This window comes from Variovorax sp. 10N432, assembly GCF_056394465.1.
The window spans coordinates 53795-108758 of the sequence record NZ_JBFTHX010000023.1 but is presented as its reverse complement, the minus strand read 5'-3'; the positions used below and the strand labels follow the sequence as shown (position 1 = coordinate 108758).

Here is a 54964-nt window from a genome sequence, read left to right as displayed (position 1 = left end):
AGGATGGCGCGGCATCCCTCCTCGACCGCTCTTGCGTAGGTGGACGCAAGCTCCTGGAGCATGGCGTTGTCGATCAGGTTGTGCGGCGGCTTGGCCATGGTGACGACGCCGACGGCACCGTCTTTTTCATACGAAATCGAGCTCATCGAGCTTCTCCTTAGGGTAACTTTGCCGGGATGGCTTCGCATCAATGCATCGAACGATAACGGTGTTAACTACATCTGTTATCGGTGTTAACCCGAGGGTGAGAAGTCGGATCTGCACGACTTGCGCTTGTAAGATCGGGGAAATTGCAAGGAGCCCTTCAGCGATGACCAGCAAGGCACCACAGACACCCACTCGTAGCGCCTCGCGGACCGCTTCCGGGAAGCCGCGCGCGTTGCCACCGCTGCTGCGCGAGCCGACCTACGAGCGGGGCGGATTGCGCAATGCGCTAGTGGAGGAAGGCCGCAGAATGTTCGAAGAGAACGGCGCGAGCGAACTAAGCCTGCGCGCCTTGGCACGCCGGCTCGGCGTTTCCGAAGCGGCGCCGTCGCGCCACTTCAAGGGCAAGGAAGAGTTGCTGGCCGCGATCGCGATCAGCGGCTTCAAGGAGCTTGCCGAACAGCGCATGGAGATCTCCGCGCGGCACCTGCCCGCGCTACCGAAGGCGCGCGAAATGATGCTGAGCTATGTCCGATTTGCGCAAATGCACGCCGGGCTGTTTGACCTCATGACCGGTCCTCGGCTGCTGCAGGAATTCGTGCGGGGTGATGTTGAAGCGACGAGCAACATCTCGTACTCATATTTCTCGGACTCGGTCTTCGATCTGGCGCTTGAGAACGGCTGGGACAGAAAGCAGCTCCACTACCTTTCGCATGCAGCTTGGTCGATGGAGCACGGCGTAGCAGCGCTCATACTGGGTGGACGCATCCCACGTACCGACAGCAAGCTCAAGACGCAGCGCATGATCGAATTCTCAATCGATCTGTTTCTTGCTGCTGTCGCCGCGGGTCCTGAGAACTTCAAGCGAACACAGCTTTAGCGGCGCCACACTCTTCGCCTCGCATCAACAATGCGTCCAAAGTGTCAGGGCGATGCCTGCTATCGCCGGCGAAGGCCTCCAAAGACCTCAGACTGCGCATCGGCCTACCCAGTCGGGCAACTGCATTGGTTGCTGGAGGGTATCGACATCCCAGTGGCGCAGCGCCATTCCCATTTGGGCCATTCCACGCGTGGCTTGAGGAAAGATGATGGGGCACGCTGATCCAAAACTGGCGTGTCGTCGCCTGCCGCCACCCTCGCCCAACACTCGCCGCGCTCATTGCCGAGCCCGATGCGCTGCATTTTCTATCGGGTTGGAATCCAGCGGCCAACTCCCGTTGTCCAGGAAGCGGATGAGCTTGGGCCAATGGCCGTGCAGGTAGTGCAGCGCCTCGCTCAGCAGGCTCGTGCGCGACGGCGTGCAGGTTCGCGAGCAGCAACGGTTCGATCTGCTTGACCTGCGGCGCTATAGCGCTGGCGCAGTCGGTGACGGCGTTCTGACGTCCAGTCCTTGGCCAGCGTCTCCGCTCGGTAGATATTGCCGATGAGTTTGACGAATCGTGTCGCCAGTTGGTCTGGTGACCGGGCGGCCTTCTGGATCGACTCCTCAGCCTTTATGAGCGGTCGGGCGCATGACTCTTACGCGGAGCTCCGCATAAGAGTCATGCGCATTGCCCATTCATCAATGCCGAGAAGGCATGACGCATGCAGCCCGCTCGCCCGATAAGATCGCGACCCAGTTCGTGCTGCTTACTGGCGACCGTACCAGGCAACCGGACGAACTGACAACCAGCTCGCATGTTGGCGTTCATTGTCTCCAAACGCCTGCCAAGAACGACTATGAGGCGCTGCTGCCGCGGGACATCCAGCTCTCCGCCTCGTACAGCCCCCCACACGCCGGTCACGTCGAACTCAAGGGCGTAGTCTATAAACTGCTTGCCCAAGAATTCAGGTTCGCAAAACCTCGTGCGCCAAGGGCACGGCGTATAAAGCGTCCACCGCTGCACCGCGACGCTGCATCACGGCACGCTGGTTAATGCTACCTTTATCAGTGAGTTCATACGTGTCGAGTGACGGCGGCTCGGCCTCCAACAGCAGTCTTCCCACTCGGCGCGATGAAGCTGTAGTCGCGTTGGCGGCAATGAGCATCTCGGTCAAACGCGCGCGCACCAGTGGATGTGTAACAAGCGCTGTCTCATCGAGGTCCGTCGACACGCCAAGTAGGGCACGGCAGCCCGCCACATCTAGCCAGCCCAATGCAGCGACCTCGGCGCGCCCCTCGCCGACCACCACCGCCTCCCGCAATAACGGCGCACAGGCTGCCAAGAGGTTCTGGCGAATTGCACCGGTGCGTACCCAAGTGCCATTCCCAAGTTTGAAGTCCTCAGCCAAGCGTCCGCCGAACAGCAGGCCAGCCTCGGGCCGCTCCGGGTCCATGAACCGCGCCGAATCGCCCAGGCAATAAAATCCTTCCTCATCGCGTACGTCCCCGGGCTGCACAGGCTGGGCGTAGCGCCCAGACACTTGAGGCCCTTTCACCCTCATCTCATAGCGCCCTGACAGATCAGCGTCGGGAACGAGCTTGATCTCGCAACCTGGCAAGGGCAAGCCGATGCAGCCTGTATCACTGGCTTCCCAAGTGCGCATGAGCACCGCCGATGTCGTCTCAGTTGCGGCGTAGGCAGTGCCTAGCGCAATGCGGCGGCCTAGCGCGCGCTCGGCCACGCGCTGAAAGCGCTCGTGCGTGTCTCTCGGTAGCGTGGCGCCGGCAAAGTACGCGAACTCTAGCCGCCCCAGTGCGTGGCGCGCAAATGCCGGATCGCGCTCCAACTCTTCGACTAGCATCGCATAGCCGGCCGGCACGTTGAAGTAGTAAGTCGGCGCGATCTCGCGCAGGTTGGATAACGTCCGAGCAAAGCGCCCGGGTACCGGGCGACCGTCGTCGATATACAAAGTGCCACCAAATCGCAGTAGCCGTCCCATGACCACATTCCCGCCCATGACGTGGTGCCAAGGCAGCCAATCAACCTGGATCATCGTCTGCTCAGGCCGGCTGACGACTATTTGAGCGTTAATCTGCTGCGACGATGCCAACATGCGATGTGTCATTTCCACTGCCTTAGACACACCAGTAGAGCCCGATGTGAACATGTACTTGGCGATTTCGTCGGGCTTCGATTGCGGCGTGTCGCTGAGCTTCTGGCAGTGCTCGTGCAGAAAATCGTAAAAAAGCTTGCCGTCGGCTGGCGGGCGATGCACCGTGACGGTGCGTTCGCGCGGCACGCCGCTGGCCCGAAGCGCCCGCTCAAATCGAACTCCGTCTTGAGCAAATACCATCCAGGGATCGATCAAAGCAAGTACTGCGCGCAACCGCTCTAACGATCCCGTTGCCAGAGAATAGGCCGGAGAGATCGGTGCCACCGGAACGCCGGCCCAATGTGAGGCCCATGTCAACAGCGCATGCTCGATCGAGTTCTCCGACAAGATTGCTATCGGCCGCGTAAGCCCGGCCCCGGCCGTGCGAATCGCCTCGGCAAGGCGACGCACTGTCAGAAGCGCGTCGGCATATGTGATGCTACGCCAAGCACCTGGCCTTCCATCGTCTCCTTCGCGTTGGGCGAGCAGCGCCTGCTGCGGCCTACGCTCCGCCCAATGCTGCAGCCAATGAAGGATCGAATCGGGATGCGGGGCGACTTCGCGCAATGAGCGCAATTTGATCACGCCATCGACCCCGCGATCCATGCGCACCATAGGTGGATCAAAGCTGGCGAAAGGCCCCGTCAGCAACGTCGGTGCGGAGATTGGGGGTTCGTGTATGGATTGCATGGCAGGATTGAAGATCAACTTAACAACGTTATAATCGGTATTCTTGAACTTGTAATCTCCCTTGGCTAGTCAGTACTAACCCTAGTGAGGGCTTGGCGAGGGGCAGGCCGCGACGTCGAACTCGCCGGGAGGCGGATTGAGCCAACACGGAGAGCATACGGACCAGAGCCTGTCGACGGATGACATCCGCTCTAGCGCCTGTCCTCTCCGCCCCGGCATCGCTCGGGACTGCTTCAACGCGCGGTCGACGGTCGCGACACTGACCTCCAGCATCCGGTCCTGAACGAATAGATCCAGCGTCAGATGACCATGCCGCAGCATGGCATCGATGAGGATCGAAAATTGAGGACCGGAATCAATGCCTCGTGCCCTTGGCGCAGACTCGGTCTGCCTGCCCTCCCGCCGCGCTATCAGTGCCTAACGAACTGGTTCGTCGCAGAGACCCGATTGCGTGGGGGCCCGGAGCGCTCATGCGCACGATGTTCGGCCAGACCCAAATGGAGTGCTTGCTGTGGCAGACGGTAGACGCCACGAACTCATTGGAACGTCGCCGTCTCCCGTGCCCGCGCCTGCCTGTAGCGCACGCCCACGGCCTTTATCAACTCCTCGCTGTATTGCCTGATTCGCCTATGCCTCGTCGACGTCCTTCACTTCGGGTTCCGTCGACTACGAGAGGCCCCCAGTAATCTTTACAGTGACATATTCATGTAAACTTGTCGGTCTGATGTCGGGAGAGATACTCGGTTCTGTCCTGGCTCAACGACTCAAATAGCCATCGCTAATGGACACCTATACTTGCGTCAATTTAAGCCTTCTCAGGCTGACGCGATCGATCTCGCGATATTGCGACGCGCGCCTGCGGTCCCAGGGGCTGCGCACGACGCAATACACGATGCTGGCCTGCGTTCAAGAGTTTGGGCCGATTCGTGCGGTCGACCTCGCTCAAAGATTGAACTTGGACCCATCCACACTTAGCCGCACAGCAGGCACGCTGGTTCAGGCAGGATGGTTGGTCGCGTGCGACGGCGGTGACGCGCGCGGTCGCCCGCTTGCCTTAACGGATCTCGGACACTCAAAGATGCAGGAGACCAATTCGGCGTGGCGACAGGCACAGAAGGAGTTGGTCACTCATCTTTCTGCAGGAAAGCTGGAAGATTTGATCGCCTTGAGCAAAGAGATCGTTGGATTGCTTGATGTGGCCGAAGGCTTGGACAGCCCGTCGACCACTGGCACCCGATGCACACAATCGCTTCGCAATTCCCAAGCGGGCGTGCGGATTCAACCGGTCGATGCAACACACTGAAGACTGCCGTAGGCAGAAGGAGTGTTGCAGATGGCTTACCGGACGCGGACCTACTACACAGACAGCCAGAAGGCATTGATGTGGGAGCGATGGAGGCAGGGATGGACCCTGCATCAGATTGCTCAACTGTTCAATCGGGCACACACGTCCGTACAGAAGATTCTGTCCCGTACGGGCGACATTCGACCACCGGAGCGAAGTCGTTCCTCGATGGCGCTGACACTGACCGAGCGCGAGGAGATCTCGCGTGCCATGGCGGCTGGCTTCTCGATTCGCTCGATCGCGTTGATCCTCGGGCGAGCTCCATCAACCATCAGCCGTGAGATCAGGCGCAACGGTGCTTCGAGATGCTATGGAGCGACCAGGCCGACCAGGCCGCCTGGGATCGGGCCCGTCGACCAAAGCGCTGCAGGCTGGTTGAGGAACCGGAACCTGGCGCGCGCAGCGTCACGGAGAAGCTTCGGCTGCAATGGTCTCCGGAGTAGATTGCAGGGTGGCTCTAGCAAACTTACCCGAGCGACGAGCCTTCCCACGTGTCCCACGAGACCATCTACCGCAGCTTGTTTATTCAAGCCCGCGGAGCGTGAAGAAGGAACTGTTGCAGCATCTCAGGCGCTGCCGGGACATGCGCGCCGCTCACGCCAGTACACGCAGAAGACAGACGCCCACCGAAGAATCGTGACGCCGTCCCCATCAGCGAGCGGCCAGCCACGGTTGAAGATCGAGCAGTTCCCGGCCAATGGGAAGGCGACCTGCTCTTCGGAAGCGCCAACAGCGAGATCGCCATGCTGGTTAAGCGCCAGACGCGAAACGTGATGTTGGTCAAGCTTGATAGCAAGGACTCTCAGACGGTCGTCAACGCGGCCATCAAGAACGCCCGAAAGCTGCCACAGGAACTCTACAAATCACTGACCTGGGACAGAGGCACGGAGAGGCACGTCCACGAGAAGTTCACGTTGGCCACCGAGTTTCAGGTGTACTTCTGCGATCCGCAGAACCCATGGCCGCCTAGGCGCCGACAGTGCGCCAGAAGGTCGTCAATGCGGACCTGCTCCATCCTTGCTCCAATCAGCAAGACTCAACGGCCATGATCCATCGCACATCCGGAAGACTTACTGCGCCCCTTCCATGACGGCGAACGCGCCCAAGTTCGGCGGTTTGCGAGCAAGCTTGACAATAGTCTTATATGCCCGCAATATCCGTCTGCGTGATGTAGCACGCTTTTTTCCAATGACCGCTAAGAATGATCAACCATCGCCTGGTGTGTGCAACAGCACGGCCATTCGCAAAGCCGCACGCCGGATGACACGGTTCTACGATGCATGCATGGCTGAAACGGACCTTCGTGCCACTCAGTACACGATCCTTTCGCTTCTGGCTTCGCAAGGCAGCGTCACGATGGCCACGCTTGCGGAGATGCTATCGATGGATCGAGCCACCATCGGGCACAACTTGCGTCCACTTGAGCGGGAAGGCCTCGTCACGATCGAGGTGGGGCAGCGCGACCGGAGAGAGCGTGAAGTCGCCTTGTCATCTCTTGGTGTCAGGCGCGAGAAAGAGGGAAAAGTCCACTGGAGAAAAGCGCAGGCCAGATTTGAAGAAGCTTTTGGCAAGGACGATGCACTGGCCATGCGACGCTTAATGGCACGCATTGCAGCGCTCGACCTAGAGGTGGACGAGTGCAACAGGACCGCACAGCACGCCTCGTAACCCTCCCCCTCCCCGCTGCAAGAGCGCCGTCCGTCCTTTTGCAACTTATAACAAACGGGCATATGAGACCATTTGGGATGACTTCAATTCGACCTTTGCTGGGCTGCGTCCGAGCAACTATCGTTTGCACTCTTTTCGCTGCTTCAGCAATCGCTCAAGCCGCGGAGGTGGATGCCAGCGACTTTCAGCAAATACGCCAATTGTTTTTGCGGCAGGCCGCAGCCGAGACCGCGCACGATATCGATGCGCTCGATGCAGTGATCGCGCGGCTTCCGGCAGGACAACCAGACCCCGTCTCGTTTATCGCCCGCGCCTATCAGTTCATTGGAAGAGAGGCGGTGATGACGCACTTTCGCAAGACCTTCGCAGGTGCATGGCGCCTTGATACCGACGAAAACGCAATCCGTGTCATTCCGCTGGGGGCTGACATTGTGCAAATCTACGCCCCGACCCTCGTGACTTTCGGCGCACCTGGTCAAGAGGCGAAGACAGCACCGTTTCTGATTAACGAATTCGCGATCCGCACTTCGGCGGGCTGGCGCATATCCGCGATCGTTCCCGTTCCCGCACAGTGACATCCAACGCCAGGATTCATCATGAAACAAAACGCCTTTACCCTACTGACTACGATCACCCTTCTCGTTGGAACGACGTTTGGCCATGCGGCCGCGCCAAGTTCATTCGACGAGCATGATCGTCAAGAAATAAGGAGTCTTTTCCTGCAGCAAGCTGCCGCCGCAACGGCGCACGACATCGGTGCATTTGAACGAGTCTTCACCTCTGCACCGCCGGATTCATCCGTTTCGGTGACATTCGTCGCCCGCGCCTATCAGTATTGGAGCAAGCAGGCGCTCATTGATCACTTTACGGAAACGTTCAAGGGCGTTTGGAAGTTTGAGCCTGATCCCTCAAATATCCGGGTCATCCCGTTTACCGCAGACAGCGCCGAGATCTACGCGCCCACCCAAGTCACGTTTGGTTCATCAGACGCCACAGCAAAGACCAACCCGTTTCTTGTCTGTGAGATTGCGGTGCGCACGCCTCAAGGCTGGCGGATCGGAGCAATCATCCCCGTGCCCGCGCAGTAACGACTAGCCCTCTATTAAAGTGAGTCACGCAATGAAAGCAGCTGTCTACTATGAAAACGGCGGCCCGGAGGTCTTCCGTTACGAAGATGTCCCAGCGCCGACGCCTACTGCAGATCAGGTCCTGATCGAGGTAAAGGCCATCTCGGTCGAAGGCGGGGACCTCGTGAACCGAGAAATAAGGCCACTCGCCCGGATTCCTCACATCGTGGGATATCAATGCGCAGGAGTGATCGCCGCCGCAGGTGCAGGTGTGCAGGACCGCCAGATCGGCGACCGAGTCGTCGCCGTGCTCAACTGGGGGTCGCACGCGCAGTTCACCGCAGCGCCGGCGGTCGATACATGGAGAATCCCCGACGCCATGGACTTCGACACGGCCGCAGCAGTGCCCGTCGCATGGGGTACAGCGCATGAATGCCTATTCACTGCCGGCGGCCTTCAGGCGGGGCAAAGCGTTCTGGTACATGCAGGTGCTGGGGCTTTGGGCCTCGCCGCAATTCAACTAGCAAAGCAAGCCGGAGCACAGGTATTTGCCACTGCATCCAGCGCTGCCCGCCTTGACCTGCTCCAAGCCTTCGGCCTCGATGTGGGAATCAACTACACCAACGATGATTTTGTCGCACAAGTCATGGCCCAAACTGGTGGTCGTGGCGTTGATGTGGTGCTGGACAGCATTGCCGGAAAAAATCTGGTGCGCAGCATTCAGTCGCTTGCCTACGGCGGACGAGTCGTCACCGTCGGGGTCTCCGGCCGTGACGCGGAAAAGCTTGATCCAGTCTCACTTTGGCGCGGTAATAACAGCCTCCACGGCGTGTACTTTCCAAGCTTGCTGGATCGCGACTACGACCGCGTGCATGCGCAAGTCCAGAACGCCTTAGAGCGAGTTTCTCGAGGGGAACTCAAGGTCGTGATCGATCGGATATTTCCCTTGGAACGGGCAACGGAGGCGCATCAACATGTGCTGAGCCGTAGCGCGTTCGGGCGAGTCTTGCTTCGCCCTTAAAGAATCCAGCGCATACGCCTGATCTTTTCTGTCCTTGCTCTGATTGCGCAATCGGCCGCATTCACCAAGCCCAGCCGACAGGTCGAAATCGTCGCGACTGGCATAGGCTTCGGCGAAGGAACCTTTTTCGTGGGAGAGCAGCTCTACTTTGGTGACTATGCGGCTTGGCAAATCCGGATCAAGTTGGACAAACATGGATTGCCAAGCAGCGACTCTCCGATGCAAAATGTAAAAAGCCGGACACTTTTGGAAGTGTCCGGCCTTGTATCTGGTCCCGCCGCCAGACCAGCAAGACGGATTCCGTCGACGAGCAACTCATACCCAGCTGTATACGGAATGCACCGCCTTCATGTGTCTTGCGAAGCGAAAGGCGTAAGCGCGGACTTCGCGCGATGCTTGTGACACATACTCAGCTCAGAATGAGCCTATAGTTTTTTCCGAAATCATGGTTGATCATGAATCAACGTTTGCTAGTGAGCAAATAGGCCTGAAGATGGCTATGTGCGGTCTCGATCAGCAGGGCGGGAATGCGCAAACTTTCAGCGCGCCGGGCCATGTCCCCTATGATGGAGTCGACCTCAAGATTGGTCGCGCGCACCGCAATATCCCGCATCATCGATGCGGCCCATTGCGAGTTGCGATCTAGAAGCCGACTTCGAATCTTCCCGATGGTACCTTCAGACAACGGATGGCCAGAGGCGCGCGCCACGTTCGCGCACTCGTCGATTGCCTTCGTCATTAGCTTGGTGCCGTACACGGTAGCCATGATCTGACCCACATTGGCTCGCATCAGACACGTGAGCGCTGCGCCGGCCGCCAGCATGACCCACTTGTCCCAGAGGTCCTGTTCGACCTGTGCTGAGAGCTCGCGAACACCCGGGCCGCGACTCAGCTTCTCTACGAACCCGGCAGCCAGATCGGATTGCGAGGCATGTCGGGCGCCGACGATTAGTTTGTCCATGCCTCCCTCGTGATCGATCTCACCCTTTGCATTCAGGCTTGTGGCGATGTATGCCACGCCGCCCAGAACGCGCTCGCGACCGAACCGTGTATCGAGTTGCTCGTATACGGACATACCATTCAGCAGTGGAAGAACACACGCGCCGGCATCTACAACTGGCGCAATCGCATCAATCGCGGCCGGCAGGTCATATGCCTTGCATGCAAGCAGGACTAGGTCAATGTGGCCATCCGTTGACGCGCTTGAGACGGTTGCAACCTGCTGACGGAAATTGCCGAGCTCACTATTTATCACGAGCCCCGATCGGGAAAGTAGTGCTGCCCTTCCCTCTCGGACAAGGAAGGCGATGTCAATCCCGACCTCAACCAACCGGGCACCGAAGTAGCCACCCATTGCACCAGCACCCAGAATGAGAACCTTCATGCTTGCCTCCATTTCGACAGTCGCTCGACCAAGCACGAGCGATAGATGTTGATTAACCTCTATAATACATGATCATCATACTTTATGATGATGTCAATCGTTGAGCTTGCTGGCTGGCGCCCGGTAGCGATCATCGATATGGTGACCCACAGTCCAACGCTCGCTGGACTCAGCAAGGGCTTCGAAGCACTCGCGACTGACGGCAAACCTCCAGCGCTGCATTCGCATGCGGCCACCTGTCGCTCTCCAGCCTCTTCAGGCTCCGGGAAGAGTTTTCGGTGGTTAGTGAGCTGATTCGAGCTGCATCGCCAGCGCGCTGGCGATGCAGCTCGGGTAACTTCGCGGGCGGCCTTCGCTGGCAACCGGGCCTGACGTCGTCGTAGTCCTGGCGCCAGCACGACGGCCGACCTGGCCTGCTGCAGCGTCTCGAACCATTGCTCGTTCAGGCGCTCGTCGCGCACTTGCCGTTGAAGCGCTCGGCATGCACCCGTACGTCCCCTGCTTGAACCACAAATGCGTCGACCGCCAGTACAGCGTCGCCAATCTGGCGGTGCGCAAGCGCAAGGGGAGGTCAAACGCCCCGCCAACCAATGCGTGCCACTGCAACTGGCTACGTTCGGAGCATGGACTTCGTCAGCGACAGCCTAAGCACCGGGCGGGGCGCATCAAGTGCCTGACAGTGGCCGATGACTTCACCACGAATGCATCAGCATCTCGATGTGTATCTCGGGTCAGTACGTCACCGGCTGCTGGACCAAGCGGCTGTCTAAACCGAGCAACGCCCGAACGCGCCCAAAGTCCCCTCGAGTGGAACCGCAGCTGAGTGCTGTCGTCAACTTACAACCCGTGCAGGCCCTCGATGCCGGCGAAGAGCAGATCGAGCGCCTGGCTGGTCAACTGATCGCGGGAAACCTTTGTGGCACCGAGCGGATTGATTCGGTTCTCGATGATCAGCGTCGCAACGCCGTGCATGCACATCCAAGCCACCCGAGCGATCATATGCGGATCAATCTCGTCCGCCTTGCCGCGCGCCGCAAGGTAGTCAGCTGCGGCGCGCGCCACGATTTGATAGGACTGACTTGCAGCCTCATTGAGCTCGGAGTGCGCTTCAGGCGCCTTGAACTGTGGGGCGAACATTAGATGAAAAATCGTGGGGTTCAGTGTCGCAAATGCCACATATGCCGACAACAGCGTGCGCAACCGTTGCTCAGGCGACATGTTCGGTCGCAGTCGCGAATAGCGGAACTCGGTTAGATCGCGGAACCCGCTGGCCGCGATGGCGGCGAGAAGGCCCTCCTTGTTGCCAAAGTGGTGTTTTGGCGCTACCTGCGACACACCCACCTCGCTAGCGATGCGGCGCAAGCTCAGGTCTGCTAGGCCAACTTCGCGCAATTGCTCTTTGCCGCAGCGTACTAGGTCTTCGCGGAGGTTGCCGTGGTGATAGGGCCGGGACACGGCATTGCTCGGCGCACCTCCTTTTCGATCGTTCGAGCCCCTGCTCGCGGGCGAGGCGCGTTTCCTCGGCGCGGCGCGAGGCACCAACTGCGCTTCCTCCTTGCCCGCGGCACGAGATTTGATAGCACGGGCAACAGTTGTGGTCCTTGCAGCTTTTTTTTCCATCACGCGATCTTAACAGTTGCCACTTCCCCAGCCTCACCGACATAGAAGTTGACCGGCACTTGATCGCACGAGCGATATGGCCGGAGAAGAGACACAACCGAGCGAGCGGCAGAGGCATAGCCAGCCGCTCGGATCCCCCGGACGAGGTGATCTACCAAGCAATGCCGCAATCTTTAACATCCGTAACAAACAAATGGCAAACTAAAGGTTGCCAGATTGATCTTAACAACGTTATCTTTGAGGCCTGTCATCGCTTCAACCGCCTCTCTTCAGATGTATAGCCCAAGATGCATTCCGGCGAGCCGCGCCAGGCAAGGGACCATCGCGGGGCAGTTCAAAAAAAGCAAGGCCGTGGCCACACACAAACCGCAGCGCCCTTACCTACACAGTCACGCCCCTGCAGGGGCCTTGCAAGGTTCGTTCACCCGAGGACGGCAGGACCGCCCTTCAGCCAGCGGCCACGTGGTTCAACTCTGGCGTGCTGGACAGAATCAGCCCTACTCCAACGCTTGTGAAGCGACAAGGTCGAACTGGCGAGAGCGATCTTCGGGAAAGACATATGAGTGACAATGACAACGCGCAGACCGATCGGGCGCGATTTCTGCTGCAATTCAGGCACTTAGGCGGAGAAGTCGGCTTGGCCTTTCCGTGTGACGCATTGGGCCGAGTGGAACTGGACTCCTTGAGCAATAGAGAGCTAAACAACTATCTATTCGCTAGGGCTCTTCGCTGTCGTGACTATGGTTTACCTGAAGTGATTACAGGCTAACCGCGAGGGGTTTTCCGGCGAGCGCCAGTGCTCACCTCAGGTCCTGGCTTTCATATACTCAACCAGGTCCTTGAGTAACTGGCGTTGCATGCCCGGCTTCAGCAATATGCCATCCGGCCTCTCGCTCACGTCCCAGTCATGGTGGCATCAAGTCACTGTGGCGAAGTTGCGAGTGACGGGGAGAATGGCCTTAACACACTGAATATCCTCTCCTAGTCTACTTTCAAAAACTGCTACCCGGCGCGGGATGTCTTCTCGCCTTTGCCGGCGAACCAGGCCATAGCCATTGCAGAGATGTCCCGCTCCTGCTTAAGCTGTCGGCTTTCACGGCGCACCCGCACGAGTTCTTCGCTATCGGCGCCGCTCAGGACATCCATCGGGTCCACGAACTTGTGAGTGCGAGCCAAGTCAGGGGTTCCCGTGCATACTATGTGCCGCGTGCTCAAGGTCTCTGCGAGTGGGTCGAACGGCCGCCGTCTAGGCGTTCAATCGACGACGCGGTGCTGGTGCAACGAATCCGAGCCACCGAATCCGACGCCACCTACGGCATGCTGCGAGTGCGCGCTGAACTGATCGAACAAGGGATACGCGTCGGGGCAACCGCGTTGCTCGGCTGATGCGTGTGAACGCCATCCGTTGCGTCAGTCGGCGCCGCGGCTTCGTCGTGACCACGCGTCGCGACAAGCGACTGCGCCCGGCGTCAGATCTCGTCGAGCTCGAGTTCGAGCCGGCGGCCCGAACGAGCTGTGGGTCTCTGATTTGACCTACGTATCCACCTGGACGGCTTCATCTTCCTGGCCGTCGTACAGGATGCATGGAATAGGCACATCGTGGGCCGGGCCATCGGAGGCGACCGCCGAGTTGATGCTGGCGGCGCTAAACATGGTGCTGCAACAGTGCAAGCCGGATGGCGTGATCAATCACAGCGACCAGGGCGCCCAGAATGGGCGCCGTCGGCGATGCCTAAAACAACGCGACGGCCGAGAGCTTCCTCGCGACGCTCGAATGCGAGCTGATCGACCGGCGCAGCTGGCAGACCAAGGGCAGGCTGGCGCTGTTCACCTACATCGAAGGCTGATACACCCGCGCCGGCGTCACAGCGCACTCCGGCAGATCTCGCCGGGGACGTATGAAAGGATACAACCGCAAGTCCAAGCAGCCGCCTCGCCTCGAACACGACTTGCCCCCCGTCGGCATCCGCGTGGCATTCGCCACGCCCCAGTGGACAAGTCTTCGTCGCGGCCTACTGATCCAACTTGAGAATCAAGCGCCACCCCGTCCGTGCAGCAGGGTCAAGTCCAGTCGTCACTCGACAAGCAGGTCAAACTTCGGGGCGGGAACTCGGCCCAGAATGGCGGACACACGAGTTGCGATTGCTAGAACGGATTCGTCTCCATGAGGTGGGCCGTCAATCTCCATTCCGATAGGAAGTCCGTCCGATGACAGCCCAATAGGGATAGAGATCCCCGGCAGTCCCGCGCAACTCGAAGGAAACACGTTCTTTGCCAACAGCAGGCGGTCTACCACCTGCCCGGCGATCATATACGGCACCTGCTCGTCGATCAGCGGGGCAACCGTAGGGGTCGTGGGGAAGAGTAGGACATGGATATGGTTCGCTCGATACACGTCGGCGAATCGTTGCTGCAGCTCTGGACGCTTGACATTCAAGGACAGGTGGTACATCTCCTTGGATATCGCATTGGGACCGTTGGGTACGACACGGTCGGCCCACGCAGATTTCACGTTGTGCCCGAGTGCATCATAGAGTTGCTGAAACTGCAACGAGATGTTCTGCTCACCGAGGAACGTGGAGACGTGAGGCATCGTCTCTGCAAAAAATACGGGCCAGTTCGCCTGCGTTGCCAGCGCCACAAAATCGGCGCCCAAATCGACTTCCACGATCTCTGCGCCGGCGCCCCGAAGTGTGTTGAGACTTTCCCGGAAAAGAGCTTCGACTTCCGGGTCGACGAGCTCGAGATGTTGCTTAGGAGCGAACCCGAATCGAAGCCCCTTGAGGTTCCGAATCAAAGGCTCGCGCACGAATTTCTCTCCGGTAGCAATCGCGTCAAGCAATGCGCAGTCCTCGACCGTTCGGGCCATAGGACCAGGCGTATCGAGCGTATTCGAGATTGGCGCAATACCCCGCCCCGGCCAGCGCCCTGTGGTGGGTCGAAAGCCTACGACACCACAGAGGGAGGATGGAACCCTGATCGATCCCACTGTATCGCCACCCAGTGCGCCTGGCACGATTCTCGCCGCGACGGATGCTCCCGCACCGCTCGAGGAGCCACCGGTCACTCGGGCGACATCATAAGGATTTTTGACCTGCCCATAGTGAGCGTTGAGGCCAGTAAGTCCGTACGACATCTCCACTAGGTTGTTTTTTCCAAAGAGGATTGCGCCCGCGTCGCGCATAGACTTAACCACAGTGGCGTCCTCCGGCGGCCGATGGCGTGCGAGCACCTTCGTGCCGTAGGATGTCGGCATGTCCCGGGTGTTGAAGCTGTCCTTGATCGCGACAGGGACTCCATGGAGCGGACCAAGGTCCTTTCCAGCTCGCCGTTCGAGATCGGCTTGTCTGGCCGCTTCAAGAACCGTGTTCTCATCCAGGGTGACAAAGGCGTGCAGATCTGCAAGTGCGTAGGCGCGTTTCAGGAGCGCTGCGGCGTACTCTGATGCAGAAATGGCTCCCGTGCGGATCGCAGTCGCCGCTTCGGTGATTGAAAGTTCGTGCAACGAAGAACTCAGGTTGTCGGTCGCGGTCTGCATATATAGATCATGAAGAGAAGAGTGACCTGCAGGTTAGCCGGGACATGCACCTCCCCGCTTGACCCAAATTGCCAAAGTGATCGCCTCTGATTGCCTGTGCCAAACTCAAGTGCTCCAGTGTGACCTTGGATCTGAGAACATCTCTAGCTCTCGGCATATTCGACCGACGCCGTCCTTCCATTTCCGGCGGCGATCTCGACAATCTGGAGCCCGGCTCTTGCGCCTTAAGTGTCTTCGGCGTCGTGCCTCCGGGCCGCTCGGCCCGCGTCACGCGGTAGTGGTAACCACATTGGCGTGGGCCACGCACCAAACGTTCTTGCCATCGAGCTAGCTCTAAGGGCATGGGTTGACAGCGCGCCGCGAGCCGGAACCGTGCTATTATTACAGCGTTAACATGTCGGCGCCGGGGTTTCGATCACGGCTTGTTGCGATGCAGCGCAGGCTAGGCGGCATCGGCCTCTGTCAGTCCCGAAGGATTCAAGGCTCCGAGCCAGTGCGCAGGGTGACCAAAACGGAAATTGTTCTCACAACTCGCTCCCGACGACAAGGCTAACCCAGGATATCCACGAGTTCGTCTCACTACACGGAGGCAGGATGAGACTACCAGCAATTTTGGCCAATCGCTTGCGACTACCCGTTGTCGGCTCGCCTCTCCTCACCATATCTAATCGTGAGTTGGTCATTGCACAATGCAAGGCGGGCATAGTGGGAGCTTTTCCCACGCTCAATGCTAGAGACACGGAAGAACTTGATATGTCGCTGACTCAGATCGAGGATGCGCTGACGGAACATGACAGAAGGCATCCGAGCCGCCCCTCCGCGCCTTTTGCTGTCAACCAAATAGTTCATCGGTCAAACGCTCGTCTTTATCATGATATGGAGACTGTTGTGCGTCATCGGGTTCCGATCGTTCTCACTTCCGTGGACGCGAGTCTAGAGATCAACGAGATGGTCCACGCCTATGGTGGCATAGTTTTTCACTACGTCGTTAACAATCACTTTGCGCTTAAGGCTATTGAGAATGGCGCTGATGGTGTTATCGCAGTCGCTGCAGGCGCTGGCGGACATGCTGGAACGCAATCCCCTTTCGCCCTCGTCCAAGAGATCCGGCGGTGGTTCGACGGACCGTTGTTGCTATCGGGGTCCATTGCCTCAGGGCGATCAATCTTTGGAGCAACTGCAATGGGGGCCGATCTCGCGTGTGTAGGCTCAGCATTCATCGCCACGAAGGAGGCCAAAGCTGAGGCTCCATACAGAAGGATGGCCGAACGATCTTCGGCTACTGACATTGAGTACACAGGCCTTGACACAGGCACGAGTGGCTACTATTCCCGGCCTTCAGGGGGGGAGACCCGTATGGATCTGCACAATTCGATATCGACGATGAACTTCGGCATCGATACACCAGGGCCAATGGATATATTGGGGAGCGGCCTAGACATCGTTGATTTGAAAGATGTTCCTACTGCGAGCGAACTCGTTGATCGGTTGGCCGCCGACTACGAGACGGCCCGCAACGAGTTTCTATGGCAGATGGAAGATACTGTCGAGCCGCGATGGGCACCGTCAGCTGTTTTCCCAGAAGGCCGTTGACCATCATGACGCTCAGCCATCGGGTCTCGCTTAAGGAAGCAGATCATGGTTCACCCCATCCGATTTGCTTCGCGTCGCGGCCCTTGCGCGGGGCCCGGTGAGCCACATTGGGCCCTCGCAGCCGCACTCATCCCTTGGCCTCCATCAACTTCCGCCGCGCCATCCAAAGATTCGACAACGCGCACAGCTTGACGATCTGCGCCGTGTTCTTCGTCAAGCCGGCGATAGCGTACCTTCATGAACCCAGACTTCATTACGCGCTCGGCCGCGAACTCCGCCTCGATGAACGGGTTGAGCAGCCTGCGCTTGCCTGGGCGCATCGCCACATGCCCGGTCGGCCCGCGGCCTCCGCTCGCTTGTGCACGCCCTGACAACCCGAGTCGCCGAAGGCCGCGTGCTTCTCGCCGTGAAGCGGTTCGCCACCTACGTTGATGTCGCGCACATTGGCCGACTCACCACCGTGTGCACCAACCTCGACGCGAATTCGACGCCAGTGAGCCTTCATCCCGAAGCAAGCGCGGGGCGACCTCCTTCAAGCCGCCCTTATCACCGACTTGGGCTCCAGATACGCCTCCAGTCCGAAGGCTCCGAACTCGCGGCCGATGCCTGATTGCTTGAAGCCGCCGAAGGGCGCCAAAGGCTCGTGGTGCAGGCCGTTGATCAGCACCCGACCTGCCTGCAGGCGGGAGCTCACGGCGAGGGCGCGTTCGTCGCTGCCCGACAGCACCAGCGCCTGCAAGCCGTAGACCGTGTCGTTGGCGATGGCGATGGCGTCTTCCTCGTCGCGGTAGGTGATCAGGCAAAGCACGGGCCCGAAGATCTCTTCACGCGCGATGACCATATCGTTGCGGACTCCGATGAACAGGGTGGGTCGCACGTAGAAGCCGACATCGAGGCCAGCTGGCCGGCCTTCGCCGCCGGCAATGAGCCGCGCGCCTTCCTCCACTCCCTTACGGATATAGCCCTGCACCCGCTCCCACTGCTTGCGGTTGACCATCGGGCCTATCTCGGTCGCGGCATCGCGTGGGTCGCCGACCTTGACCGCCTCGACCGCCGCCTGGGCCAACGCGATGGCCTCATCCAGCCGATGCTCGGGCACCAGTATGCGGGTGCCCGCCAGGCAGGCCTGGCCGCTGTTCTGAAAGCCGGCCTTCACAGCCAGAGGAATGGCGGTGGCGAAATTGGCGTCGTCCAGCACCACAGTAGGCGACTTGCCGCCCAATTCCAGCGTAACGCGCTTGAGGGTGTCGGCCCCGGCGCGCTGGATGGCCTTGCCGACGGCGGTGCTGCCTGTGAAGGAAATCTTGGCGACGTCGGGATGGCTGCTGAGTTCGGCTCCCACCACGTCGCCCCGGCCGTTGACGATATTGAACAGCCCCGGCGGCAGGCCAGCAGTGTGCAGCGCCTCGGTGACCACCTGAGTCTGGATGGCGCTCATCTCACTGGGCTTGATGACCACCGTACAGCCGGCGGCCAGCGCGGTGGCCAGTTTGTTGCAAATGAAGCCGGCATTGGAATTCCAAGGCGTGATGAGGCCCGCCACTCCGACGGGCTCCATCACGACCTGGGCGCTGCCAACCTGGCGGGTGAGTGGGTAGTGCTCCAACGTCTTCGCCGCCAGCACGAAGGACGCGGCCGCATACGATGCCACCCAACTGGCGCGGGACACCGGGCCGCCGTATTCCTCGGTGGTGGCGGCGTTGATGTCGTCGGCGCGGGCCATCACCGCGCCGTGCAGGCGATGAAGCAAGGCGATGCGCTCGGACTTGGTGGTGTGCGCATAGGCGGGCCACGCGCGCTTAGCGGCGGCGATGGCCCGGAGCGCGTCTTCGCGGTCACCCAGGGTGACGTGGCCGATGACGGTCTCGGTGGCGGGGTTGATGAGCTCGGCCTGTTCGCGCCCATGGGGGGTGACGAAGGCGCCGTCGATGTAGATCTGGTCGATGTTGCGCATGCCGGTGTTTCCTGTTGATTCGCCGGAGAAGCATCCGGCCTAAGTTAAATCTAGGGCTCTGGCATTGACTTGAGAAGCCGGCCAAATCACCATGCTTCATTCAGATAATCAGGACAATCGACATGCACAGCACGGGGTTGACAGAGCTTGAGGCGGTGCTGGCAGTGGCCCGCCACGGCGGGTTCAGGGCGGCGGCGGTCGACATGGGCATGTCGCGCTCGGCCCTCAGTGCCACGGTGGCGGGGCTGGAGGCGCGGCTGGGCGTGCGGTTGTTCAACCGAACCACGCGCAGCGTGGCCACCACCGAGGCGGGCGAGCAGTTCATCGCGCGCATCGCACCGGCGCTGGCCGACATCCGCGGCGCCATGGAGGCGACCAACGAGCTGCGCGACACGCCCTCCGGCACCCTGCGTCTCAACACCTCACTCGGCGCGGCGCAGATGATCTTCGCGCCGGTGGTGCTGGAGTACCTGCGCCGCTACCCGGACATGAAGGTGGACATCGTGACCGAGCGCCAGCTGGTCGACATCGTGGCCGACGGCTTCGACGCCGGCATCCGCCTGGCTGAGGCCGTGCCGCGCGACATGGTGGCGGTGCCCATGGGCGGCGAGCAGCGCATGGTGGTCGTCGCATCTCCGCAATACCTTCAAGCGCACCCCGCGCCCCGGGTGCCCGACGACCTGATGGCGCACCGCTGCGTGCGCTGGCGCTTTTCCAGCGGAACCATCTACCGCTGGGAGTTCGCGCGCCAAGGCGAACCAATGACACTCGACGTGCCCGGCTCCATCACGCTCGACGAGCCCCTGCTGATACTGGAGGCGGCGCGCGCCGGGGTGGGCATTGCCTACATGGGGCTATTCCACGTCGCCGAAGATCTGGCCAGCGGCCGGCTGGTGCCGCTGCTGGAAGAGTGGTCGCCCAGTTACCCCGGCCTCTGCCTGTATTACCCAAGCCGGCGCAACGTACCGGCGGGGCTGAGGGCCTTCATCGACCTGGCGCGCGAGGTGATCGAGTTGCCGGTCCGGCAGCCGAAGCAGACTGCCTAGATGGGATGGACACCCGCCGCCCTTCGGGGCGGGATAGGCAAGGATAGATGTACGTCCTGGAACCGACCGGTGCCAAAGTGGCGTCTCCATCCACCACCTCAGGAACGGAGGGGCCGAAATGAACCGTACGACGTATGGACTGGACATCGCAAAGCGCGTATTTCAGATGCACTGGGTCGATCCCGACACAGGAGAGATCGCGAATCGACGCTTCAGTCGGACAGAACTGATCGAGTTCTTGGCGAAGAGCCCTGCAGGGCGGGTTGCGCTTGAGGCGTGCGGCAGTGGGCATTGGTGGGCGCGCAAGATTCGCGCGCTTGGCCACGAGGCGGTGTTGCTGCACGCCAAGTTCATTCGACCTTTTGTGCAAACCAACAAGACGGACGCTGCTGATGCCCGAGCAATTTGGACCGCAGTTCAGCAGCCCGGCATGCGTACGGTGGCGGTCAAGAGTGAAGAACAGCAAGCGGTGCTTGGGCTGCACCGAGTGCGCACTCAACTGACCAAGTTCCGGACAATGCAGATCTATCAGATGCGCAGTCTGCTTTACGAGTTTGGCGTGACGTTGAGAACTGGCAGGCAGGCCGGTTTGGCCGAACTGCGAACCGAATGGCTGACATTGAGGGTCGCGTGCCCGGTGTGCTGATGGACGTGCTGCGAGAGCAACTCGCGCGTATTCACAGCTTGGACGAACAGATTTCGGTGCTCGAGAAAAGAATTGCGGCCTGGCCGAAACAGGAAGCCAGTTGTCGCTCGTTGTTGTCGATCCCGGGCATAGGCCCCTTGACTGCGAGTGCATTGGTCGCCACCGTGGGTGATGTCCGTACCTTCAAGTCGGGGCGCGAACTGTGCGGAATCTGCAACCAAGGCCGAATGTAAGACTGCAGCCAGTACCCGATTGCCTTCATCGCCACATCCACTTGCACAACGGCGGGTGTCCATGTAAGACATCATGGTCGCTCGATAGGCAGCGGGGGTTCGTCTCCGGTATCGTAGATTGCGTCCTCTGAGAGGGTGCCGAGCCACATGCGGCGAGCGTAGGCCAGCTGCAAACCGTATGGAGACGAGCCATGGACGAGAGTATCAAGTTCTTAGTCTGGATGCGCACAAAGACAGCATTGCTGTTGCCGTTTGTGAGGCTGGGCGAGAGCCGAGCCGGTTCGAGGGCACCCTCGGGCCTGACGTGAAGGGGGTACTCAAGACGCTGCTCAAGTACTGCCGCCAGGGCAAGTCAGCGTGGTCTACAAGGCTGGGCCGACGGGCTATGGGCTGTATCGCGCGTTAAGCGCACAGGGCTACCCACCTTGGGTCCATAGGCCGTCCGGGCCTCAGACAAAGCCGTTTGTGCGCAACCCGGTTGCGGCGCCGCAGGGAAGCTCCTTAAGCACCGCGTCGATCCAGCCCCGCAGGCTGTTGACGAAAGCGAGTCCTCGCACTCGAGGCAGGTCATCAAGCCGCACGACCGCTTCCACAACCCGGCCTTCGCGAAGAAGGCCTGCGCGTCCGATGCCTCCCAACAGACCGCAGTGAAGCGGCGGCGTGACCCATCGACCATCGAGCAGCAGGGCTACATTGCCTCGCGTGCACTCGGTGATTTCTCCGCTTTCGTTCCACAACAGGGTGTCGAACACATAAGGGCCGGTCGGCGCAAAGGCTTCGTAGTGGCCACGCCGGGTGGTCTTGAATCGCACGAACTCATTTTTTGCGGTCTCAAAGGCCCGATCGGCCAGCGCCAGGCGCACCTGCGTAGGCGAAGCATCCAGAGCGAAGACCTGAACCCGGTGGCGACCGCGAAAGTCGCACAGCAATCGAACGCGCCATGCTCCATCGGGATGCGAAATACGCAGTGCGTCCAGGCCCTGAGTCACAGACTGTGCGTTCCACCGAAAGCCGAAGTGGCTGGCCGCGGCCGCCATCCTTGCCAGATGTGCGTCGACGTTGTTCAGGCGACCATTGACCAGCGCAAGGGTCTCCAGCAATTCGAAGGGCGTGCTGGCACGCTCGAGGAACGCCCTCTTGTGACGCCACTCGTCCCACTCACCCTCCCGCCTGGCATCGGCCGTGATGCCGCTGCCGATTCCACAGCGCGCACCATCAGCCCTCATGGTGACGGTCCGGATGGGCACATTGAACGTCGCTGCGCCGCCCGGCTGCACCACGCCCACCGCCCCGCAGTAGACGCCGCGGGGCTCAGGTTCGAGCCGGCAGATCAACTGCATCGCTGCGACCTTTGGCGCTCCAGTCACGGAGCCACAAGGAAACAGCGCTCCGAACACATCGGCCAGCGCGGTCCCCTCGCGCGTAGTTGCTTCGATGTCCGAGGTCAATTGCCACACCGTTGACAAGGCCTCAGTGTGGAAGAGCCTCGGCACCCGCACCGAGAACGGTTCGGCGACGCGTGACATGTCGTTGCGCAGGAGGTCGACAATCATCACGTTCTCCGCCCGCTCCTTGGCCGAACTGCGAAGCCGCTCGGCTGCGGTGGCGTCGTCGGCCGCGTCGATCCCACGTGCGGCCGTGCCTTTCATCGGCCGGGTCAGCAATCGTCCATCGCGCCACTCGAAGAACAACTCCGGGGACACCGACAACACCTGCTCGCTCCCGGTGTCGATGTAGGCCGCGTAGCCGCCAGGTTGAGCGCGCTGGAGAGCTTCGAACAAGGCCTGAGCCTGTTGCTCCCCTGCCCCATTGTCCAAGGCGCCTTGGAGGCTTGCCGTGTAGTTCACCTGGTAAACCTCGCCTGCCGCAATGGCGCGATGCAGTTCCGTCAGTGCGGAATCGAAGGCCGAGCGCGACAGTTGCTCGCGCCAGGCCACCGAGACCGGATCCGGATCTACGTCGCCCTCGCTCGTTTCAGGCCAAGGATGTGCTGAATCGTGGATCCCGAACCAAGCGAGCGGGCCGTCAGTTGGGTGCGCGACCAGGGCTGGGTCAAACGCCGGTGCCGCCTCGTATCGCAAATACCCCACGCACCATCGCCCTTGCATCGACTGGGCGTGCACCGCTTCGAGGACAGGCCGCACCTGGTCGGGCGTGCGTGCCTCGAGAATCTCGACGGGCGGCCCAAACACGCGTCGCAGCCGAGGTGCCGTGGCGTCGCGAGGCGACGAAAAATCGATTCGAGCCGAAATGGTCACTACGATGCGCGCTGGTGGATGAGTTACTGGGTGCCGCGGCGATTGGAGACGATGGGCAGGCCGTGTGGACGCCGGTGACTCCGTCTTCGGTCAGCGCATGCAGTTCGCCGGCATGCGCAGCTAACCATGCAATCGCAAATGCATCGAGAGCACCACCCATATTCATCGCCAAATTGCCAGGCTGCGGACGGAGGCGGATGGGCGCGATCGTAGCAGCGACGCCAATGCCATCCGCCTCGGAAAATGCACGCCGGCGTAGAGAAAGCGCTGGCTATTGTTCGACCTTGCACCCCGTACGATCACCACCAGCACTTGAGCCCGCAATAGACAGCAAGTGCGCGAAGTTCATCACACCCCCGTTGGAAACGCTCCTGCCAGAATGCTCCCATGCCCTCCCCGGACACCGCCTCCTCACTGCTGAATCAACAAGACCGGCCTCCGATTCAAGACGCGATCGAATACGGTCGCGAATCGTCTGATCAGGAACGTGAACCTGCCAACCGCTTCGGCGCCGCGGCCAGCGGCGTCGATCGTCTTGACCTTCGGCCCTTGCACATGCGCGAACGCCGGCCGTGGTGGAAGCTCTGGTAGCCCCAGCGGGTGACCTTTGACAGCGCTTCCGGAAATCGCGTCATCTCAACGCTTCTCCCGCCCCCTCCAGCTACCGCGCTCCCGTCGGGAGGCAAGGGGCGCAACTTTGGGAAACACATAGACGACTCATGGCTGGGCAAGTGTTGTCGGCGAACTGAGGTCGACCCCAGCCTTGTGCACGCGTGCGCATTGCACGATGTCCTTGCAATCAACAGCGCCCAATGGGTTGGAATTTCTGATTCCACAAGGCATGTCGATCTCATGGCTCTCGATAGCTTCCCCTCCATTGGGAATCAGCTCTAGAAAAGACGTGGCTCGAGCGGCAAAGGTTATACCGCTCATGCGGTCCTCCAGTGGTTMCTCGTTCGTCATGCAAGCGTAAAAGTGACGTCCTGCTTGCTCGTGCGTAAAATCTACTCCGGCGCGCATTTGAATAGACGACGTTTATTCGTCGATTCATCAAAACGCCTTCGTCGCAAATGTTCACGACGCCAAGCGACGAACCCCTTCAACTTCAAGGTTCCAGACTCAATGACAAAGTCCTACGCGCAAATTAAATCTGCCATCGCCAAACTTGAAAAGGAAGCCGCTGCGCTCCGAGAAGCCGAAACGACAAAGGTGGTTGCGCAGATCAGAGAGTCGATTGCCACGTTTGGCCTGACCGTCGAGCACCTCTTTGGCCGTGGCGCCAAAGCTTTGAAGACAGCCGCAGGCAAGGCCCTCGGCGGTGGCAAAGCAACGCGCAAGGGCGCAGGCATTCCCAAGTACCGCCACCCCAAGACGGGCAAGACCTGGACTGGGTTCGGCAAAGCTCCCGGGTGGATTGCCTCCGCGCGCAATCGTGACAAGTTCCTCATCGACCAATCTGGCGTCGTTGCGGCGCCATCGTTCGAAAAGGCCGACGCGCCTGTCACTGCAGTGGCGAAGAAGGCTATTCGCAAGGCCCGCAGTGTTGCAGCACCAGTGAAGAAGTCGATTCGCGCCAAGAAGGTTGCTTCCGCTTCCGTCGCAGCTCCCGAAGCGAAAGCAGAAAAGCCGGTTGCAAAGAAGGCTGCCCCGAAGAAGGGCGCTCCTTCGAAGAAGGCCGCGCCGGCAAAGAAGGCGGCTGCCGCCCCCAAGGCAGCCAAAGCTGCCAGGGCTCCAAAGGCTGCAGCGAAGGCCCCCAAGCAAGCCGTCGCCAAGACCGCGAAGTCGGAAGCCGTCGCCAAGACCCGCCGCCCGCGTGCGTCCACGACCATTGCGACGCCAGTGTCGACCCCCACCCCGGCAGAGACCGCGGCATCCCAGGGCTAATTTCACGTACGGCGCGCACGAGATCGTCCGTTGTTCCCCAGGAATCCGTGCCCAGTTGTCCAGCGGCTGGCCGCGTCATACAACAATCCCGTGCTGGATCCTTCGAAGAAGGATCTGCACTCGCTCTTGACCGCCGGCAGCGACGATCTCTGCCGGCGCTTGGCTTCCCAGGAGCGCATGCGGCTTGCGTAACCATGCGTCGGCCTCGTTCCCGAAGACCTGTCTAGCGAGACTGAACAGTTCCTTTTCGTCATGAACTCGATCCATACCCGGTGAAGCGTCGACCTCGACCACAAGTCCAGGATTGAAGGCCTTGTTCTCGAATTCGCCGTGCCAGTTCAGATAGCCACGCGGATTTGAGATCACCCGGCAGTTGCCCACCTCGTAGTCGAAGCTGTCGTGCGTGTGCCCATGCACCCAGAGCACAGGGACCTCGAAAAACTCGGGCCGCATCTCGCTGACGAAGCCGCCAGAGGACCAGTCCTCGGCATACCGCGGTGCCAGCGACTTGCGATGCGGAGCATGGTGAGTCACCACCACAGTTGGCCCTTCGAATGGTTCGGCGAGCTTCCTGCGAAGCCAGGAGCGATGCTGCCGGTGAACCAGCAGGGTATCCATCGGGACCAGGCGCCGGGAACCGCGCGAGTTTGGTGTGTGCGGGTCACTGACTCGGATGGCTGAGTAGTCCGCAAGGTAGCGCGAGCTCTCTGTCATCGAGCGATACCGGTCCGACAGCAGACGCACTGGTTGTCCCGGAAAGCCCGGGTTGTCGATGCGCAACGCAAAGTCCGTCCACAACGTGCAGCCGAGGAAGCGGACACCGCCGATCAGCACCTCGTCGCAGTCGAGGAAGTGAACGCCCTGCTCTTCCGCTTGGCGGCGCATCTCCGCTTTTTCGACATCGAGCACGGACTCGTAGTACTCATGATTGCCGGCAATCTGCACGATGGGTTTGTCAGCAAAGCGCGCCGGGTCTCGAAGCCAGCGCGCGACCACGCGACCGGGCGCAACGATATCACCCGCCAGGATGGCCACGTCGTAGTCCAGGTCCTTCGGCACCTCGAAGGACTCGAATTCAGCGTGAAGATCAGAAAGGATCAGAAGCTTCACCTTTGATCAGTGCGCGTCGTCGATAGCCGCGGCGAGGACACGCTCGATCGGCGTACCTCTTTCGAGAGCTATTCGTGGCGTCAAGCCTTCCAGAGCAGGCGCCGGCGTCTCAAGGAAACCGAGGATCTGCCAGGGATCCTGCGTGCCCAGAGATCGGGCAATGGGCTGAATCGCTGACCAGGCAGACTGCTCAAACTGCCAACGGGGAATCCTCAGCGTCCCGTCGGGGCCGGCGAGCCCAATGCACCGGCCGCCATTGATCCACGTGGCGATCGTCGAAGCATCTACGTCCAGGAGCGAGACGGCTTCTGTGACGGTGATCATGTCGGCCGCTTGCAAGCGTTCGTGACGGTACTCTTTCCCCTCGCGAAGCAAGGCTGCTGTCTCTGAGACCGTGGCGTAGAGATCCTTGGTCATGCCAGCCCACCTCTGCAGTCTGGCAATTGGAGCACCAGACCGGGATCAAACGCCTGGTTCTCCGTCCTGCCGCTCCAATTTACATAACCGCGGGGGTTGCACACGACGCGGCATGAGCGAACGCGGTAGTCGAAGCTCTGGTGTGTGTGCCCGTGAACCCAGAGCACTGGTATGTCGAAGAACGTCTCGGGAAGTTCATTGACGAAAGCGCCTGAGACCCAGTCCTCGGCGTAGCGTTTCGCGAGCGAGCCACGATGCGGTGGATGGTGCGTGACGACCACGGTGGGCCCGGCGAACGGCTCCGCGAGTTTCTCACTCAACCAGGCTCGCTGGACTTGATGGATCCTGAGCGTGTCGTCCGCCCTCAGCCTTCGGCCTTGACGGCTGCGCCAAGAATCTGGCTCCGCGAGTTCGTCGAAGGTCCGGATCAGGGTGTAGTCGTTCATAAGATTGGTCGCCCGCCTCATAGCCAGCCCCGCGTCACGTCGTCGACCTCCGGGTGTTTCGATCGCCAACTCAAAGTCCGTCCAGAGCGTGCAGCCGAGGAAGCGCACACCGTCGATCACAATCTCGCCCCCGTCTAGCAGATGTACCTGCCCGCCAGTCGCTACGGTTCTGGCCTCCGATTGAGTCAGGTCCATCCGGCTGCCGTAGTACTCGTGATTCCCGGGAACGTAGATCGTCGGCTTTCCGGCGAAATGCGCCTCAGCCCACGCGACGCCGCGCCGACCGGGCGTGTGGATGTCCCCTGCGAGGATCACGACGTCGAACTCTCCTTTCGGAAGCGGCTCGAAGGGCTCGAACTCGAGGTGAAGGTCGGAAAGGATCAGCGCTTTCATGGCTTCACCTGAGCGGCTGCCCAAACTGACCCCATATGGCCTTGGGGCCCATCGTCTTCGGAACGCCGCACAAGGCAGAGCGACGCCCACGGCCCCTGATCGTTGCAGATGTCCGAAGGCCCCACGCAGATGATGCACCGAGATCTGGGTTCCACCTCGAGCTGGAGCACGCGCTCGTCAGCCGCCAACGCCACCGGATGGTAGCCCTCAGCGGGCCCACTTTCGTGCCAATACACCTCGGTCGGGCGATGGATGTTGATGGCGACGAGCGCGTTGCTCTCCAGCGTCGATAGAACGCGTAGGCACGGCGACGCTCTTCCCCTTTCAGCGGGAACATGTAGGGGAAGCGCACTTGTAGCGTACCCGGCGTGCCGTCTTCCATCAACTTCAGAGCTCGTACCCTCTAACAGTAGAAACGCAAAATCCATCGCCATCGCCATCGCCATCGCCGACCCGTCGGCGCCTCGTCCATTCCCTGCCCGCGGCGCGGTAAGCCCAGAACTTCAATGTAGAACTCGAGGACTCTCATCTTCATCGAGGTCGTCCGGGGAAAAATCCGAGATTTTGAGGTGCCTCCGCTCATTCAAGACCGCCCGAGCAACGGCTGACTGAACAGCTTTGCGGATAGCCCTCGGGTCCAGATGCGCGAGCTTGGATGCCATGCGCGCCTCCGGCATCACAAAGTTCGGAACCGAGAGTCTTTCCAAGGTACTGCGCACCACGACCTGCGCAATCTGGAGAGCATGTTCGCCTTTCGGACGGCGAATCTCGAACTCCGAGAATCGAGATCGCAACGATTCTGGAACCTTGTGAGGATTGTTCGACGCAGCGATATAGATGACCAGCCTCGCGTCGAAGGTGATGTCCAACCCAGCGTCCCGGACCGTCGAAGCTGTGAAGGGTTCCAAGAGCGAATGCAACGGCGCGAGAGGGTCGTACGAGGAATGGGCTGGTGCCTTGTCGATCTCATCGATGAGGAAGACAGGGTTCGCATATCGGCCCAGCACAATCTGCTCAAACACGGCGCCAGGTGCCGCATTGCTCCAATGCCGCTCTGTTCCGAGGAGCAACGAGGTTGTCTGCGCATTCTCCATGGACTGCTGCCGCAGCGGTGCTTCCAGCGCCAACGCGAGGTCGGTGGCGTAGTGAGACTTTCCGATGCCCGGCGGTCCCCAGATATGGATTGGGGGGACAGAGAGCGGCTCCTTGCTGGAGACCGACAGCGCCACCTGCTCGCAGACAAAGTCGGTAACGGCTCCGAAGTGGGGATGGGACGCGCGTAGTTTCGCCACGGAGCGCGCCCATCTCTCTGGCCGGAGCGCAGGATTGGCAACATCCCTCAGTGGTCCGAGATCTGTCACCCGATCCATGAGCTCAAGTTCGCGTTTTCGGTCGTCTTTGTTCCTCAGGGTCCTGATCCGATCCAACACTCGCAGGACCTCTTGACCCTTGAGGACCGGATATCGGCGAGCTCGGTTGCGTCGCGCCACGCCTTTCTCAAATATCTTGATGAACTTCTCGTCCGTTATAGACGACTTCGACGCCTGAGACGACGAGTCCGGCGAGGGTGCAGGAGTTGGCTGTTCGGTCCGAACACGCACGCTCGCAACCGCCAGCTGTTCCGCTTCCAACGCCTCGGCCACACGACGAGCCTCTTTCAACTCTGTCGGCAGCAGAAGTTCTATGATTCGGTAGGTCCCAGGCATTGGCTCGACCCTGTGCCATGAGTAACCTTCCGGCGCCTCATCGCCTACGCTTGATCGGCTGCCACTCATGTCGAAGCGCCCTCCTCCCACTCGATCGATTCCCGCCAGAAGCCTTCCAGGCCCTCTTCGCCACGCTGATTAAGGGAGGCCGGCGCATGTCGATCGCAAAAGGTGATCGCGTAGCCGAAACGGAACCCGAGTTCGGCTCGGTGGCCGCACACCATACACGCAGTACTGGTGACCCGCTCCGCGTCGAGAACCAATAGGTCCAGCTCCGCGACCACCGGCGCGGCGACGAGGTCCTCCATCTCGAACGCTAGGGCCCTCCTAGTCTCCCCCTGGAGGTCCAACACAAGCTTTTGACGTCTTGCGAGAGCGTAGACAAAGAGTCCGCAACCCTGATCCGCACGGATCTGCACCCACCGGAATCCGAGCTTGCCTGCAGGGAGAATCGAGTCAATCCGCTCGCACGCGCGAGCCAGGACAGGAGTCCATCCACGATAGAACGTCAGGCCGGCATGCTGGCCTGCAAACATGTATGGGAAGCGCGCTTTCAACGAGAGGGCGTCGCTCACGATTGCACCTCCACCGAGAGCTCCGCTCCAGCTGGCGAAGGTCGCTCAGGCCCCCTTGTCGAGCCGGAATCGGCACGGAGCATTTACCCTTCCACAGTACCATAAAAAACGCTGCCCCAGAGGGAGAAATCTGCGTTGTGTCGGGCAGTGGACCACTGAAAACTGATACGCCGGTTGGACAGGGTCCGCGCTTGATGCCTAAGGGCAACGCAAATCGTAAGAATGTTCGCGTCGATGTGATTTTGGGTTATAGAACAGGGTGCATAAAACACTCCGCGCGGCGAGAGTCGTCGCATGCGGTCCAATCAAGATCCTGCGCTCCTTAGAGCCTTCGCTGCCGAGATCAAGGCTCGGAGAGCAGCGATTGAGATCAGCCAAGATGGACTGGCGTACGAGGCTCATGTGAACCGCTCCTTCTTGGCCAAGCTCGAGGTTGCGAAGACCAGCCCATCCTTGACAAGCCTTTTCCGACTCGCGGCTGGCTTGAAGGTCGAGCCGGGTGAAATGATTCATTCGGTAGCGAAGCGCTATCGCAAGGAATTGCGAGCGGCCAAACGGTCAGACGCCGGCCTATAGATTGAAGCTGCCTCGTTTCTTGGAACGGCGGGCCGTTGCTTGGCTCGAGATGCAAGATGATCTACTGCGAAACCTGCGGGCGAATGAGACTTGCGCGACGCCTTCCTTCAGATCGCCATCATTCAATGGGCAAGTAGAACGTCCTGTGAGCGTAGACATGCTGGATGCCCTCTGAGGATGCGTTGCGAAGCCATCTGCATCAGAATCCGTTGAGGAGCCAATCTAGGAGCTGGCGCGAGCGCGCGTTCGTTGCGTCCGCAGCGCATTGCTTGGCGATAAGTTCAAGATTCCGTTTGCGCGATCAGGAGAGTCATCGACCTATGCAGCCCGAGCATCTTGCGCGCCTTAGTGACCGCGTCAGAGACTTTGTCCGCGACGTAGAGCAACGCGCGAGCATTGACATCGAGGTAGTCCTCGATCCCCGACTAAACGGAGGAGGACCCTTCGGTCAGGGCCAGCTCGAGGTTGTCATCGAAGCTCGACGCAACCAGCTTTTCGCACCGACCAATGGCTACTTTCCCGATGGTGCGGTTCGACATGAAGTGCTGCACATGAAGAGGTTCCACATCGATGGAGTTCCAAAGCTGGCGTTGGCAAATTCGGAACCCTGGAATGAAAGTTTTTCCCGTGCACTTGGCGAGCTCGACAATGCCATTGAACACGTAGCTATCGTTCCTGTAGAACTGGAGCATCATCCGGAGCGCCGTGACCACTGGGAGGCAGTCATGCAGAATGCCTGCTCAGGGCTTCCTCAAGTGCCCGATGGCGAGCGAGATCTCGCTGTCTGCATGCATTGGACGTTCCTGCGACATGTCTTGCCCGGATCACCGCAAACTGAGATCGTGAGGAGGTTCGCACTCGAACATGCATTGCTAGGAATGGCGAACCGTTTTGCCGATCAGTTCCTAGCAGTCGCTTCCAGGAAGGAGGAGATTGTGCGCCTTCTTTTCCTCAACTTTCCCGGCATTCCGAGGAAGCGCGCAGCATTGGAATACCTCAACTGCATCACTGGCACCCGACAGACGTCAATCGCATAAGAAGAGCACGACGGGCTCAGCCGATCTGGCATCCGTCTTGGAGCTTCCGACGCCCGCTTCATGTCCCTGCACGTAATTTGGCGAGTTCAATCGCAGGACTGGCTTCAGCCTTGCCGCGACGTTCTGACCAGGGGCGCTTCGCAGCGGAAGCAGCCCTTCAGGTAGACATACCCGGACGGCTGCTTGCTGGCGTTTAGAGGATTTCAAAGCGCGCCCCACTTCGCCGACTATTTCACAACCTCGATTCTGAGATCATGAGCTACTGACCTCGGGCTTCAGCTCGACGAGGAAAGGGGTCTCCGTCGGCGGATGGCCGCCGAACTGCAACATTCGTGCGCCCAGTTCAAGCGCCGCAGCACCTGCGACGAGGGATCCTCGAGTGCGCCAACTCGTCACCAACGCGCGCTCACTAGGTCCAAGGTGCTGCGAAATGGAAGTCAGCCACGTTGTGCGCGTGGGGCACTCGAGGAAGCCCACAAGCTCACCGCGATCCACTGCATTCCTCCATCCAACTTCCGAGGGCGGCTCAGCGATGTGGATCGTCGTTACGTTGGCGCATCCTGTTCCAGGTGCGGGAAGCCATCTCATGAGGTTTGACTCCTCGGGTTCATCAGGGAATCGCACCAAGTCCTCATCGGGACAAATGATGTGCATTGCCTGAACCTCTGAAACTTCAGGTAGTCGCCATCTCGCCCAATGCCGTGAACCTTGGATACTGCTTCCGTCAGGGGATTGCATGTGCTCGGCAGTGAATCCAACGTGGCAGTTCCGATCGCGATGAAAGCTCGCCTTCGTAACACCGCCGAGGTGCCTAATCGCCACGTAAACATCGCCCCTCTTGTTTCCCCATAGGCGCCAAGTCGAGCTGCGAAGGCCCTTGATGTCCCCAATAGCCCAGCGAATTCCCGCGCTTTTCGGCAGTTCTTCGAACAAATGAACTTGATCACCTAACGGGATCTGAAATTGAGGCATCGGACTTTTGTGCTATTTGCAGATGTCCTGCAAGTCACTGCGGCAAGGACGGTCGCGGAGCGCGGGAATGGTACTGCAACAGGTTGAGTTCCAGCGAGATTGAGGTCACACCCTTGAGCGGGATGGGCTCATCCATGGAAATTCGAAGCCACTCGCCACCCGCCTTTCGCAGTTCGATCGCAGACAGGCACTCAAGCTTTGCGGGACGTGGAACGGACGTGCGCGACCAAAGTTGCCCGAATCGACGTGGTGTTGATTGAATCGTCGGTGACGTCGGGAATGCATATCTTTCATCATTGTGACTCAGCACAGTCTCGTCAAAGTCAAAGGTCGCCTTTGCCTGAGCGTCGTGTACGTCCTGAGACATGCTCCCCCACCTGCAGACCGATTGACTGCCAAACTTGTATTGAAGCAAGCAAACCAGCAATAGCGTCAACGTCTCAAAAAGCGCTTGCATTTCCTCGCGTTCAATACCGTGAGGGGTGTAGAACGTGGAACCTGACTTCGCGTGAAAGATCGGATTCCGGCCTTTCAGATAGACATCTTCAAGGGTAGTGAGCAAGGGAAGCCCCGATGGGATGGCCGCAGCAAGCGGCCCGCCAACGACGCGCTTGAGCCAATCCAACTCCTTCTCACTGCTCCCTTTGGCCTCAGTGTCACTGACCAAGCATTCAAGTGAAAGGTAGGCGTTGCGATAGGCGTCAAACAGATCGCCCGTGGCCTGTGACAACCGGTAGAACCTAAACGCAGGATGGTGCACGAACGCTTGAGGCACGATGGGCGCACCTGATTTAAGTTGATGAAGGGTCGACCATGGCGCATCCAGCGTCTGGACAATTGTTAGGTCGTAGGTGTCCCCTCGCCGGATCCAGAGCAAATACTCCGCATCTCCGTTAGAGGTTTGGAGAGCGATGCGGTTGCGCGCTGCAAGTTCATCAAGGGCCTGTTGGACTGCCCGCCAAGCCGCCCCCCTCGTCGCTTCAAGGTCCCGCCCGACCTGCAATGCCACAGATGCGAAGGCGCCGCCGTCGCGAATCGTCACTCGGCCGTCGGGGTGCATGACATCGACAGAAACACTAGCTCGGCGCTCAAGCAGAAATGCCGCCCCCGCGCCGCCTTCCAGCGTCGGAAAAGGGTCTTTCGATGCGTCAAGTCGGCATTTCAGCCGCTCGATGCTCGACGAAAGTCGGGCGAGACAAGCCTGCAACGGTGCCTTCAAACTCGGCCACATAGCTCCTCCCAAACGTGCAAGTCTACTGGTGTCTGCTGCTCCGGGATTGGCTCCTCGCCGGCAAGAACGTAGTGATCGGGCGCTAGTGACTGTTGTGAGGACCACGGTCACAAGCACGAGACCGCCGGGGCCTGACCAGGCCCCTGATCTTCAGCTGCGCCGCGCGAATGCGGGCCCGAAGTTTGATCCGGCGCCGCTTCCCATAGAGTTGTGGTCGGCCGCATCTCCCAATGACAACCAGGAAGCGCTTTGCCGCGGTTGCTGCCTGTGAGCAACTAGCTCCGACAGTCTCGGTTCGGCCAGAAGCGGACCAAGCGCTCGCCTACCCAGTGTAATGTTGGATGCGGTGTCTCCCTAGACACTGGACTGGGTCCATTTACCGCGAGCAGTCATTGACAGGGCAGGTCCCGCATGTCGGGCGCTTGGTCGTCGCTCACCTTGGATCCTCCGCCCGACGTTCTCGGCAAACTCGGCTGGCTCGTTCGCAAGCCTTGCGCGCCAGTACTCTTTTCCTAACTCGGTAACCTGTTCATTGAGCCCGGTGCAGGTGGCGTCTGTCAGGGCAACAAGCAGCAATGCGGCAATGCGGCGTGCGAACGGCTCATCCAACCGCCCGAATCTCTGATCTGGAGCGAAGAACGCCAGTCGGCATGGGAGGCACTTCGGCCTCCAGTACTACGCTCGTCGCGCCGGCGGGTCCGATGTCCAGTTGATACCTCCTGCCGTTCGACTCCGATGTGCTCAGCAATCTGCGGCACAACAAGTCTGCGAGCGCTTCGTCTTCGACGGCACAGACGACCTGTCTGCCACCAAGGCGCAGCGCCGCCAGCAACTCAATGAGGTGTAGCGCTCGAAAGTCATCGATGTGCTGGACCGGGTCGTCCAAAAGCAATGTGCGCCAGGATGTCCAAGAGCGCGCAAGGTGTATCGACAAGAGAAAGGCCAAGCCTGCAGCGCGTCGCTGTCCGCTGCTGAACACGAACTGAGGATTGAGCCCGTCCCCCACCTTCAGGCTGAGGAACCGCCTGAGGTCACCCCGAATGCTGTACTCGATCGATCGCCAGTCGAAGTGAGGGCGCAGGCGCTGGTACAGCTCATTGAGAAGTGGGCTGATTTGCGCAAGCCGCTCGTCGACGATCTCACTGGAAATGCTGCGCACTCCCCGATCCATTGCCTTCGCGGCAGACAAAGCCGCTTCGGAGGCCTCCACTGCCGAGGCGGCCACATCGGCTGCCTGGCGCAACGCCATCACTTGGTCCTCCAACGACGTCGTCCTGGCGACAGCCTGGGACGCTTCGAGGGTTAGCAGCGCCCTCTCGAGGTCGATGAGGTAGTTACGCTCTGCATTCATTGACCTCTCTAGGCCGTCGGGATCTTGAGCAAAGCGCGCGTCGAGTTGGTGGCGCTTAAAGAACTCGAGGTGGGCCTGCACTCGATCGGCCTGGCGCGTAAACTGACCCTCGACCTCTTTCAACACATACTGTGCCCTATCGAGTTCACCAGAAGCCAGTCCAACCGCCTCCCTCGCCTTGGCTGCCTTCTGCCGAGCTGCGGAAACGTCCGCGCCGGACGCCGCCACGCGCTGGCGCGCCAACGATAAGCCGGCCGCGAATTCAACCTCCGTACGCTCGGCTGCGCAGAGCGGGCAGTGGGCATCGTGCAGGCCCAGCCGCTCACCATGGTCGAGCAGGGCTGCAAGCGAAGCGGCAAGGTCGTTCGTACGTTCCTCGCGTTCGAGGGCCTTATGGGCCTCCTCGGCCAGACGGCCGTGCTCGTCCATGTTTCGCATCGCCGCCTCAAGCTGCACCCGTGCTTGCTCTCGCGCCGCGACTGTCTGCGAGCTTTCGAGATCGCGGCGGACCGCCAGGATCTCGCGTCCCCGATGTACCGCCTCTTCCATAGGACCAAGTCGCGAACGCCGCGCGCTCAGGACGGCTCGTCCCGCTGCCAGGCGCCCAATCAAATCGTCCGGCGTGCGCGGTGTTGCGCTATCCAGGATCTGCACGGCCGCAGACACGTCCCCCGTGCGGGCAATCGCCTCCTTGGCCTCCGTCACGTGCGTCAGCGCGCGGGTGAGCTGCTCGCGCGCCACGTCGTAAGCGCCCCGCCTCAATGCATGTGCAGCTTCAGCCGCCTTGAGTACGGCCTTGGCCTTGGCGGCGAACGCGGCGCCTTCGGCCAAGCCAAGTGCGCCACGCACATGCTCAAAGCGTTCCGTCTCACTGAGATCGACACTTAGTGCCGCAATCCACTCGTCGCGGATGATCGAGGTCCTGCAGAGCTGCTGCAGCGCATCTTCCGGACGCGTGTTCCGGCAAAGCGCAGCTTCAATCTGCGCGGCAGTCTTGTCCGCGCCGGACTCACGCGATCGCGTGATTGTGAAGACCTCTCCGGCATCCCCTTTGAAGGACGCGATGACGTAATGGGCATCCGGCTTTCCGGCTCCTCGCCACCACAGATAGTCACTCAAGCTCTCCTGCGCCGCCTTCTCAACCGCGTATTTGTCAATCGTTCCCGTCAGCGCGTATTCGACCGCATCAAACAGCGTGCTCTTGCCGACACCGTTGCGACCTGTGATGACGGTAAAGCCAGCGCCAAACTCCACCCGCAGCCGGTCGCGAAAGCCCCGGAAGCCGCAAACTTCCACGAAATCGAGGTTCATAGCTTCTCCGCAAGCATTCTGGCCACTTCCTCGGCCGGGGTCGTACCCAGAAATGCAGTCAGGACGCCGGGCGAGACATCCTTTAACCTAGCTCGCAGGCGATCCTCGAAATCGGTGTCCGAGATTAGCGGCTGCGCCCGCAGCGCCGTCAGCGGCAGCAAGGTGTGCTCCAGGTCATCCTGCGTACGCACGCTTGACCGGGCGATCTTCCGCGTCATCGCAAAGTCCTCCTCGATCCGCTCCACTGCCCGTTGTTGGCCCGGAACTTGCTCTTCCGTGAGAAAGACCGAATAGACGTTCCATGCCTTGGCGCCTGCAGCGCGAAGTGCCGGGCCATGGCGGGAAAGCGCAGAGGTCTGCGCCTCCTGCCAGCGCGCCAGGAGCTCGGAGGCCGTGGGAAACACATGAACGAAGCCGATCAACGCCGCATTCTCAAAGCAGACCACCGCAGGCGTCGCACCTGCCCAGGTCCACGTCTCATACCCTGCTTCTCGGAGCAGGATCTCCGTTTGAATTCCGATGTCCATCAGACGCCCAATTCCAGTTGTGCTTGCTCGATGGTGAGCCACTTCCCACCAGTTGCCGGCCGGACCACGCTGCCGGTGGTTCCGGGTCGGAAGAGATGGCCGGGCAGCCCCAGGTCCATGCTCCCTGCCGCCACGAAGACATCGGCAGTGGGTGCCGCCGGAGCCTCGACGAATCGCTGCGCGACGGTACTGAGTGCCGACCCTGCACCATTGACCACGCGGACACTGCGCCCCGCCAGCGTGTAGCCCCGTGGCTGCTGCGCAGCCCCAGCGCGCCGCAGCAGGAGATGTACATACCCGAGCAGATCAACGCCTTGGGGCGTCCTGGCCATCGCTGGCTGGCCGGCCGGAACGCCTTCGGCGTCTCGGCGCCAGTCGTAGAGTGCCTCTGCGTCCAGACCCGAGACGGTGAGCCAAGTGGGGTCGCAAGCAGCGCCGGTCTGCGCTTCCAATACCGCGCGGCCGGCGGCGAGGACCTGGCGCGCATAGCTCTCGGAGAACGCGCGGCGCAGTTGGTCGAGTGCATCGGCTCCCGATTCCTGGAGGTGGGAGAACGCCACCTGGGGTTGGTGCGCTAGCGTCCACAGGCTTGGTGCCTTCGTCTGAAGATCCGCTGTAGGCGAAGGGTCGATTACCGTTACCGACAGTGGATCCAGGCCTTGCAATGCGCCACCGAGAACGTCATTAAGGTAGTCCCAGTCGGACCAGAAGCCCACCACGAGCAGATCCTTTTGCCGCAGGTGCGCGGCCATCCAGATCTTGCTCTTCGCGATGCGGCCGGCGATCGTCGTATCAAGCAACTGCGACGGAGCCCACACCGTGGCGCTGCGATCGATGTGGGAGCAGCCGTGGAACTTCAACAGCGGCGACTGTTTGTGGCTAGCGACTGTCGCCGCATCACCGTCCAATGAACCTCGAAAGTCGGCGCCATAGTCCCAAGCGCATCGCTCGATCAACTTGTCGTAGTTGCTGGACAGGCTCGCAACCACAGACTTGGTGATCAAGAAGTCCGCGATAGCGGCATGGCCCGGGTTCGGCGGGCGTTCGAACTCCTTCCAGGGCACAAGCTGCTCGATAAAAACCGACTTCAATGTGTTCAGCGCGGCGAAGTGCTCTGCTAGGGTCTCGAGGTTATCCCGAAGCCCTGGATCGACATGCGGATCAATCTTTAACTGGTACGCATCGAAGCACGCCGAAGCCACTCGCCATGCCGATGGAAGGCTACTGGGCGGCGCCATCGACAGACCGGCGCCGCACAGGATGACGAGCCGGCCCGCGGTCATGGACGCAAGGAGGCGGGCGCTGTCTGCAGGTGTCACGGTACTCCCCCTCTTGCGTGATCCGCCCCGTAGCGGAACGGCACCGCGGTGCGCAAGATTGCTCTTTTGTTGAAATTTTCGGGCGCAGTCGAGCCTTTAAGCTCTTCGACCGCGTCGGCGCGCGCCAGGTTACCCTGTTATGTTGTCTGAGTGCCTTGGACTCTCATCCAATCCCGGGCTCATCGCATGCTCACTTTAGCGCATCATCTGCCAGTCACCGCGACGGCCGGTGCCAATTTGGCATGCGCCCCCTGCGCGGGCCACCTGCTGCAACGTCCGGAAGTCACAAGCCCGCAGCGCGGGAAGGCCCGCTGCAGTCCATTGGTCGCGTCTCGAGGACGCCATGGCACGACCTTACCGACTTCACTTCGCGGCTCCCCTCCGTGCCTCGGCGCATGGGGCTTCGCCTGTAGCGAGCATCCTGGCAGCAGCGACCGGCTGCAAAGGACCTGCAAACGGAGGTTCGCTTTCCACTGCCAAGCGGCGGCAACCAATCTGGAGTCGTCAATTCCCGCGGGCATCTCGTCTACGAACGTCGCACGCGCTTGTCTTTCGGGGCAAGCAAAATACCTAGTCCAACACTCCCCGAATTGCACTGCCCTCCGGGTGCTGCTCTCGAAAGGACTGAAGACGGCGAGCGTTGCGCTTGACGTGGGAATCCCCCATCCATTGAATGCCAATCTTGTTGAGATACCAATTCATGGCCAGCTCTGTGGCACACAGTCCTGTCGCATCGCCCGTCAGCGTCTGGCGGAAAGTCCTGTCCGCACGCTCAAGGTGCCACTTCCCTTCAAAGATCGGCGCCAGATAGATCGATCCGTTGGAAAGTTTCCAGAGTCGCCAATCGCCATCGTACGGATCGTCCGCTCGTAGCCAAGCGACACAAGAGAAGACCTCCGCTATGAATGTCCTCGCATAGGACCTACCCAGATGCGACTCGATCTGCGCCGACCAATCGAGGGGCGCGACTTCAATCCAACCGATTGGTTTGCGAGAGCGAACCCACGGCGGGATCTGGCTCTTGGCGAAGTAGCGCCAAGGAACGATTCCTTCTGGCTCCATGAACGCGACTTTTAGCCACAAGTGTCCAGCAGTGCAAGGAGGTAACCGGGCCGTCATCGGTAGTATTTGGAGCCCTGCATCCCCGATCAAGCTTGAGAACATCGACGCCTGGCTGAAGCCCGACCGGAAAGTCCTCGCCGCGCAGTACGCAATCCTCGATGACGCCCGCGCCCTACTACGAACGTCGGCTGGCGGCGTGAGAACGGTGCGCCTGAGCCGCGACTCCGACGTGGGGTGTGCAGGGTGCTATGGAGAGGCCGGGCATCCGGTCGCGGAGAAACCTAGCTGCTGGTTAGCCCGTCATGGTCGGCTCATTGGAGGGCTTGGGCGCATCGATCACTTACCCCTTCAGGGCGGAGCGTCGGCCGCACGGCGGATGTCCCACGACAGACCGCGGCGGACTTTACTTCGCAATCGCGGCGGACTCTATTCTTTTCGGCGGACTTTATTGTTGCTGAACAGAGGTCCATGGCGTTCGATCGTAGGGATGAGAGCGCGATGGCTCCAGCTAAATTTATGTAACCCCTGATTAAGAAAAGTTAAATTAGCGGCATGCGTGAACTGAGCCTCGACCATCTGCGCACCCTGGTTGCCATTGCCGACCTCGGGTCGCTGGCCAATGCCGCGCGCGCCCTTCATCTGGCGGCACCGACCGTCACCGTCCAGATCGCGGAACTGGAGTCGCGCCTGGGCGGCCAGTTGCTCGTTCGCGGGCGCGGGCCCGCGCAAGCGACCGCGCTGGGAGAGCGGTTCATCGCGCGTGCCCGCAGGCTGCTGGCCGACGCCGACGACGCCGTGGAGGACGTGCGGCGCCAGCTCGCCGGCCAGACGGGCCGCGTGCGCGTGGGCGCCTCGACGGGCGCCATTGCGCACCTGCTGCCGCCTGCGCTCGATCGTCTCGCCCGCAACCATCCCGGCATCGACGTCAACGTGCAGGTACTGACCTCCAACGAAAGCATGGCCCGGCTCGCCGCAGGCAGCCTGGACCTGGCGGTCGTGGCGCTGCCGCAGGCGCCGGTGCGGGGTGTCCATGTCACGCCCCTTCGGCGCGAGGCCGTGGTCGCCTGCCTGCCGGCAGCCTGGAAAGCACCCAGGCGGCTGACCCCGCAGTGGCTGGGCCAGAGGCCATTGATCATGAACGACGCCTCCACGCGCCTCTACCGGTTGACCGCGGAATGGTTTTCTGCGGCCGGCGTCCATTGCCGGCCGCGCATCGAGCTCAACTACAACGATGCGATCAGGACATTGGTCGCCGCGGGCTACGGCGCCGCGCTGCTGCCGGCGGAATCGCACGAGCCCGCGCGGGACCCTCGCATCGCCGTCCGCCCGCTCAGCCCGGCGCTGTGGCGGCAGCTGGGTCTCGCGGTCAGTGACCGGGGCGCCAGCGGACCGACGCGGTTCGTGATGGACGCATTGCTGCCTGAAAGGGATGCGGTCACGCGAGTCGGATGATCGGTGGCGATCGGCCTTGACGCGATGGCGCCTCCCGGTAGGATTCCGCCAAACCACAGGAGACCTTCCATGAGCAGCGATCCGATCCGCGCAGGCCAACTCGAGATCCGCTACCTGGTCGACGGCTCGGCCAGCGGCGGGCTGGGCGTGTTCGAACTCACCGTGCCGCCGGGCTCCAACGTCCCGCCGGCTCACAGCCACCGTGACAACGAAGAGTTCTTCTATGTGGTCGAAGGCTCGATCACTTACTCGGTCGACGCCGACACGCGCCAGCTCCAGCCGGGCGAATGGATGTCGACCCCGCGAGGCTCGGTGCACGGCTTCAAGAACGAAGGGACGCAGACGGCGCGCGCGCTGGTGGTCCTGACACCGGACATCGGCGCACAGTACTTCCGCGACGTGGCCGTCGTGGTCAATGCCGGCGGTCCGCCCGACCGGGCGAAGCTGATGGAAGTGATGTCGCGCTACGGGTTGAAGCCGGCAGCGCCCACGCAGGCCCCGGCTCCCTAGAGCCGCCGCACCTGCGTCGGCTGGCGCGACCAGTAGATGCCGTCGAGGCGGTCGAGGCGCACCTCGCCGCCGGTCGACGGCGCATGCACGAAGCGCCCTTCCCCGACATAGATGCCCGCGTGCGACGGCGTGGCGGCGCCGAACAGCACGAGGTCGCCCGAACGGATCTCGGACACTGGCACCGGTCGGCCGAAGGCGGCCATCCGGGCCACGGTGCGCGGCGTCGCCTGGCCCACGCTTTTTCGGTACACGTAGCCGATCAGACCGCTGCAATCGAAGCCGCCGTCCGGGGTGTTGCCGCCGTAGCGGTAGGGCGTGCCGACCAGCCCCAGCGCATGGATCGCGACATCGTTCGACTGTTCGGCCGAGAGCGCCGCGGGACCGACCCCGGACACCGGAGGCGGCGGGCTCGCGCAGCCCAGCGCCAGCAGGCAGGCGGCCGTCGAAAGCAGGCGAATGAGAGTCGAGGCGAAGCGCGGGTTGCTCATGGTGTCGGGTCGGATCATGCCAGCCCGGCATCGCCCCGCCGCAGCACGGCGACGATTTCCGCCACGATCGAGGCAGCGATCTCCGCCGGCCCGACGGCACCGATGCGCAGGCCGGCGGGTCCATGGATCCTGGCGGTGAGTTCGGGCGGGTGGCCGCGCTCGGCGAGCCGGGCGAGGCGCGCCGCATGCGTCCTTCGGCTGCCGAGCGCACCGACATAGAAGGCCCGGCTGCCGATCGCCTCGGCCAGCCCGGGGTCGTCGATCTCGGGCGCGTGCGAAAGAAACACCACGGCGCAGCGCTCGTCCAGGTGCGCGTCGCGCAACGCGCGGGCGGCATCGTCGACGACCTGCCGCGCGCCGGGAAACGGCATCGCCTGCATGTGGCCGGGCCGCGGGTCGATGAGGGTCACGCCGAATCCGACCAGCTTCGCCGCATCGAGCAGCGCCCGGGCCGCGCGCACGGCCCCGACCACGAAGAGCCGCAGCGGGGCATTGAAGACCTGGAACAGCACCTCGTCGCCGTCCACGCTCGCGATACCGGTGTCGTCGGCGCGGGCCCGGTCGCGGGCCTCGGCCGCCCACGCATGCGCGGCGGCGCCGTTGGCGGGGAGGCAGGCGCGCAGGCCGTCCGAGAGCCGCGTGCACAGCACGACGCCCTGCCGGTCTTCGATGGCGCGCAGGGCCGCGCGCAACGGGCCCGCGTGGCCCGCGTCGCCTTCCGTGATCGCTTCGAGCCGGATCTCCAGGGCACCGCCGCAGGCAAGCCCCGCGGTCGAGGCGGTCGCGTCGTCGACGGCGACGCCCAGCTTAGGGTCCGCACCCCGGTCCAGGACATCAAGCGCGGCCTGCGCGACTCGCGCATCAACCGGCGGTCCGAACAGCGACCCGCAGCAGACACCGTCGCCGCGCACCGCCATCTGGCTGCCGGCGCGCATCGGCGCAGTGGGCCAGGCGCGCACGATCGTCGCCAGGGCCACATCAGCCGCGGCGTCCTTCCATGCGAGGGCCTGGCGCAGGATCGCCGCCGGGGCCGTGTCGGCGGACCCGGGGCTCGCGGCGGTCGGATCTTCATCGGGCATCGAGGACTCCTTCGGTGGGCATGTCGCTTGCTTCACGCCAAGAACCAAGAATAGACCAGAGCAAGCCCGACTCGGGCTGAAAATCGCCGGATCTTCCCCCCGGAGGCCCCATGCAGGTCCTTGACGCAGACACCACCCACATCGACGGCATCGTCGCCATCTACAACGACGCGGTGCGCAACACCACCGCCATCTGGAACGAGAAGACCGTCGACGCCGCCAATCGCGCGGCCTGGCTGGCCGACCGGCAGCGCGTCGGCTACCCGGTGCTGGTGGCGATCGATGCCGAAGGCGCCGTTGCCGGCTACGCCTCGTTCGGCGACTGGCGCGCCTTCGACGGCTACCGCCACACGGTGGAGCATTCGGTCTACGTGCGCCAGGACTGCCGCGGCGCGGGCATCGGCAAGGCGCTCATGGTGGCCCTGATCGAGCGCGCGCGCGGCATCGGCAAGCATGTGCTGGTGGCCGCCATCGAGGCCGGCAACACGGGCTCGATCGAACTGCACAAGAAGCTCGGCTTCGAGCAGGTCGGACTGATGAGCGAGGTCGGCACCAAGTTCGGCGTCTGGCTGGACCTGGTGTTCCTGCAGCTGAAGGTGGATGCTCGGACTGAGCCGGACGGGGTGCAGGCGCGGTGACGGCGGAGTCTTCTAGGCAGTTGAGGACAGAGCAAAACTGCTGCGCAGTTCTTGGTCTGTCCCGCAAGACCTGATCAGTTGAGGACAGAGCAAAACTGCTGCGCAGTTCTTGGTCTGTCCCGCAAGGTCTCAGTAAACCCTGCTGCGCAGCCGCAGCAGCCCGAGCCCGAGCAGCACGAAGGCCGCCCCCGCGATGCGGTTGAACAGCCGCACCCGGCGCAGGTCGGAGAAGCTGTGCTTCATGCCGCGCGCCAGCAGCACGTAGAAGGCATGCGACAGCACGGTGAAGACAGCGAAGGTCGCCGTCAGCACGAAGAACTGCTCCGCCACCGGCGCGCCCGGCGTCAGGAACTGGGGGAACAGGGCCGAGAAGAACAGGATGCTCTTGGGGTTGGTCACGGCCACCGTGAGGCCATGCCCGAACAGCCGAAGGGTGGCGGGCGGCAAGGCGGCTTCGTCCGGCCGGCGGGTATCGGCGAAGGCGTTGGCGCCGCTGCGCCACTGCCGGATGCCGAGGTAGACGAGGTAGGCCGCACCGGCCAGCTTGAGCACCATGAAGGCGGTGGCGGAACTGCTCAGCACCACGCCCAGGCCGGCCATCGCGACGGCCGAGACCAGGAACACGCCGACCGCATTGCCGAGCGACCCCCACATGGCGCGGCGCGGCCCGACGGACACCGAGTTGGAGACGGCCAGCAGCACGGCCGGGCCCGGCGTGAAGGCCATGAACAACGAAACACCGCAGAAGACGAGCCAGTTCGACCAGGTCACCATCACCCCAGAAGTGACGCCACCCGCGCGGCGGCGTTTCAGGTTGCGATTGTCTCCGGACCGGGAAACCCCCGGCCTGCGGTCCGGAATCAGGGCGCCGATGCCACCACGCGCGCCACCTTGCCGCTGCGGCCGGCGCGGCCCGGTTCGCCGCTGCGGCAATGGATCCGCACCCCCGGGGCACCCTGGGATTCAAGAAACTCGCCCAGCACTTGCCGCGCCCGCCGCAGCGCCGGGCCGGCCGCCGTGCCGCACAGCCCGGTGCGCAACAGCAATTCGCAGGGGCCCACCTGCACCAGCTGGAAATCGAACAGGCCGGCGCCCTCCTCCAGCATGGTGCTGAGCGCCAGCGGCAGCACGCTGACCGGGCCCGAGCGGGCGGCGCCCAGGTGCAGCGTGTCTTCGCAGCGGCCCTGGACCTGGATCACGGGCAGGCAGGAGCCGCAAGGACACCCGCCCGGGCAAACGGTCACGCGGTCGCCCAGGTCGTAGCGGATCAGCGGCTGCACGTGGTTCGCCAGATTGGTGAGCAGCGTGGTCGCAGGCAGTTCGCCGGGCGCCACGGCGCGGCCCTGCGTGTCCACGGGCTCCAGGATCGCCCAGTCGCTGTTGAGGTGCATCCGGCCCTGGCTGCATTCGAAGGCCAGCGAGAGGAATTCCGACGCGCCGTAACTGTTGGTCACCGGGCAGCCGAAGGCCTGCTGCACGAAGTCGCGCTCGGCAGCCGACAGGTCTTCGCCGCCGGTCCAGATCTCGGCCGGCGACGCCCGCAGCCGCCCGGCGATGCGCTCTTCGGCCAGCAGCACCGCCGCGCTGGGATAAGTGGCGATCACCGTCGGCGCCAGCGCGTTCAGTTCGTCGACCAGGCGCGCGACCGGCTGCAGGAACGAGATCCCGTGCAGGCGCTGCGCCAGTGCCGGATTGAGGCGCCGCAGCCGCTCGATCGACACAGTGCTGGCGAAGTGGCCGCTGGTCGCACCGACGAAGGCGATGCGCTCGGCGAGCCCCCACGGGTCCAGCCACCGCTGCAACGGCCGCAGCACGGGCCGCCGCAGCGCCTCCAGTGCGTCGTAGACCGCCATCGCGGCCGCGTCCTGCACGAAGATGGCGGGCTCCCCGCTGCTGCCCGAACTCTCCCACACCGCATAGCGGCCAAGGAAGGGCTCGGCGATGCGCCGGCGGTCGGCCACGAAGCGGCGCAGGGCGTCCAGCCGCAGGCAGGGATCGGCGACCCAGCCGTCGAAGTCGCCCATCAGCGCGGCCTTGTGTGCGACCGGCAAGTCCGCAAGCTGCAGCGGGTCCTGTGCGCGGCCGTCGAGCAGGCGCCGGTAGGTCGGCGAGTGCAGGCGGGCCGAAGCGAGCAGTCGGCCCAGGCGCGCCGCCTGCCGGTCGGCGATCGACGCGGCCGGCGCACGCGCGGCCAGCGCCACGTCCAGCGCGATCGAGCCCGACAACCAGGGGTCGACCGGCGGCGGCATCAGGCGGCCTCCCTAGAGCTTCTCCTTCACGAAACCGGCGGCGTTCTCGTCGGCGCCGGGCTGGCCCTCGTCCGAATGGGGGTTCGTCGGGTCGGCGTCGGTGGGGAATTCAGGCTCAACGGGCAGCTGCCCGGGGTCGTCCTCGGAAGGGACTTTGGGAGTGGACATGGGACTGATCCTCGGACTGCGGAAGAACGCCCATTTTGAGCCGCGGGCGGCCAGAAATACAAACGAACAGTCGGCATCAGTCGCAGGCCCGCTTTGCGCGCCAATTCCACAGCGCGCCGAAGGCCATCAGCACGCAGGTGGCGAGGAACACGGTCGGCATCCCGAAATGGCCGCCGACGAAGCCGCCCAGCAGCGGCCCCGCGACCTGACCGGTGTACTGCGCGGAAATCGAATAGCCCAGCATGCTGCCTGCGGTGCCTTCGGGCACGCTGTGCCGGATCACGCTGGCGATGCACGGCAGCAGCCCGCCGAGCGACAGCCCCATCAGGAAGCGCAGCCCGACCAATTGCCAGCCCGAGGTGACGAAGGCCTGCGGCACCAGCAGCACGGCCGAGATCGCGAGGCAGCCGATGATCACGTTCCAGTGGCCGACCCGATCGGCCAGCTTGCCGAGCCGGGAGGCCGACAGGATGCTGCCCAGCGCGGCCGCCGACATCACGAAGCCGGCCATCACCGTGACGCGCGCGGGCTCGGCCACCAGCTGCGCGACGTAGACCGTGATGATCGGCTCGATCGACATGTTAGCCAGCATCAGCAGCATCCCGGTCAAGAGCATCGCCGTGACCGGCCGCTTGTCGGGCACCGCGGACCAGCCGCCGGCCGGCTTCGCGTCGGCCTTGGCGCGCGCCGGACGGCGCTCCTCCCGGATCAGGAACAGCGTGGCCAGGAAGGCGACGAAGATCACCGCGCCGGCGCCGAAGAAGGTCCAGCGGATGCCGATCAGCGGTGGCAGCACGCCGCCGATGAGCGGGCCGACCAGGCTGCCGGCCATGACCGCGGACGACAGGGTGCCGAGGGCCCAGCCCGAGCGCTCCTTCGGGGTCTGGGTCGCGATCAGCACGGTCGAGCCCGAGGCATAGCCGCCCAGCAGGCCGGCGAGGAGGCGGAGGCCGACCAGCTGCCAGACGTCCTGCGCCAGGCCGATCAGCGCCATCGCGACGGCCATGCCCAGGCTGGCGCGGATCAGCATCAGCTTGCGGCCGTAGCGGTCGGCCAGCCGGCCCCACAACGGCGCCACCAGCGCGGCGCTGAAGAAGGTCGCGCCGTAGGCCACGCCCGACCAGCGGACGATGGCCGCGGAATCGCGCACGCCGAGCTGTTCGACGTAGAGCGGCAGGAAGGGCAGCAGCAGCGTCATCGCCACGATGGTGGTGAACGAGCCGAACATGCAGACGACGAGGTTGCGCCGCCAGTGTTGGGCGGCCGGGTCGGCAAGGGTGCGAGGGGAGCTGGCGGCGGAAATATCGGGCATGGATGGCGGCGGGAGTCGCATTCATTGTCCGGCCGCATGCCCTATGGCGCGCATGCCATCTGGCGATGGGCCCCTTCGCGGAGCGATCAGCGCGCGCCGTCGGCGATGGTGATGGCCACCTTGCCGAAACGGTCGGCGGCGCCGAGGCGGTCGAGTGCCGCGTGGGCCTCGGCCATCGGGAACGCCGCATCGATCACGGGACGCAGGCCGGTACGCCGGACCAGCGACAGCAAGGCCGCGAACTCGTCCAGGTCGCCCAGCGTCGAGCCCAGGATCTGGAGTTGGCGGATGAAGATGCGGCGCAGGTCCGCCGGCGGCTGGTCGCCGCTGGTGGCGCCGCAGGTCACGAGCCGGCCACCGCGCACCAGCGACTTCATGGCGCTCGACCAGACCGCGGCGCCCACGTTCTCGATCACGACATCGACGCCGCGGCCGCCGGTGAGCGCCATCACCTCCTTCGCCACGTCGCGGGTCGCGCTGTCGATCGCATGGTCGGCGCCCAGCTGCAGGGCGCGCTGCAGCTTGGCGTCGGTGCGCGACGTGACGATGACCCTGGCGCCGGCCAGCCGGGCCAGCTGCAGGGCCGCCAGCGAGACGCCGCCGCCGACGCCGAAGATCAGCACCGTCTCCCAGGGCTTGATCTGCGCCTTGGTGAAGAGCATCCGCCAGGCCGTGAGGTGGTTGACCCCCAGCGCCGCGGCCTCGGCATGGCTCAGGTGCGCAGGCATCGGGAACACGTTGCGGGCCGGCACGCTGACGTACTCGGCCAAGGTGCCGTCGCGATGCTCTCCCAGGTACTGGATCGCGGTGCAAAGCACACCTTGGCCGCGCTGGCAGAACTCGCAACGGCCACAGGCGATGCCCGGGTGCAGCACGACCTGCTGGCCGGGCGCCAGAAGAGGCTCGTCGGCGTCCACCTCCTCGACGGTCCCGGCGCCGTCGAGTCCCATGATCTGGGGCAGCCGATGCGTGATGCCCGCGCCGCTGTCGCGCATGTAGAGATCGACCTGGTTGAGCGTGGCCGCCTGGAGGCGCACCAGCACCTCGCCCGGGCCGCGCACCGGCCTCGGCCGCTCGCCGACGGCGACGACCTCGTTGCCGCCGTGGCCCGTGATGAAGACTGCCTGCATGCGGTGCTCCTCGTGGGGAAATAGATCAGCCGTGCCGGAACACCGGCTGGCGCTTCTCGAGAAAGGCGTTCATGCCTTCGTGCGCGTCTTCGCTGGCAAAACGCGCATGGAGCTGCCGGCGCTCGAACAGGATGCCTTCGGTCAACGAAGCCTCCCAGGCCCGGTTCACCGACTCCTTGATCGCCATCAGCGCCGGCAGCGAAAAGCCGGCGATGCGCGCCGCGAGTTCCATCGCCTCGGGCAGCAGGCGCTCGTCGCTCACGACCCGCGAAACCAGCCCGCAGCGGTCGGCTTCGGCGGCATCCAGCGTGCGGGCCGACAGGCACATGTCCATGGCCTTGGCCTTGCCGATGGCGCGCGGCAGCCGCTGGGTGCCGCCCGCGCCGGGCATCATGGCCAGCTTGATCTCGGGCAGCGCGAAGCGCGCCGACTCGGCGGCGATGACGATGTCGCAAGCCAGCGCCAGCTCGCAGCCGCCGCCCATCGCGACACCCGCCACCGCGGCGATCACCGGCTTGCGCACCCGGCGGATGGTTTCCCAGTTGCGCGTGATGAACTCGCCCTGGTGGACGTCCATGTAGCCCCAGTCCGCCATCGCCGCGATGTCGGCGCCGGCCGCGAAAGCCTTCGCGCTGCCGGTGATCACGATGGCGCCGATGTCGGCGTCGGCGTCGAATCCGAGCAGCGCCGCGCCGAGCGCGTCCATCAGTGCGTCGTCGAGCGCATTCATCTGCCGCGGCCGGGCCAGCGTGATGAGGCCGACCCGGCCGTGGGCCTGCGTGAGAATGGGTTGTTCGTGCATGCCGGTTCCGGATCAATCCACCACGATCTTCTGCTGTTTGATCAGCGCCGACAACAAGGCGCCCTCGTCGGCCAGCAGGGTCCGGAAATCGGCGGTCTCCATCGCGACCGGTTCAGCGCCCAAGTCGGCATAGCGCGACTTGACGGCCGGCTGCGCCAGCGCCTTGGCGACTTCGCGATTCATGCGGGCCACGATCTCGAGCGGTGTGCCGGCCGGTGCCCACATGCCGAACCAGATGTCGAGGTCGGCGCCCTTGAATCCCTGCTCGCCCACCGTGGGCACATCAGGGAAAAAGGGCGAGCGCTTGGCGCTGACGATGCCCAGCAGCTTGACCTTGCCGGTGCGGATGTGCGGGAACGCGATCCCCGGGTCGCAGACGAAGTCGGCCTGGCCCGACAGCACGTCCTGCAGCGCCGGGGCCGCACCGCGGTAGGGCACGTGGGCGACGTCGGTGCCGGTGGCCTGCTTGAACAGTTCGCAGGCCAGGTGCGGCGGCGTGCCCGCACCCGCCGAGGCGTAGGACAGCGTGCCCGGCCTGGCCTTGGCCAGAGCGACCAGGTCGCGCGCGTCCTTCGCGGCCATCTGCGGCTTGGCGACCAGGTACATCTGGGTGCGTCCGACGCTGGCCACCGGCGCCAGGTCGCGCGATGGCAGGATGGCCGACTTGAACAGCGAGGGATTGGCCGTTTCAACCGACGTCGGCGCGATCAGGAAGGTGTGTCCGTCCGGCGCGGCGCGGATCACTTCGGCCGCCGAGATGTTGCCGCTCGCGCCCGGCTTGTTGTCGATGATGACCGGCTGCCCCAGCGATTCGGACAGCGACTGCGAGAGGATCCGGGCCATGACGTCGGTGCTGCCGCCGGGCGCGAACCCGACGACGACGCGAACCGGCTTCGCGGGCCAGGCCGAAGCCGTCTGCGCGATCGCGGCGCAGCCGATGCTCGTGAGGGCGGCGACCGTCAGGGCCTGCAGCAGGCGGCGGCGAATGGACGATGAGGTGGACATGTTGTTTCCTAGGCGGTGGTGGTGCGGAGCAGTTCGCGCAGCTTGAACTTCTGGATCTTTCCGGATGGCGTCGACGGCATGGCGTAGCGCACGATCAGGCGCTCGGGGATGTACTGGACGGCCACCTTCTCGCGCCTCAGGAAGTCGACGATCGAAGGCAGGTCCACGCTGTGGCCCGGCCGCGCCACCACCACCGCACAGGCCCGCTCGCCCAGGCGTTCGTCCGGGTAGGCCACGATCGCGGCCATGGCGATGGCGGGGTGCCGGTAGAGCAGCGACTCGATCTCGACCACCGGGATGTTCTCTCCGCCGCGGATGATCACGTCCTTGCTGCGGCCGGTGATGCGGATGTAGCCCTCTGCATCGACGCGGGCGAGGTCGCCGGTATCGAACCAGTCGTCGGCGTCGGTGCCGTTGAGGTGCGGCCGCCGGAGGTAGCCGCCGAAGTTGGAACATGCGCGCACCAGCAACCGGCCGGACTCGCCCGCGGGCAGCGCCTGGCCGGCGTCGTCGGCTACCTTGATCTCCACGCCCGGCAGCGGGTGGCCGTCGGTGTTGAAGGCGCGCTCGTCCTCGTCGTCGAGTTCGATCAGGGTGACGGCGCCGTTCTCGCTCATGCCCCAGGCCGACACGATCTTGGTGCCCAGCACGCCCCGGGCCTGCTCGACCAGCGGGCCGGGAATCGGCGCGCCCGCGCACAGGAAGGTGCGCAAGGTCGGCACCGCCAGCCGGCGCTCCGCGACGGCGCGGGTCAGGTCCGTCAGGAACGGCGTCGAGGCCATGGTGAAGCTGACACGCTCGCTGCGGATCAGCTCGAGCGCCTGGCCCGGCTCCCAGATGTCCTGCAGAACCACGCTCGCCTTGAGCATGATCGGCATCATCAGCCCATACATGAAGCCCGTCTGGTGCGCCATCGGCGAGGCCATCAGCACCACGTCGTCGGCCCCCAGGCGCAGGCGCTGCGCGTACGGAATGATGTTGGCCATCGTGGTGTTCGCCGTGTGCATCACGCCCTTGGGCTCGCCGGTGGTGCCCGAGGTGTAGATCAGCTGGGTCACGTCGTCGGGGCCGGGGCGGCTGCGCGCGAGGATCGCCTGCGCGTCGGCGCTGTCCTCCCAGGCCGGGCCGCCGAGCAGGGCATCGAAGCTGTTGCCGCCGTTGCCGCCGACCACCACGACGTGCGCGAGGTCGGGCAGGTCGCCCCGCAAGCCCTCCACCATCTTTTCGAAATCGAAGCCGCGGAAGACCTGCGGCACGATCAGGACCTTGGCTTCGCCGTGCTTGAGCATGAACGAGAGCTCGCGCTCGCGGAAGATGTGCATCAGCGGATTCATCACGGCGCCGATGCGCGAGCACGCCAGGTAGGTCAGCGTGAACTGCCACCAGTTGGGCAGCTGGCAGGCCACCACGTCGTTGCGGCCCACGCCAAGCCGGGCCAGACCCACCGCGATGCGGTCGGCCATCCGGGCCATCTCGCGGTAGGTGAAGCGGGTGGTGCCGCCCTCTTCCACCCGCAAGGCGGTGAGCGCGGTCTTGTCCGGGCAGGCCGCGACGCAGGCGTCGAGGTCGTCGTTGATGGTGCGGTCGTGCCAGAGGCCTTGGGCCACCATCCGGGCGCGGCGCGGCGCGATGAGTACGGGGTCGAAATCCATGTTGTGTCTCCTTGTTGTTTCTTGATCTGTCCCGCAAGGCTTCTGATCGGTTGAGGACAGAGCAAAAACTGCTGCGCAGTTTCTTGATCTGTCCCGCAAGGCTTCTGATCGGTTGAGGACAGAGCAAAAACTGCTGCGCAGTTTCTTGATCTGTCCCGCAAGGTCTCAGGAAGGCACGGACTCCCGTCCGGCGCGCGTGCGGGCGATGATGGTTTTCATGATCTGGGCCGTGCCGTCGCCGATCTGGAAGCCCAGCACGTCGCGCAGGCGCTGTTCCATCGCGCCGCGGTCGTAGCCGCCATGGCCGAACATCAGCAGGCATTGGTGGATCGCGTCGTAGGCGAGCTTGGGCGCCCACCACTTGCACATCGCGGCTTCGGCGGTGTGCGGTGCGCCCCTGTCTTTCAGCCACAGCGTCTGCAGGCACAGCAGGCGAGCCGCCTCGACCTGGGTGTCGAAATCCGCCAGCGGATGCGATACGCCCTGGAAGGCCGACAACGGCTTGCCGAAGGCTTCGCGCTGCGCGACGTACTCCCAGGTCTCTTCCAGCGCCACGCGGGCGACGGCCAGCACCTGCAGGCCGATCAGCGCACGCGAGAAGTCGAAGCCCTGCATGACCTGCACGAAGCCCTTGTTCTCGTCGCCCAGGCGGTGGCTGGCCGGCACCCGGACGTTCTCGAAGAAGAGCGATCCGCGCCCGATCGCGCGCTGGCCGTGGCAGTCGAAGCGGTTGCGGGTGATGCCCGGCAGGTCCATCGGCACCAACAGCGCCGTGACCCCATGGGCCGCCGATTCGATCGATCCGGTGCGGCCGAACACCACCGCCGCATCGGCCTGGTCGGCGGCGGAGATCGAAGTCTTCTCGCCATTGACGACGTAGTCGTCGCCGACCCGTTCGATGCGCAGGCGCAGGTTGGCGGCATCGGAACCACCGCGCGGCTCGGTGAGAGCGATCGCGAACAGCGCCTCGCCCCGCGTCAGCTTCGCCAGCCAGGGCGCGACGACTTCCGGCCGGCCGTGATGGGCCAGGATCTGCCCGTTGAGCGAGGCCAGCAGGTTGACGTAGCTCAGGCTCAGGTCGGCCCGCGCGATCTCCTCGTGGATCACGCCGGCCGCCAGCGCGCCCAGGCCCTGGCCGCCATGGACCTCGGGCAGCTCGGGCGCGATGAATCCCATCTCGCCCATCTCCCGCATCAGCGCGCGGTCGAGCACGCGTGTCTTGTCGCGCTCCAGAAAGCCCGGCGCGACCCGTCCGCTGGCGAAGCGGCGCGCATGCTCGCCCAGCGCCGCCAGATCCTCGTCGATGTAGGGATTCATGGTGTCTCCTTGGGTGGCGCGGGGCCTACTTGGCGTACTTGCGGAACTCGGGCTTGCGCCGCTCGCCGAGCGCCTTGACGCCTTCGCGCGACTCTTCGGTGTCGTAGTACAGCTTGAGCGCGTACATGCCCAGGCCGGCGATGCCGCTCTGGTGCGCGGTGTCGGCGTTGAAGCTGCGCTTGGCGATGGCGATGGCCGTCGGGCTGCGCTCGCAGATGGTCTCGGCCCACTCCTGCACGGTCTCGTCGAGCTTCTCGGGTGGCACGCAGATGTTGGCCAGGCCCATGGCCACGGCCTCCTGGCCCGAGTAGCGCTTGTTGAGGTACCAGATCTCGCGCGCCTTCTTCTCGCCGACCACGCGTGCGAGGAAGGCGGTGCCATAGCCCGGATCGACCGAACCCATCTTCGGGCCGACCTGGCCGAAGATCGCCTTCTCGGAGCAGATGGTCAGGTCGCAGATGGTGCACAGCACGTTGCCGCCGCCGATGGCGAAGCCCTGCACCCGCGCGATCACCGGCTTGGGCACGTCGCGGATGGCGGTGTGCAGCTCTTCCATCGGCAGGCCGATGGTGCCGCGGCCGTCGTAGTTGCCGTTGTGCGCGGACTGGTCGCCGCCGGTGCAGAAGGCCTTCTCGCCGGCGCCGGTCAGCACGATGGCGCCGACCTCGCGGTCGTAGCCGGCGCGGTTGAGCGCCCGGATGATCTCGTCGCAGGTCTGGCCGCGAAAGGCGTTCATCTTCTCGGGCCGGTTGATCGTGATCCAGGCCACGCCGTTGCGCACTTCGTAGAGGATGTCTTCGAATTCCATGATGTTCTTTCAGTGAGAGGGGTCGGGGAGCGGCATCAGCCGTTCATGGTCAGTCCGCCCGAGACGCTCAGGACCTGGCCCGTGACGTAGGCCGCGTCGTCGCTGGCGAAGAACAGGATGGCGCCCGGCAGGTCGTCCGGCTGGCCGATGCGGCCCAGCGGGATCGAGCGCGTGAAGGCTTCCATCAGCTTCTCGGGATTGCCGGCGCCTTCCTTGTAGTCGGCGAACAGCGCGGTGTCGGTCGGGCCCGGGCACACCACGTTGACCGTGATGCCGTGGCGGGCGTGCTCGCGCGCGATGGTCTTCGAGAACGCCACCAGGCCGCCTTTGCAGGCCGCGTACACCGCTTCGCCCGAGGAGCCGACCCGCGCCGCGTCGGAGGCGATGTTGACGATCCGCCCCGCCTTGCGCGCCGCCATGCCGGGCAGCACCGCGTGGTGCATGTGCAGGGCACCGGTCAGGTTGATGGCGATCAGCTTGTCCCACTGCGCCGGCTCGGTCTTGGTGAAGGGCTTGAACACGTCCCAGCCGGCGTTGTTGACCAGCACGTCGATCGGGCCGAAGCGCTCGAGCGTGGCGGCGACCGCGGCGTCGACGCTCGCGCGGTCGGTGATGTCGCAGCGAAAGGCCTCGGCCTGGCCGCCCTCGGCGCGGATCTGCGCAGCCACCTTTTCGGCGGCCTCCGGGTTCAGGTCGAACACCGCGACGCGTGCGCCCTGGCGGCCAAAGCGGCGGCTGGTCGCGCCGCCGATGCCGCCGCCGCCGCCGGTGATCACGACGGTCTTTTCATTGAATGTCTGCATCTGGGTCTCCATGGGTTGCGAAGCTTGCTATCGTGGGCGCCAATCTCGAGGGGTTTCGCGCCATTACGACAACATGTTTACGTATTATGGGCAGATCGACTCGCCTGTCAAATCGAACTTTCAGAGATGAATCATGGTTATCCCTAATCAATCAGCGGACCCGGCGCGCATGGCGCTGGCGAACCGGGTGTTCTTCCGGCTGTACCAATGTGCAAACATGTTGCATAAAACAGGCACCAAGGCCGTCGAGGCCGAAGGCCTCACGACGCAGCAATGGGCGGTACTGGGTGCGCTGTCGCGGCCCGAGGCCGGCGAGGGGATGAGCGTGGGCGACCTGGCCCGCTACCTCAAGGTGAGCCGGCAGGCGCTGTCGGGACTGCTCAGCCGCATGGAGCGCGACGGCCGCCTGCGG

The 54964-nt window shown here is 63.0% G+C and carries 47 protein-coding genes and 5 pseudogenes (1 of these 52 only partly in view); 20 read left to right on the top strand and 32 right to left on the bottom strand.

The features are described from left to right. Positions 1-310 precede the first annotated feature (310 nt). Positions 311-1024 (top strand): TetR/AcrR family transcriptional regulator, encoded by a 714-nt coding sequence (locus AC1DF3_RS24355; RefSeq protein WP_478141114.1) that lies wholly within the window; start codon positions 311-313, stop codon positions 1022-1024. Positions 1025-1300: 276 nt separating this feature from the next. Here AC1DF3_RS24355 and AC1DF3_RS24350 read toward each other — a convergent pair whose 3' ends face one another. Beyond that, positions 1301-1402, bottom strand: a complete 102-nt coding sequence (locus AC1DF3_RS24350) for an IS66 family transposase (protein WP_478141117.1) — start codon at positions 1400-1402, stop codon at positions 1301-1303. Positions 1403-1971: 569 nt separating this feature from the next. Further along, complete coding sequence (locus AC1DF3_RS24345; RefSeq protein ID WP_478141113.1) at positions 1972-3867, bottom strand: AMP-binding protein; 1896 nt, start codon at positions 3865-3867, stop codon at positions 1972-1974. Between the two features lie 763 nt (positions 3868-4630). Here AC1DF3_RS24345 and AC1DF3_RS24340 point away from each other — a divergent pair. From AC1DF3_RS24340 to AC1DF3_RS24315, 6 genes and pseudogenes are all read left to right on the top strand, one after another. Beyond that, the gene (locus tag AC1DF3_RS24340) at positions 4631-5152 is read left to right on the top strand and encodes a MarR family winged helix-turn-helix transcriptional regulator (protein ID WP_478141112.1); all 522 of its coding nucleotides are present in this window, start codon (positions 4631-4633) and stop codon (positions 5150-5152) included. 30 nt (positions 5153-5182) lie between these two features. Continuing rightward, positions 5183-6156: pseudogene (locus tag AC1DF3_RS24335) on the top strand (IS30 family transposase); the annotation flags it as partial. Between the two features lie 124 nt (positions 6157-6280). Then, a complete protein-coding gene (locus AC1DF3_RS24330) occupies positions 6281-6862 on the top strand; it encodes a MarR family winged helix-turn-helix transcriptional regulator (RefSeq protein ID WP_478141111.1) in 582 nt (193 codons plus the stop codon). A 77-nt stretch (positions 6863-6939) separates the two neighbouring features. Beyond that, on the top strand, positions 6940-7437 hold the full coding sequence (locus AC1DF3_RS24325) for a nuclear transport factor 2 family protein (protein ID WP_478141110.1): 498 nt from the start codon (positions 6940-6942) through the stop codon (positions 7435-7437). Between the two features lie 21 nt (positions 7438-7458). Next, positions 7459-7950, top strand: coding sequence for a Cif family virulence factor (locus tag AC1DF3_RS24320; RefSeq protein WP_478141109.1), 492 nt, complete (start codon positions 7459-7461; stop codon positions 7948-7950). A 31-nt stretch (positions 7951-7981) separates the two neighbouring features. Continuing rightward, positions 7982-8950, top strand: coding sequence for a quinone oxidoreductase family protein (locus AC1DF3_RS24315; RefSeq protein ID WP_478141108.1), 969 nt, complete (start codon positions 7982-7984; stop codon positions 8948-8950). A gap of 460 nt (positions 8951-9410) precedes the next feature. Here the strand turns inward: AC1DF3_RS24315 and AC1DF3_RS24310 are convergent, their stop codons facing one another. The 3 genes from AC1DF3_RS24310 to AC1DF3_RS24300 form a co-directional block, all read right to left on the bottom strand. Then, positions 9411-10334: a ketopantoate reductase family protein gene (locus AC1DF3_RS24310; protein WP_478141107.1), complete on the bottom strand. Its 924-nt coding sequence runs from the start codon at positions 10332-10334 to the stop codon at positions 9411-9413. A gap of 837 nt (positions 10335-11171) precedes the next feature. Then, the gene (locus tag AC1DF3_RS24305) at positions 11172-11954 is read right to left on the bottom strand and encodes a TetR/AcrR family transcriptional regulator (protein ID WP_478141106.1); all 783 of its coding nucleotides are present in this window, start codon (positions 11952-11954) and stop codon (positions 11172-11174) included. 1002 nt (positions 11955-12956) lie between these two features. Further along, entirely contained in the window at positions 12957-13130 is a 174-nt protein-coding gene (locus AC1DF3_RS24300; protein WP_478141105.1) for a hypothetical protein, read from the bottom strand. 257 nt (positions 13131-13387) lie between these two features. On the opposite strand from AC1DF3_RS24300, the pseudogene AC1DF3_RS24295 reads away from it, so the two are divergent. Then, positions 13388-13983 (top strand): annotated as a pseudogene (locus AC1DF3_RS24295) (DDE-type integrase/transposase/recombinase); the annotation flags it as partial. A gap of 45 nt (positions 13984-14028) precedes the next feature. Here the strand turns inward: AC1DF3_RS24295 and AC1DF3_RS24290 are convergent. After that, positions 14029-15492 (bottom strand): amidase family protein, encoded by a 1464-nt coding sequence (locus AC1DF3_RS24290; protein WP_478141104.1) that lies wholly within the window; start codon positions 15490-15492, stop codon positions 14029-14031. A 594-nt stretch (positions 15493-16086) separates the two neighbouring features. On the opposite strand from AC1DF3_RS24290, the gene AC1DF3_RS24285 reads away from it, so the two are divergent. Then, the gene (locus AC1DF3_RS24285; RefSeq protein WP_478141103.1) at positions 16087-17085 is read left to right on the top strand and encodes an NAD(P)H-dependent flavin oxidoreductase; all 999 of its coding nucleotides are present in this window, start codon (positions 16087-16089) and stop codon (positions 17083-17085) included. A gap of 127 nt (positions 17086-17212) precedes the next feature. Here the strand turns inward: AC1DF3_RS24285 and AC1DF3_RS24280 are convergent. Together AC1DF3_RS24280 and AC1DF3_RS24275 are read right to left on the bottom strand one after the other, a co-directional pair. After that, a pseudogene (locus tag AC1DF3_RS24280) lies at positions 17213-17596 on the bottom strand (transposase); the annotation flags it as partial. A 21-nt stretch (positions 17597-17617) separates the two neighbouring features. Further along, positions 17618-19039: an aldehyde dehydrogenase family protein gene (locus tag AC1DF3_RS24275; protein ID WP_478141102.1), complete on the bottom strand. Its 1422-nt coding sequence runs from the start codon at positions 19037-19039 to the stop codon at positions 17618-17620. Between the two features lie 122 nt (positions 19040-19161). Here AC1DF3_RS24275 and AC1DF3_RS24270 point away from each other — a divergent pair, with 122 nt between their 5' ends. The 3 genes and pseudogenes from AC1DF3_RS24270 to AC1DF3_RS24260 form a co-directional block, all read left to right on the top strand. Further along, positions 19162-20085 (top strand): LysR family transcriptional regulator, encoded by a 924-nt coding sequence (locus AC1DF3_RS24270; protein ID WP_478141101.1) that lies wholly within the window; start codon positions 19162-19164, stop codon positions 20083-20085. Between the two features lie 118 nt (positions 20086-20203). After that, positions 20204-20934 (top strand): annotated as a pseudogene (locus AC1DF3_RS24265) (IS110 family RNA-guided transposase); the annotation flags it as partial. A gap of 221 nt (positions 20935-21155) precedes the next feature. Beyond that, a pseudogene (locus AC1DF3_RS24260) lies at positions 21156-21408 on the top strand (IS110-like element ISCARN28 family transposase); the annotation flags it as partial. 5 nt (positions 21409-21413) lie between these two features. On the opposite strand, the gene pabB reads toward AC1DF3_RS24260, so the two are convergent. Next, positions 21414-23222 carry an aminodeoxychorismate synthase component I gene (gene pabB / locus AC1DF3_RS24255; protein ID WP_478141100.1) on the bottom strand — a complete coding sequence of 603 codons (1809 nt, stop codon included), beginning with the start codon at positions 23220-23222 and terminating at the stop codon, positions 21414-21416. Between the two features lie 387 nt (positions 23223-23609). Between pabB and AC1DF3_RS24250 the strand changes: the two genes are divergently transcribed. After that, positions 23610-23813 (top strand): hypothetical protein, encoded by a 204-nt coding sequence (locus AC1DF3_RS24250; RefSeq protein ID WP_478141099.1) that lies wholly within the window; start codon positions 23610-23612, stop codon positions 23811-23813. 531 nt (positions 23814-24344) lie between these two features. Continuing rightward, entirely contained in the window at positions 24345-25106 is a 762-nt protein-coding gene (locus AC1DF3_RS24245) for an H-NS histone family protein (RefSeq protein ID WP_478141098.1), read from the top strand. Between the two features lie 75 nt (positions 25107-25181). Here the strand turns inward: AC1DF3_RS24245 and AC1DF3_RS24240 are convergent, their stop codons facing one another. The 5 genes from AC1DF3_RS24240 to AC1DF3_RS24220 all read right to left on the bottom strand — a co-directional run bounded on the left by AC1DF3_RS24240 (position 25182) and on the right by AC1DF3_RS24220 (position 29753). Beyond that, positions 25182-26216: a metallophosphoesterase gene (locus AC1DF3_RS24240; protein WP_478141097.1), complete on the bottom strand. Its 1035-nt coding sequence runs from the start codon at positions 26214-26216 to the stop codon at positions 25182-25184. A gap of 6 nt (positions 26217-26222) precedes the next feature. Then, the gene (locus tag AC1DF3_RS24235; RefSeq protein ID WP_478141096.1) at positions 26223-26633 is read right to left on the bottom strand and encodes a hypothetical protein; all 411 of its coding nucleotides are present in this window, start codon (positions 26631-26633) and stop codon (positions 26223-26225) included. Continuing rightward, positions 26630-27472 carry a metallophosphoesterase gene (locus AC1DF3_RS24230; RefSeq protein ID WP_478141095.1) on the bottom strand — a complete coding sequence of 281 codons (843 nt, stop codon included), beginning with the start codon at positions 27470-27472 and terminating at the stop codon, positions 26630-26632. The genes AC1DF3_RS24235 and AC1DF3_RS24230 overlap by 4 nt, the downstream gene beginning before the upstream one ends. Before the next feature lie 503 nt (positions 27473-27975). Beyond that, on the bottom strand, positions 27976-29247 hold the full coding sequence (locus tag AC1DF3_RS24225) for an AAA family ATPase (protein ID WP_478141094.1): 1272 nt from the start codon (positions 29245-29247) through the stop codon (positions 27976-27978). Then, the gene (locus AC1DF3_RS24220; RefSeq protein ID WP_478141093.1) at positions 29244-29753 is read right to left on the bottom strand and encodes a hypothetical protein; all 510 of its coding nucleotides are present in this window, start codon (positions 29751-29753) and stop codon (positions 29244-29246) included. The genes AC1DF3_RS24225 and AC1DF3_RS24220 overlap by 4 nt, the downstream gene beginning before the upstream one ends. Positions 29754-30047: 294 nt before the next feature. Here AC1DF3_RS24220 and AC1DF3_RS24215 point away from each other — a divergent pair, with 294 nt between their 5' ends. After that, positions 30048-30329 (top strand): helix-turn-helix domain-containing protein, encoded by a 282-nt coding sequence (locus tag AC1DF3_RS24215; RefSeq protein WP_478141092.1) that lies wholly within the window; start codon positions 30048-30050, stop codon positions 30327-30329. 320 nt (positions 30330-30649) lie between these two features. Next, complete coding sequence (locus AC1DF3_RS24210) at positions 30650-31366, top strand: hypothetical protein (RefSeq protein ID WP_478141091.1); 717 nt, start codon at positions 30650-30652, stop codon at positions 31364-31366. 1006 nt (positions 31367-32372) lie between these two features. Here AC1DF3_RS24210 and AC1DF3_RS24205 read toward each other — a convergent pair. The 5 genes from AC1DF3_RS24205 to AC1DF3_RS24185 form a co-directional block, all read right to left on the bottom strand. Beyond that, complete coding sequence (locus AC1DF3_RS24205; protein ID WP_478141090.1) at positions 32373-33557, bottom strand: hypothetical protein; 1185 nt, start codon at positions 33555-33557, stop codon at positions 32373-32375. A gap of 613 nt (positions 33558-34170) precedes the next feature. Then, positions 34171-36231 carry an ATP-binding protein gene (locus AC1DF3_RS24200; RefSeq protein ID WP_478141089.1) on the bottom strand — a complete coding sequence of 687 codons (2061 nt, stop codon included), beginning with the start codon at positions 36229-36231 and terminating at the stop codon, positions 34171-34173. Next, positions 36228-36758, bottom strand: coding sequence for a hypothetical protein (locus AC1DF3_RS24195; RefSeq protein WP_478141088.1), 531 nt, complete (start codon positions 36756-36758; stop codon positions 36228-36230). The genes AC1DF3_RS24200 and AC1DF3_RS24195 overlap by 4 nt, the downstream gene beginning before the upstream one ends. Next, positions 36758-38077: an SIR2 family protein gene (locus AC1DF3_RS24190; protein ID WP_478141087.1), complete on the bottom strand. Its 1320-nt coding sequence runs from the start codon at positions 38075-38077 to the stop codon at positions 36758-36760. Before AC1DF3_RS24190 ends, AC1DF3_RS24195 begins: the two co-directional genes overlap by 1 nt. 570 nt (positions 38078-38647) lie before the next feature. Next, positions 38648-39139, bottom strand: coding sequence for an antirestriction protein (locus AC1DF3_RS24185; protein WP_478141086.1), 492 nt, complete (start codon positions 39137-39139; stop codon positions 38648-38650). A gap of 552 nt (positions 39140-39691) precedes the next feature. Here AC1DF3_RS24185 and AC1DF3_RS24180 point away from each other — a divergent pair. Further along, positions 39692-40591, top strand: coding sequence for a LysR family transcriptional regulator (locus tag AC1DF3_RS24180; protein WP_478141085.1), 900 nt, complete (start codon positions 39692-39694; stop codon positions 40589-40591). Between the two features lie 69 nt (positions 40592-40660). Beyond that, positions 40661-41101 (top strand): cupin domain-containing protein, encoded by a 441-nt coding sequence (locus AC1DF3_RS24175; RefSeq protein ID WP_478141084.1) that lies wholly within the window; start codon positions 40661-40663, stop codon positions 41099-41101. Here AC1DF3_RS24175 and AC1DF3_RS24170 read toward each other — a convergent pair. After that, a complete protein-coding gene (locus AC1DF3_RS24170; RefSeq protein WP_286536032.1) occupies positions 41098-41589 on the bottom strand; it encodes a C40 family peptidase in 492 nt (163 codons plus the stop codon). The two genes, AC1DF3_RS24175 and AC1DF3_RS24170, sit on opposite strands and share 4 nt — an antisense overlap. A 14-nt stretch (positions 41590-41603) precedes the next feature. Further along, complete coding sequence (locus AC1DF3_RS24165) at positions 41604-42668, bottom strand: XdhC family protein (protein ID WP_478141083.1); 1065 nt, start codon at positions 42666-42668, stop codon at positions 41604-41606. A 110-nt stretch (positions 42669-42778) separates the two neighbouring features. Here AC1DF3_RS24165 and AC1DF3_RS24160 point away from each other — a divergent pair, with 110 nt between their 5' ends. After that, positions 42779-43306, top strand: coding sequence for a GNAT family N-acetyltransferase (locus AC1DF3_RS24160; RefSeq protein WP_286536036.1), 528 nt, complete (start codon positions 42779-42781; stop codon positions 43304-43306). Positions 43307-43435: 129 nt separating this feature from the next. On the opposite strand, the gene AC1DF3_RS24155 is transcribed toward AC1DF3_RS24160, so the two are convergent. The 11 genes from AC1DF3_RS24155 to badH form a co-directional block, all read right to left on the bottom strand. Further along, entirely contained in the window at positions 43436-44077 is a 642-nt protein-coding gene (locus AC1DF3_RS24155) for a LysE family translocator (RefSeq protein ID WP_478141116.1), read from the bottom strand. An 89-nt stretch (positions 44078-44166) separates the two neighbouring features. Further along, positions 44167-45555 carry a phenylacetate--CoA ligase family protein gene (locus AC1DF3_RS24150; RefSeq protein ID WP_478141082.1) on the bottom strand — a complete coding sequence of 463 codons (1389 nt, stop codon included), beginning with the start codon at positions 45553-45555 and terminating at the stop codon, positions 44167-44169. A 12-nt stretch (positions 45556-45567) separates the two neighbouring features. After that, positions 45568-45723 carry a hypothetical protein gene (locus tag AC1DF3_RS24145; protein WP_286507973.1) on the bottom strand — a complete coding sequence of 52 codons (156 nt, stop codon included), beginning with the start codon at positions 45721-45723 and terminating at the stop codon, positions 45568-45570. 76 nt (positions 45724-45799) lie between these two features. Further along, a complete protein-coding gene (locus AC1DF3_RS24140; RefSeq protein WP_478141081.1) occupies positions 45800-47035 on the bottom strand; it encodes an MFS transporter in 1236 nt (411 codons plus the stop codon). Between the two features lie 86 nt (positions 47036-47121). Continuing rightward, positions 47122-48165, bottom strand: a complete 1044-nt coding sequence (locus tag AC1DF3_RS24135) for a zinc-binding dehydrogenase (RefSeq protein ID WP_478141080.1) — start codon at positions 48163-48165, stop codon at positions 47122-47124. A gap of 25 nt (positions 48166-48190) precedes the next feature. Next, on the bottom strand, positions 48191-48967 hold the full coding sequence (locus tag AC1DF3_RS24130; RefSeq protein WP_286519209.1) for an enoyl-CoA hydratase: 777 nt from the start codon (positions 48965-48967) through the stop codon (positions 48191-48193). 12 nt (positions 48968-48979) lie between these two features. Then, entirely contained in the window at positions 48980-49972 is a 993-nt protein-coding gene (locus tag AC1DF3_RS24125; RefSeq protein ID WP_478141079.1) for a Bug family tripartite tricarboxylate transporter substrate binding protein, read from the bottom strand. A gap of 8 nt (positions 49973-49980) precedes the next feature. Beyond that, complete coding sequence (gene aliA / locus AC1DF3_RS24120; protein ID WP_478141078.1) at positions 49981-51624, bottom strand: cyclohexanecarboxylate-CoA ligase; 1644 nt, start codon at positions 51622-51624, stop codon at positions 49981-49983. 165 nt (positions 51625-51789) lie between these two features. Continuing rightward, the gene (gene aliB, locus AC1DF3_RS24115; RefSeq protein ID WP_478141077.1) at positions 51790-52941 is read right to left on the bottom strand and encodes a cyclohexanecarboxyl-CoA dehydrogenase; all 1152 of its coding nucleotides are present in this window, start codon (positions 52939-52941) and stop codon (positions 51790-51792) included. A 25-nt stretch (positions 52942-52966) separates the two neighbouring features. Then, positions 52967-53749, bottom strand: coding sequence for a 2-ketocyclohexanecarboxyl-CoA hydrolase (gene badI / locus AC1DF3_RS24110; protein ID WP_478141076.1), 783 nt, complete (start codon positions 53747-53749; stop codon positions 52967-52969). 35 nt (positions 53750-53784) lie between these two features. Next, positions 53785-54552 carry a 2-hydroxycyclohexanecarboxyl-CoA dehydrogenase gene (gene badH / locus AC1DF3_RS24105; protein ID WP_286536045.1) on the bottom strand — a complete coding sequence of 256 codons (768 nt, stop codon included), beginning with the start codon at positions 54550-54552 and terminating at the stop codon, positions 53785-53787. 133 nt (positions 54553-54685) lie between these two features. On the opposite strand from badH, the gene AC1DF3_RS24100 reads away from it, so the two are divergent. After that, on the top strand, positions 54686-54964 hold the 5' portion of the coding sequence (locus AC1DF3_RS24100) for a MarR family winged helix-turn-helix transcriptional regulator (RefSeq protein ID WP_478141075.1). It continues 231 nt past the right edge of the window; the window shows 279 of its 510 coding nt (coding positions 1-279); its start codon is at positions 54686-54688; the stop codon falls past the right edge of the window.

Bases quoted from the DNA above. Each gene is read 5' to 3' on its own strand.
- AC1DF3_RS24355 (WP_478141114.1), top strand. From the start codon at position 311: ATGACCAGCAAGGCACCACAGACACCCACTCGTAGCGCCTCGCGGACC.
- AC1DF3_RS24340 (WP_478141112.1), top strand. From the start codon at position 4,631: ATGGACACCTATACTTGCGTCAATTTAAGCCTTCTCAGGCTGACGCGA.
- AC1DF3_RS24330 (WP_478141111.1), top strand. From the start codon at position 6,281: ATGACGGCGAACGCGCCCAAGTTCGGCGGTTTGCGAGCAAGCTTGACA.
- AC1DF3_RS24325 (WP_478141110.1), top strand. From the start codon at position 6,940: ATGACTTCAATTCGACCTTTGCTGGGCTGCGTCCGAGCAACTATCGTT.
- AC1DF3_RS24320 (WP_478141109.1), top strand. From the start codon at position 7,459: ATGAAACAAAACGCCTTTACCCTACTGACTACGATCACCCTTCTCGTT.
- AC1DF3_RS24315 (WP_478141108.1), top strand. From the start codon at position 7,982: ATGAAAGCAGCTGTCTACTATGAAAACGGCGGCCCGGAGGTCTTCCGT.
- AC1DF3_RS24310 (WP_478141107.1), bottom strand. From the start codon at position 10,334: ATGAAGGTTCTCATTCTGGGTGCTGGTGCAATGGGTGGCTACTTCGGT.
- AC1DF3_RS24305 (WP_478141106.1), bottom strand. From the start codon at position 11,954: ATGGAAAAAAAAGCTGCAAGGACCACAACTGTTGCCCGTGCTATCAAA.
- AC1DF3_RS24290 (WP_478141104.1), bottom strand. From the start codon at position 15,492: ATGCAGACCGCGACCGACAACCTGAGTTCTTCGTTGCACGAACTTTCA.
- AC1DF3_RS24285 (WP_478141103.1), top strand. From the start codon at position 16,087: ATGAGACTACCAGCAATTTTGGCCAATCGCTTGCGACTACCCGTTGTC.
- AC1DF3_RS24275 (WP_478141102.1), bottom strand. From the start codon at position 19,039: ATGCGCAACATCGACCAGATCTACATCGACGGCGCCTTCGTCACCCCC.
- AC1DF3_RS24270 (WP_478141101.1), top strand. From the start codon at position 19,162: ATGCACAGCACGGGGTTGACAGAGCTTGAGGCGGTGCTGGCAGTGGCC.
- AC1DF3_RS24250 (WP_478141099.1), top strand. From the start codon at position 23,610: ATGCCCTCCCCGGACACCGCCTCCTCACTGCTGAATCAACAAGACCGG.
- AC1DF3_RS24245 (WP_478141098.1), top strand. From the start codon at position 24,345: ATGACAAAGTCCTACGCGCAAATTAAATCTGCCATCGCCAAACTTGAA.
- AC1DF3_RS24235 (WP_478141096.1), bottom strand. From the start codon at position 26,633: ATGACCAAGGATCTCTACGCCACGGTCTCAGAGACAGCAGCCTTGCTT.
- AC1DF3_RS24230 (WP_478141095.1), bottom strand. From the start codon at position 27,472: ATGAAAGCGCTGATCCTTTCCGACCTTCACCTCGAGTTCGAGCCCTTC.
- AC1DF3_RS24225 (WP_478141094.1), bottom strand. From the start codon at position 29,247: ATGAGTGGCAGCCGATCAAGCGTAGGCGATGAGGCGCCGGAAGGTTAC.
- AC1DF3_RS24215 (WP_478141092.1), top strand. From the start codon at position 30,048: ATGCGGTCCAATCAAGATCCTGCGCTCCTTAGAGCCTTCGCTGCCGAG.
- AC1DF3_RS24210 (WP_478141091.1), top strand. From the start codon at position 30,650: ATGCAGCCCGAGCATCTTGCGCGCCTTAGTGACCGCGTCAGAGACTTT.
- AC1DF3_RS24200 (WP_478141089.1), bottom strand. From the start codon at position 36,231: ATGAACCTCGATTTCGTGGAAGTTTGCGGCTTCCGGGGCTTTCGCGAC.
- AC1DF3_RS24195 (WP_478141088.1), bottom strand. From the start codon at position 36,758: ATGGACATCGGAATTCAAACGGAGATCCTGCTCCGAGAAGCAGGGTAT.
- AC1DF3_RS24185 (WP_478141086.1), bottom strand. From the start codon at position 39,139: ATGGAGCCAGAAGGAATCGTTCCTTGGCGCTACTTCGCCAAGAGCCAG.
- AC1DF3_RS24180 (WP_478141085.1), top strand. From the start codon at position 39,692: ATGCGTGAACTGAGCCTCGACCATCTGCGCACCCTGGTTGCCATTGCC.
- AC1DF3_RS24175 (WP_478141084.1), top strand. From the start codon at position 40,661: ATGAGCAGCGATCCGATCCGCGCAGGCCAACTCGAGATCCGCTACCTG.
- AC1DF3_RS24170 (WP_286536032.1), bottom strand. From the start codon at position 41,589: ATGAGCAACCCGCGCTTCGCCTCGACTCTCATTCGCCTGCTTTCGACG.
- AC1DF3_RS24165 (WP_478141083.1), bottom strand. From the start codon at position 42,668: ATGCCCGATGAAGATCCGACCGCCGCGAGCCCCGGGTCCGCCGACACG.
- AC1DF3_RS24160 (WP_286536036.1), top strand. From the start codon at position 42,779: ATGCAGGTCCTTGACGCAGACACCACCCACATCGACGGCATCGTCGCC.
- AC1DF3_RS24150 (WP_478141082.1), bottom strand. From the start codon at position 45,555: ATGCCGCCGCCGGTCGACCCCTGGTTGTCGGGCTCGATCGCGCTGGAC.
- AC1DF3_RS24145 (WP_286507973.1), bottom strand. From the start codon at position 45,723: ATGTCCACTCCCAAAGTCCCTTCCGAGGACGACCCCGGGCAGCTGCCC.
- AC1DF3_RS24140 (WP_478141081.1), bottom strand. From the start codon at position 47,035: ATGCCCGATATTTCCGCCGCCAGCTCCCCTCGCACCCTTGCCGACCCG.
- AC1DF3_RS24135 (WP_478141080.1), bottom strand. From the start codon at position 48,165: ATGCAGGCAGTCTTCATCACGGGCCACGGCGGCAACGAGGTCGTCGCC.
- AC1DF3_RS24130 (WP_286519209.1), bottom strand. From the start codon at position 48,967: ATGCACGAACAACCCATTCTCACGCAGGCCCACGGCCGGGTCGGCCTC.
- AC1DF3_RS24125 (WP_478141079.1), bottom strand. From the start codon at position 49,972: ATGTCCACCTCATCGTCCATTCGCCGCCGCCTGCTGCAGGCCCTGACG.
- aliA (WP_478141078.1), bottom strand. From the start codon at position 51,624: ATGGATTTCGACCCCGTACTCATCGCGCCGCGCCGCGCCCGGATGGTG.
- aliB (WP_478141077.1), bottom strand. From the start codon at position 52,941: ATGAATCCCTACATCGACGAGGATCTGGCGGCGCTGGGCGAGCATGCG.
- badI (WP_478141076.1), bottom strand. From the start codon at position 53,749: ATGGAATTCGAAGACATCCTCTACGAAGTGCGCAACGGCGTGGCCTGG.
- badH (WP_286536045.1), bottom strand. From the start codon at position 54,552: ATGCAGACATTCAATGAAAAGACCGTCGTGATCACCGGCGGCGGCGGC.